The 48,408-nt window shown below is 60.3% G+C and carries 48 protein-coding genes and 1 pseudogene; 27 read left to right on the forward strand and 22 right to left on the reverse strand.

The features are described 5' to 3' along the window. Positions 1 to 458 precede the first annotated feature (458 nt). A complete protein-coding gene (locus D769_RS21515) occupies positions 459 to 1,481 on the forward strand; it encodes a PRTRC system protein D (RefSeq protein ID WP_008649398.1) in 1,023 nt (340 codons plus the stop codon). Between the two features lie 491 nt (positions 1,482 to 1,972). Next, positions 1,973 to 2,104 carry a hypothetical protein gene (locus D769_RS32955; protein WP_008649399.1) on the forward strand — a complete coding sequence of 44 codons (132 nt, stop codon included), beginning with the start codon at positions 1,973 to 1,975 and terminating at the stop codon, positions 2,102 to 2,104. Between the two features lie 78 nt (positions 2,105 to 2,182). On the opposite strand, the gene D769_RS21520 is transcribed toward D769_RS32955, so the two are convergent. From D769_RS21520 to D769_RS21545, 6 genes are all read right to left on the reverse strand, one after another. Continuing rightward, positions 2,183 to 2,395 carry a hypothetical protein gene (locus D769_RS21520; RefSeq protein WP_008649401.1) on the reverse strand — a complete coding sequence of 71 codons (213 nt, stop codon included), beginning with the start codon at positions 2,393 to 2,395 and terminating at the stop codon, positions 2,183 to 2,185. Between the two features lie 96 nt (positions 2,396 to 2,491). Next, positions 2,492 to 3,559 carry a primase-helicase zinc-binding domain-containing protein gene (locus D769_RS21525; RefSeq protein ID WP_008649402.1) on the reverse strand — a complete coding sequence of 356 codons (1,068 nt, stop codon included), beginning with the start codon at positions 3,557 to 3,559 and terminating at the stop codon, positions 2,492 to 2,494. Positions 3,560 to 3,821: 262 nt separating this feature from the next. Next, positions 3,822 to 4,391: a single-stranded DNA-binding protein gene (locus D769_RS21530; protein ID WP_008649404.1), complete on the reverse strand. Its 570-nt coding sequence runs from the start codon at positions 4,389 to 4,391 to the stop codon at positions 3,822 to 3,824. 11 nt (positions 4,392 to 4,402) lie between these two features. Beyond that, entirely contained in the window at positions 4,403 to 5,185 is a 783-nt protein-coding gene (locus tag D769_RS21535) for a hypothetical protein (protein WP_225934887.1), read from the reverse strand. Between the two features lie 7 nt (positions 5,186 to 5,192). Next, entirely contained in the window at positions 5,193 to 5,624 is a 432-nt protein-coding gene (locus tag D769_RS21540) for a hypothetical protein (protein ID WP_008649407.1), read from the reverse strand. Positions 5,625 to 5,722: 98 nt separating this feature from the next. Further along, positions 5,723 to 6,031, reverse strand: a complete 309-nt coding sequence (locus D769_RS21545; RefSeq protein WP_008649408.1) for a hypothetical protein — start codon at positions 6,029 to 6,031, stop codon at positions 5,723 to 5,725. Between the two features lie 686 nt (positions 6,032 to 6,717). Between D769_RS21545 and D769_RS21550 the strand changes: the two genes are divergently transcribed. The 5 genes from D769_RS21550 (at position 6,718) to D769_RS21570 (ending at position 10,944) form a co-directional block, all read left to right on the forward strand. Beyond that, a complete protein-coding gene (locus D769_RS21550) occupies positions 6,718 to 7,896 on the forward strand; it encodes a hypothetical protein (protein ID WP_008649410.1) in 1,179 nt (392 codons plus the stop codon). A 1-nt stretch (position 7,897) separates the two neighbouring features. Continuing rightward, positions 7,898 to 9,076 carry a FlhC family transcriptional regulator gene (locus D769_RS21555; RefSeq protein WP_008649412.1) on the forward strand — a complete coding sequence of 393 codons (1,179 nt, stop codon included), beginning with the start codon at positions 7,898 to 7,900 and terminating at the stop codon, positions 9,074 to 9,076. Between the two features lie 60 nt (positions 9,077 to 9,136). Beyond that, positions 9,137 to 9,451, forward strand: a complete 315-nt coding sequence (locus tag D769_RS21560) for a PLDc N-terminal domain-containing protein (protein WP_225934916.1) — start codon at positions 9,137 to 9,139, stop codon at positions 9,449 to 9,451. Between the two features lie 100 nt (positions 9,452 to 9,551). Then, positions 9,552 to 9,749, forward strand: a complete 198-nt coding sequence (locus D769_RS21565; protein ID WP_008649420.1) for a YqaE/Pmp3 family membrane protein — start codon at positions 9,552 to 9,554, stop codon at positions 9,747 to 9,749. Positions 9,750 to 9,846: 97 nt separating this feature from the next. After that, positions 9,847 to 10,944 (forward strand): hypothetical protein, encoded by a 1,098-nt coding sequence (locus D769_RS21570; RefSeq protein WP_008649422.1) that lies wholly within the window; start codon positions 9,847 to 9,849, stop codon positions 10,942 to 10,944. A gap of 51 nt (positions 10,945 to 10,995) precedes the next feature. On the opposite strand, the gene D769_RS21575 is transcribed toward D769_RS21570, so the two are convergent. From D769_RS21575 to D769_RS21645, 15 genes are all read right to left on the reverse strand, one after another. Further along, positions 10,996 to 12,219 (reverse strand): hypothetical protein, encoded by a 1,224-nt coding sequence (locus tag D769_RS21575; RefSeq protein WP_008649424.1) that lies wholly within the window; start codon positions 12,217 to 12,219, stop codon positions 10,996 to 10,998. Positions 12,220 to 12,284: 65 nt separating this feature from the next. Continuing rightward, positions 12,285 to 12,920, reverse strand: coding sequence for a type 4 pilus major pilin (locus tag D769_RS21580; protein WP_008649426.1), 636 nt, complete (start codon positions 12,918 to 12,920; stop codon positions 12,285 to 12,287). A 17-nt stretch (positions 12,921 to 12,937) separates the two neighbouring features. Then, on the reverse strand, positions 12,938 to 14,167 hold the full coding sequence (locus D769_RS21585) for a toxin corregulated pilus biosynthesis protein E (protein WP_008649429.1): 1,230 nt from the start codon (positions 14,165 to 14,167) through the stop codon (positions 12,938 to 12,940). Next, positions 14,164 to 15,969, reverse strand: coding sequence for an ATPase, T2SS/T4P/T4SS family (locus D769_RS21590; RefSeq protein WP_008649434.1), 1,806 nt, complete (start codon positions 15,967 to 15,969; stop codon positions 14,164 to 14,166). The genes D769_RS21585 and D769_RS21590 overlap by 4 nt, the downstream gene beginning before the upstream one ends. An 8-nt stretch (positions 15,970 to 15,977) precedes the next feature. Continuing rightward, positions 15,978 to 16,631, reverse strand: a complete 654-nt coding sequence (locus tag D769_RS21595) for a hypothetical protein (protein WP_008649435.1) — start codon at positions 16,629 to 16,631, stop codon at positions 15,978 to 15,980. Then, positions 16,628 to 17,998: a type 4b pilus protein PilO2 gene (gene pilO2 / locus D769_RS21600; protein WP_008649437.1), complete on the reverse strand. Its 1,371-nt coding sequence runs from the start codon at positions 17,996 to 17,998 to the stop codon at positions 16,628 to 16,630. Before pilO2 ends, D769_RS21595 begins: the two co-directional genes overlap by 4 nt. Beyond that, positions 17,995 to 18,786: a hypothetical protein gene (locus D769_RS21605; protein ID WP_008649439.1), complete on the reverse strand. Its 792-nt coding sequence runs from the start codon at positions 18,784 to 18,786 to the stop codon at positions 17,995 to 17,997. Before D769_RS21605 ends, pilO2 begins: the two co-directional genes overlap by 4 nt. Before the next feature lie 3 nt (positions 18,787 to 18,789). Further along, a complete protein-coding gene (locus D769_RS21610; protein ID WP_225934880.1) occupies positions 18,790 to 20,583 on the reverse strand; it encodes a protein PilN in 1,794 nt (597 codons plus the stop codon). Positions 20,584 to 20,591: 8 nt separating this feature from the next. Next, positions 20,592 to 21,182, reverse strand: a complete 591-nt coding sequence (locus D769_RS21615) for a toxin co-regulated pilus biosynthesis Q family protein (protein ID WP_008649443.1) — start codon at positions 21,180 to 21,182, stop codon at positions 20,592 to 20,594. Between the two features lie 28 nt (positions 21,183 to 21,210). After that, positions 21,211 to 21,636, reverse strand: coding sequence for a lytic transglycosylase domain-containing protein (locus D769_RS21620; RefSeq protein WP_008649444.1), 426 nt, complete (start codon positions 21,634 to 21,636; stop codon positions 21,211 to 21,213). Then, positions 21,633 to 22,871 carry a TrbG/VirB9 family P-type conjugative transfer protein gene (locus D769_RS21625; RefSeq protein WP_008649445.1) on the reverse strand — a complete coding sequence of 413 codons (1,239 nt, stop codon included), beginning with the start codon at positions 22,869 to 22,871 and terminating at the stop codon, positions 21,633 to 21,635. The genes D769_RS21620 and D769_RS21625 overlap by 4 nt, the downstream gene beginning before the upstream one ends. Further along, positions 22,868 to 23,665 (reverse strand): transglycosylase SLT domain-containing protein, encoded by a 798-nt coding sequence (locus D769_RS21630; protein WP_008649449.1) that lies wholly within the window; start codon positions 23,663 to 23,665, stop codon positions 22,868 to 22,870. Before D769_RS21630 ends, D769_RS21625 begins: the two co-directional genes overlap by 4 nt. Beyond that, on the reverse strand, positions 23,658 to 24,902 hold the full coding sequence (locus tag D769_RS21635; protein WP_008649450.1) for a TrbI/VirB10 family protein: 1,245 nt from the start codon (positions 24,900 to 24,902) through the stop codon (positions 23,658 to 23,660). The genes D769_RS21630 and D769_RS21635 overlap by 8 nt, the downstream gene beginning before the upstream one ends. Further along, entirely contained in the window at positions 24,902 to 25,813 is a 912-nt protein-coding gene (locus D769_RS21640; RefSeq protein WP_008649451.1) for a TrbG/VirB9 family P-type conjugative transfer protein, read from the reverse strand. The genes D769_RS21635 and D769_RS21640 overlap by 1 nt, the downstream gene beginning before the upstream one ends. A 17-nt stretch (positions 25,814 to 25,830) precedes the next feature. Then, the gene (locus tag D769_RS21645) at positions 25,831 to 26,538 is read right to left on the reverse strand and encodes a VirB8/TrbF family protein (protein WP_008649452.1); all 708 of its coding nucleotides are present in this window, start codon (positions 26,536 to 26,538) and stop codon (positions 25,831 to 25,833) included. Between the two features lie 398 nt (positions 26,539 to 26,936). Between D769_RS21645 and D769_RS21650 the strand changes: the two genes are divergently transcribed. The 19 genes from D769_RS21650 (at position 26,937) to D769_RS21735 (ending at position 46,778) form a co-directional block, all read left to right on the forward strand. After that, positions 26,937 to 27,986 (forward strand): ATPase, T2SS/T4P/T4SS family, encoded by a 1,050-nt coding sequence (locus tag D769_RS21650; RefSeq protein ID WP_011239902.1) that lies wholly within the window; start codon positions 26,937 to 26,939, stop codon positions 27,984 to 27,986. Positions 27,987 to 28,005: 19 nt separating this feature from the next. Continuing rightward, positions 28,006 to 28,353 carry a TrbC/VirB2 family protein gene (locus tag D769_RS21655; protein ID WP_008649454.1) on the forward strand — a complete coding sequence of 116 codons (348 nt, stop codon included), beginning with the start codon at positions 28,006 to 28,008 and terminating at the stop codon, positions 28,351 to 28,353. Position 28,354: 1 nt separating this feature from the next. Next, entirely contained in the window at positions 28,355 to 28,684 is a 330-nt protein-coding gene (locus D769_RS21660) for a conjugal transfer protein (protein ID WP_008649455.1), read from the forward strand. Then, a complete protein-coding gene (locus D769_RS21665) occupies positions 28,678 to 31,134 on the forward strand; it encodes a VirB4 family type IV secretion system protein (protein ID WP_008649457.1) in 2,457 nt (818 codons plus the stop codon). Before D769_RS21660 ends, D769_RS21665 begins: the two co-directional genes overlap by 7 nt. Positions 31,135 to 31,150: 16 nt before the next feature. Continuing rightward, entirely contained in the window at positions 31,151 to 31,909 is a 759-nt protein-coding gene (locus D769_RS21670) for a conjugal transfer protein TrbJ (protein ID WP_008649459.1), read from the forward strand. A 12-nt stretch (positions 31,910 to 31,921) separates the two neighbouring features. Beyond that, positions 31,922 to 32,974: a type IV secretion system protein gene (locus D769_RS21675; RefSeq protein ID WP_008649461.1), complete on the forward strand. Its 1,053-nt coding sequence runs from the start codon at positions 31,922 to 31,924 to the stop codon at positions 32,972 to 32,974. Next, positions 32,974 to 34,215: a TraI domain-containing protein gene (locus tag D769_RS21680; RefSeq protein ID WP_008649463.1), complete on the forward strand. Its 1,242-nt coding sequence runs from the start codon at positions 32,974 to 32,976 to the stop codon at positions 34,213 to 34,215. The genes D769_RS21675 and D769_RS21680 overlap by 1 nt, the downstream gene beginning before the upstream one ends. Further along, positions 34,215 to 36,080, forward strand: coding sequence for a conjugative transfer system coupling protein TraD (gene traD, locus D769_RS21685; RefSeq protein ID WP_008649464.1), 1,866 nt, complete (start codon positions 34,215 to 34,217; stop codon positions 36,078 to 36,080). The genes D769_RS21680 and traD overlap by 1 nt, the downstream gene beginning before the upstream one ends. Before the next feature lie 6 nt (positions 36,081 to 36,086). Continuing rightward, positions 36,087 to 36,593: a hypothetical protein gene (locus tag D769_RS21690; protein ID WP_008649465.1), complete on the forward strand. Its 507-nt coding sequence runs from the start codon at positions 36,087 to 36,089 to the stop codon at positions 36,591 to 36,593. Then, positions 36,568 to 36,864 (forward strand): hypothetical protein, encoded by a 297-nt coding sequence (locus D769_RS21695; RefSeq protein ID WP_150982632.1) that lies wholly within the window; start codon positions 36,568 to 36,570, stop codon positions 36,862 to 36,864. The genes D769_RS21690 and D769_RS21695 overlap by 26 nt, the downstream gene beginning before the upstream one ends. Positions 36,865 to 36,867: 3 nt before the next feature. Next, positions 36,868 to 37,485: a DUF4400 domain-containing protein gene (locus D769_RS21700; RefSeq protein ID WP_008649469.1), complete on the forward strand. Its 618-nt coding sequence runs from the start codon at positions 36,868 to 36,870 to the stop codon at positions 37,483 to 37,485. A gap of 55 nt (positions 37,486 to 37,540) precedes the next feature. After that, positions 37,541 to 38,374, forward strand: a complete 834-nt coding sequence (locus tag D769_RS21705; protein ID WP_008649471.1) for a hypothetical protein — start codon at positions 37,541 to 37,543, stop codon at positions 38,372 to 38,374. 278 nt (positions 38,375 to 38,652) lie between these two features. Further along, complete coding sequence (locus tag D769_RS21710) at positions 38,653 to 40,392, forward strand: ATP-dependent helicase (protein ID WP_008649473.1); 1,740 nt, start codon at positions 38,653 to 38,655, stop codon at positions 40,390 to 40,392. Positions 40,393 to 40,638: 246 nt separating this feature from the next. Beyond that, positions 40,639 to 41,829, forward strand: a complete 1,191-nt coding sequence (locus tag D769_RS21715) for an AAA family ATPase (RefSeq protein ID WP_008649475.1) — start codon at positions 40,639 to 40,641, stop codon at positions 41,827 to 41,829. Beyond that, positions 41,826 to 42,824, forward strand: a complete 999-nt coding sequence (locus tag D769_RS21720; RefSeq protein WP_008649477.1) for a ParB N-terminal domain-containing protein — start codon at positions 41,826 to 41,828, stop codon at positions 42,822 to 42,824. Before D769_RS21715 ends, D769_RS21720 begins: the two co-directional genes overlap by 4 nt. Positions 42,825 to 43,062: 238 nt before the next feature. Beyond that, positions 43,063 to 44,241, forward strand: coding sequence for a helix-turn-helix domain-containing protein (locus D769_RS21725; RefSeq protein WP_008649479.1), 1,179 nt, complete (start codon positions 43,063 to 43,065; stop codon positions 44,239 to 44,241). Positions 44,242 to 44,355: 114 nt separating this feature from the next. Beyond that, positions 44,356 to 44,547, forward strand: coding sequence for a hypothetical protein (locus D769_RS31375; RefSeq protein WP_080710358.1), 192 nt, complete (start codon positions 44,356 to 44,358; stop codon positions 44,545 to 44,547). Between the two features lie 867 nt (positions 44,548 to 45,414). Continuing rightward, the gene (locus tag D769_RS30735) at positions 45,415 to 46,122 is read left to right on the forward strand and encodes a hypothetical protein (RefSeq protein WP_008649482.1); all 708 of its coding nucleotides are present in this window, start codon (positions 45,415 to 45,417) and stop codon (positions 46,120 to 46,122) included. Continuing rightward, complete coding sequence (locus D769_RS21735) at positions 46,122 to 46,778, forward strand: RES family NAD+ phosphorylase (protein WP_008649485.1); 657 nt, start codon at positions 46,122 to 46,124, stop codon at positions 46,776 to 46,778. Before D769_RS30735 ends, D769_RS21735 begins: the two co-directional genes overlap by 1 nt. 30 nt (positions 46,779 to 46,808) lie before the next feature. On the opposite strand, the gene D769_RS21740 is transcribed toward D769_RS21735, so the two are convergent. Continuing rightward, positions 46,809 to 48,005, reverse strand: coding sequence for a site-specific integrase (locus D769_RS21740; protein WP_008649488.1), 1,197 nt, complete (start codon positions 48,003 to 48,005; stop codon positions 46,809 to 46,811). 213 nt (positions 48,006 to 48,218) lie between these two features. On the opposite strand from D769_RS21740, the pseudogene D769_RS21745 reads away from it, so the two are divergent. Next, positions 48,219 to 48,408, forward strand: a pseudogene (locus D769_RS21745) (cell envelope biogenesis protein TolA); the annotation flags it as partial.

The raw sequence follows: 48,408 nt of genomic DNA on the forward strand, positions 1-48,408 counted from the left end.
TGATTTGATTGAAAAAAAAGCCGGTGCAATTTCCGGCATGAACAGTGAGCCCTGCAGTACCCCTCCGTGAGGAAGGATCGAAGGCAGTTTTGTGCCGCCCGATGGCGGCGGAGTCGATGCGTCGGGGACGCGGTAGGTGCGCCAAGCATAAACCACGGAACGAATCGCTGGCAACGTATCACACGCAAAATCGATCAGCTTTCGGCGCTTGACTTCGATTTTTCAACGGTAGAGTGGGTGATAGCGATGTGCCACGGAGTCGGTCCACGTCGGAGCAGGTGGGACTTGGTCAAATCAAGTGCCACCATGTGCCATCAAAGTCCTCGGACATGGTGGCACTAGATAGGACATGGTGCCACCAAGTGCCACTTGGTGGCACTTGCTCGGACCAGGACGCAGACTCTCTCCCGATGGAGCATCGACCGAAACAAACTCAATCCATCTGAAAGGTCGCTGACATGAAACAACAGAACGAACTTATCAAGCACCCGACCATCGCCATCGACGTTGGCTACGGCAATACGAAAGCCGCTTGGGCAATGGGCGCCGAGATCGCGACGAATATGTTCCCGTCGCTCGCACCGCTCGCAGCGAACAGTTCCCTGAACTCCTTCGGTGGGGGGGTATTCAAAGGCCGCAATGTCCTCAGCGTCGAAGTTGATGGTGCGCGGTACGAGGTGGGTCCCGGCGTATCGATCAGTGGCGCGCATCACACCGGCCGCGCACTTTCGGAAGACTTCGCGACGACTCCGGGCTACGCCGCTCTCCTCGCCGGCGCGCTGCACTACGCTGGCGCGCGCGACGTGGAGCGCCTTGTGCTGGGCCTTCCCGTTCACAACACGCAGAAATACGCTGCGCACCTGAAGGACCGCTTCGCGGGAATCCATGACTTCGGTTGGGGGGAAATCCATATCGGCAGCGTGCTTCCCTTGCCCCAGCCGCTGGGCACGCTGATCAACTACATCCAGCAACGCGGCAAGAACTACGATCCGGAAAACGCGTACCTGGTGATCGACGTCGGCTACTTCACGACCGACTGGGTTGTGGCGCGCGGCTACACGGTCGACGACACGCGCAGCGGTGGCGTTCCAGGCGGCGCAGCGCGCATCTATCAGCAGGTCGCAAGCCTGATCTCCGCGGACCGCAACCAACCGGATGCCGGCATCGAGCGCATCGACCAGGCCATTCGGGAATCCAAGCCGCTCGTGTATTTTGGGGAGGATCTGGATATGGGACCGTATCTGTCTGAAGCGATGGCGCTCACAAATCAGCCCGTAAAGGAAATCCAGACGCGCGTCGGCCGAACCGACGACTTGCGTGCCATCATCCTGACCGGCGGCGGCGCGCAGCTCTATGCACCTGCCATTCGCGCTGCGTTTCCGCTGAACCCCATCCACATGATGGACTCCCCCTGTTTCGCGAACGTGCGCGGCTTCTACACGATCGGTGCCGCCACTCGGCAGGCAAGCCGAGCCGCGTAAGGTAAGGCCATGGATAAGGTTCAAATGACCGTGACGCTGGTCGAGCCAGATTTGCTCGCTTACCTGCGTCAGTTCTCAGATCCACGAGAGCGGTCCTTCATGCTGCGCATGTTGGCATTGCGGGGACTCCAGTCAGGACGGGCCGGCGGGCAAGAGGCCGTGGTCTGGCCACCAGTGTCAGGTTCACCGGCAGGAGGCTTAGATTCCACGCCAGCGCGGACGCCTGCTCCCATAACTCAGGAGCCGATAATGCGAGGTGCCGAGCCTCGACCACACAACGAGGCACCGCTATCAGTGCCGACGGTAGCTGCGCCTCCTGCAGCGACAGGACCAATGCAAGACGCGATGGAGGGGAATGATAGCGACCTCATCGACCCCTTGGCCGGCATCGACATTGGAGCGCTCAATGACGCTATGGCCCGGTACTAGCCCAGGGCTTGACCACCAACAGTTATGTGGCAAGCTACAGAAAACCTGACGGAGAGATCCACATGAAATTTTTCGACTTCCTCTCGACCAACCATGACATTAATCGATTCGTCTTCGCCACCGTGATCTGCTACTGCGTGGTGGAAGCTGTCGTGGCAGTCTACCGAGGTGCCAAGGCACGCAAGAAAGCGTAGGCCAAGTCCGCACGCCACAAACAAAAAAAAGCCCAGCGATATGATCGCTGGGCTTTTTGTTTAAGGTTTGGGCTCACATCAGTGAAGCGTGCCAGGGGCAAGGCAGAAATCCACCGCCGATTCATACGAAAGATTGCTTTCGACCAGGGTGAAGCTGTTGCTTGCGTCCTTCCTGTAGACGTGGAAGAACTGTGCCTCTGACTTCCACGCTTGGACATCCTGGGTTGCAGTGCTCCGCATGGCTTGGATGTGCAGCTTGTTCACGATCATCGTAAATCCTTTCTGTGGCATTGCATTCTCCGTTGAGACTGCCACAAGGGAATCCGCCCCTGTGGGCGAACCCACAGGGCAGAAATTAAGGCTTGCCGCGTATGCGGCGGAAGAAAACTAGGCGGCGACCGCCTGCTGCGAGATCTCGCGCAACTGATAGACCGTGCGCCATTCGTCGCAAAAATCGCTGCCCCGAACCTTCGGTCGATGCAGCACAACGTTGAAGCCTTCACGCCGAAGGCGCTTTTGCAGCGTGAGCGCGTCGGCCATGCCTGGCGATTTCCCAGTCTTCGCATCGACCTTGTCAAAGTCAGCGAAGATGTGCACCGTGTGAATCCCAAGGTCGTTCGGTACCACGAACTTGCTCATCAGCACTCGGTTGAGGCACGACCAGGTCGGCACACGAAACAGCATGTAGGCGGCATAGGCATTCTCGATGCCTTCGGCCACGCCGATCTCGCCATGGCGCGGCGACATCAAGCGGACAGCACCACCATCGAGCGGCAGCGCTCCCGTGTAGTTGCGCTTGCTAGGCAGGATCTCGCCGTCCTCCGACACAACCATCGCTTTCTCCGGCTTGTCCGGATGCAACGACGTACGATGCACAGTGGCGAGCCTGCCGTCGGCCAGGCGGTATTCGGCCACAATGGTCGGAAACTTCCCGACCACCTTTCGCTCGTGCCAATAGTCCTGCGCGGCGATACGTAGCGACTGAGGGATAGGGGCACGTAGGCCCGGCACCCTTGCAGCGAGGTAGCGCATGACTGCATCGCCGGGTTGAACCGGCTTTGAATTGCTGATTTGCTTCATGACGCGACGCATCAGCTCACTTGGCGGCACAACTTCGCGTGCCGGCACCCGCGCCGCGACTGGTGGAAGCGGCTCGCTGCACTGTCCATTGAGCCGACGCTTCAGCTCCGAGTAAGACATGTTGGTGTATCGACGGATCAACTCCAGGCCGTCACCACCAGCAGGACTACCGTCATTGCACTTGCGACATACCCAGTCGCCGCGGCCGCGGTTTCTGGTGTAGGAAAACCGGTCCTTGCCTCCGCATATCGGGCAGGGACCAGGCCGACCACGCCAGAAGGCATCCGTGAGGATGCCGGCTGGCAGATACTGAGCAATGAGGGCGTCCCACTGCTCTGCCTTCCAGCTCTTCACAATCACACTGATATCTTGCATGGGATGACTCCTGGTGGAGTGGTGGGTCGATGCCTGTAACAGGCGAAGAAACGCTTGCTCAAAAGACATCCCGGCTTAGCCAGAAGGTCTTTTCAGCATGGCGTCATGCGTGATTGGAAGTTGGTGGATGGCGGCGAGCGCCGCGCAGACAGGAGAGATGCCGCTACTTCTGCCGGATTCCGGCAGAAGTAGGGAAAAGATGTACAACGCAGTGTGACCTAGAAGTCAATGGGACGCTAGGCCGCCCTTCGATCGATGCGCCTTAGCGTCGGAAGGGAATTCCGTCGAGCGCCAGAGGGCGCACGAACGGGATGTCGTCGTCGAACCCGTCGAATCCATCACGCTGCGCTCCGCCACCGCCATAGCCGCCTTGTTGCGCATTGCGTGTGCTGGCACCGCCGCTCGTCGAACGCTGCTGACGTTGACCATGCGACTGGTCTTCGCTAGCGCGGCGTCCAGCGCCATCGCTCGCGTCATCATCAGCAGATTGGCCGTTTTGGCGACCGCCCAGCATCTGCATCTGGTCGGCAACGATCTCGGTGCTGTACTTATCCTGGCCGGACTGGTCCTGCCATTTGCGAGTACGGATACGCCCCTCGATGTAGACGGACGAGCCCTTCCTCAGATACTGGCCGGCGATCTCCGCCAGCTTGCCGAAGAATGCAATCCGATGCCATTCGGTCGCTTCCTTGAACTCATTGGACTGTTTGTCCTTGTACCGATCGGTTGTAGCGATGCGGATATTGGTGACCGCGTCACCGCTCGGCAGATAACGGGTTTCGGGATCGGCACCGAGGTTGCCCACGAGGATTACTTTGTTAACGGATGCCATATGCTTCCTTGTCAATGAATGCGATTGATCGACCAGACCCAGCGGTCCCAGAGCTTTTGCTCGCCCGTTGTTCGGTCACGAAGGGGCTGTCCCGTCGTTTGGTCGAATGCAGGAACTTTCTCTTTATAGAGGCGTTTGACGCCGACGCGCTCGCCCACCTTGCAACGGGCATCAGCCAGGACATCCTTCAGGCCCTCGCCTTGCAGCGTCTTCACGCCAGCGCCCGTATCGAGTTTCAGTGCAAACGATGTGTAGGTGCGTTTGCCGCCAGGCTTTCGATTGGGGAACTCCATTTCTCCCCATTCGAGCAGCGTGCCGACGGTGTACGTCGACGACGAAGCGTCAGATGCAGAAGTCTGGCGACGATGCACCGCACGATCATCTAGCTGACCAGCCTTTTGAACGCCAGTGGAATGCTGCCGAGCAACCTCCGCTTTGGAATCCTCCTGCTGCGACACTGACGCGCTCAGCTTTGCGTCACGCACGACTCTCTCCGCAACGGACTGCAGGGTGTCGCCATCTGCGTCGTGCACGCCGACCTTGCTCCATCGCGGCATCACTTCGGGCAACAACTTGTCACCGAACGACGTGTGTTGGATCGTCCGGTCGAATACGGCCCTGAAATGCACCACGCGATCGCCCTCGTCCCGAAAGAGATGGGGCACGCCGCCAATGTGAATCTGAAATTCATTGTCTGCGCCGGTCCCCACATGAACTTTCGCGCTGGGTGGTGTAGGGTTCTTGTGGCCAAGCAAAGAAATGGCCGCTTGCTTGAGAAGATTGAAGAGTGACATGGGGAAATCAGAGAAGAGACCCGCAGCACTGTCGGCGCACCTCATCGAGGTCGGCTTTCAGGCGAGCATGGTTAAGGATGACGTCCTGTAGCACCTCGGGACTCACGCCGCACACTGCACAGACGTAGGTATAGGGCAGTGCACCGTCCCAGTAACCGAAGATCCAGCCGAGGGTCATGGAGTAGTCCTCCAGGTCCAGTGAAGACTTGTTGCGGATCCGGTCACGTAAGAGATCAGCACAATCGACTAGTGACTCTGGCATGTTGTCGCCGCGACGGCTGTCACAAGCCAAGCTGATAAGCGCGTCGATCATCTGCTCCCGAACCGATTCGCTCCAAAGCGAGGGGTCGGGCAGCGGATCGACTTTCGGAGGAGGCACAACGATAGCGGCCGCTTCACCGAAGAAGTCCAGCTGCCACCCTACTGCCGTTGTTTCCATGATGGTCTCCGGACGAGTATCCGAAGACCCACCTGTCGGCGGGTATCGAATACCCGCGACAGGTGGAATGAGGCCGCCCAGAATTGGGCGGCTAGAAGTTAGGAACGGTCATGCGTTCCGGTGCGACGGATAGGCGTAACCACTGCCGAGCGTTCGTACTGCGTCTCGGGCGGTTGCGCCGGTTGAACCGGGGTAGCCTTACGTTCTGCCGGAGTGTCCGGCGTCGATACCTTCGGCGCTGCCGGTACGACCTTGCTCCACTGGACCGCCTTCTCCTTCAGGTAAAAGAACAGAACAGCAGAGACAAACATTGCAACGATGAACGACTGCGAAGCTGCAAACAGGGCCAAGGACCATGCGAGAAGCTTGAGCGGGCGCTTGATGAGGTTGTTGGCAAAGGATTCCATGGTTTCTCTCGAGAAACGTTAAAAGGGATTTCCTGGCGGATGCCAGGCGATTCTTCGATGCTCGGACGAGCAAGGAATCCATGGAAGCGCGCATCACAACGCGCTTAAGGCATGCAATGCATGTCTTAAAGGCGCTATCTATGTGCGGCGGAAAATCAGGGGAATTTGGCGGTACGTGGCGCGATGTTTCCGGCGCAACATGGAGGCTGGGTAGCCACCGCGATATCGATGCGTCTGTGACGCTGAAGGTGAGATAACTCTACACCCGAATAAGAGGCCTGGCAAGGCTCGCCTGTATAGCAGCTTTGACCGCGAATCAGATGTCCGGGAACGGAGCTTTCGCCCTTTTTGAAAGGAACATGTTCCTTTTCTTCGCCCTTTTAGCGGGTCGTTATCACGCAACCTGTATAGACAGGCAGTCCCCACTGAAGTGGCACTAACCTTAAAATGCCTCAGCCCAAGTCGTTAAAAGAAGCACTGAAGCACCGCTGATTCGAGCTTGGACGTTGAAAGCGATATGGTTTTGCCTCGCTTTCGGTCCTCACGAGTACTCGATAACGTCATAAGCTTCAGCCTGCTCGCTGCATCTGTTTCTCGTCTCACTTGACATTGTTTTTCGAGTGGTAGGTTGAAGGAGGTGCGGCGCATACGGGTCCGCATCACTCTCCTTTCATGACGGGGCAACAATGGATAACAAAGGAAACGAAGACAAAGACGAGAAGCCGCGATTCGATATCGTTAATCCGAGCGCATCGAACTCGTTACGCGAATTGGCCGTTCACCAGCTGGGCCAGTACGTCGACAATGCGGCAATAGGCCGGATCGTTCAGGCGGCGCAAGAGATCGAACTCTCTCGCCGACGCATCCTGAGCGAGCACACCGCCATCGGCTCGCGCATGTTCCAGATCTATCACGCGATCTTGACCTCAGTCCAGAAGCGCTTCGGGGCTGGAGAGCGCGCGCAGAGCGAGGCAGATGCCTTGCTGTATTCCTTCGCCGCCAAGGCGCTGCGCATCTCTCGAGGTTCGGCTATCAAGTATCTCCAGGCGTTTCACCACTTCTCCGACAACGCAGACGCCATCACCTTTCTGAACCTCGGCGAACTGACCATCCTGAAGCGCGCTGACATTACGGAAGAGGAGATCCAGCGATTCATTGATGCACGTAAGGCCGATGAAACGTACTCGCGCAAGGACATCATCCCGTACATCGAATGGTCGCGCAAAACACACCAGGAGCTGAACAGCGTCATGGCTACGCTCCAGGCGGCCGAAGACCAGTTGAACGAGAGCCTCGAGCGCCAGCGTGACCTCGAAGCACAGATGCGTGCCATGCGAGAACAGGCAAACGTTTCCGACGCGCAGAAGCTCGCGCAGAAGGAGCAACTGGACCGCTCCACGGCAGCGTTGAATTCACAGGCGAATACCGTCGAGTCGCTGCAGGTTCTCGTGCAGCGACTGACCACCGAGAAAACCGCACTGCAGAAGACACTCGCTGAATCGAAGATCCGAGAGGTTGTCAGGGAGGTCCGGGTCGAAGTGGTGCCGCCGGAGTACAAGGACGTTGCAGAGGCGGTAATCGAGGCCAACCGGCAACTTGATGAGGCCAAGGCGCAATTGCGCGAGGCCCAGCAACACCTTGGTGACATCAACGTCCAGATTCAAGCTCACGAGTCCCAGGCGGCAGATTCCCGCAGCACAGCACTTCGCATCGATGGCCTGTGCGCCGACTTAGACGACGCACTGAGTAAGCTCCGCGCGACGATCAACTCCATCAAGAAGAAGGAACACGGCGCGGCATTGCTGTCGCTGCGCCGTCGGGTTGAGTCCTTCCATAACGAACTGATTGGCCTCACTGGAGCCTGACATGCAAACGAACCCCTCGCGTTCGATCTTCGAGCAGTTCATTTTGCCAAGCTGGGTCCAGGATCGCGCCCTCTCGGCTAATCTTCGCATCAGCAACTACGTTGTAAACGCCGTGGCCGTGCGCCCGGAGTTGGAACGCGTCTTCCGCGTTACCCATAGCGATCTGTTCTCGTTGCGTAGCGATCAGACACACTCCAATAAGGTCTTCTGCACCCCGTTCCTTGCTTTCGCACCTGCGCTCTCCTCCGTCGCGGACTGGCGGTCCTTCATCGAGGGAGGGATCCCGACGATTACCATGGAACGGTTGCAGGCGTCCTTGCCGGCGGATCTCTCAATCGTCGAGCGGCTCGCCCTCGAACACACCAATCGGTCCTACATCACAGCGCTCTATGACATGTTGAACATGTCGGTGCTGGCCGCCCCGCTGGTCGGCATCTCCAACGAACTCGCCGCCTATCTCCGCTCGGTACCACAGCACGAAATGGATGTCGCCATATCCGAGCGCCTGGTTCCGCTGTTCCACTGGCGTTTCGCTGACGAGATGTTCTGGTTGGAGACCCACGCGGGAAGGCTGACGCGCGAACTCATTGCGCACTTCCTGATGGAGTCGTCGCCGATGCGCACGGACAAGCTGCCGCATTCGGAGCCGTGGGGAAAATTCCGTCTCGAGAATTTCGTGCGCGATGCCCTCTTCGAAGCATTCCTCTACTTCGGGTGCCGTGCCAAGAGCGTGTCTTCGCTCTTCAATACCAGTCTCGAGGTCGCCCGCGACGCGTACCGCAGGATCCATGGCCGATCGTCGCCGTCTGGCCAGCCACCTTCGTCCTTGACTTGGTTCATCGAGACCCCGCCCCGCCGCGTGCAATCGACCTTCCAGATGTGGCTGTTTCGCTCGGCCATCGCGCGTGACGTGTCGACGCCCGAGAGCTTCGTCGCCGCCATCGACATCAACAGAACGTTCTTTGCCGACGATTGCAAGGTGCCGCCTGAGCGTTCCATGCACCTAGCTCGATCAATGGCCATGAGCGAGGAGCTCGCGGTCTGGCCGTGCCGTAAATGCGGCACGCCTTATCTGGCATCCAACTCATCGGACAAGATCGAACTTCTCCACTCGTTCACATGCCCTTGCTGCAACGGAACCCTCACGGCCACCCGCGGTGGCAACCGTCGCCGCAAGTAGCGAAACACGGCGCTCGTCCGGGTGCCACACTGGAGTTGAACCTTGAACGGCTATTTTGCTGTGCTTGCTGTCACTATCATCCCAACCTACCTGGCTTTCCGGTGGTCCCAGAGGGATGACCGATCGAAGTTCGGTTGGACCATTACATGCTTCGTCTTCTCGTACTTCGGACTTATCGCCTACGTCCTCACCCGTCCGGGCCCGCCCAGCGTCGAACAGTACGCCAAGGCCAATCCCGGGAATGCGGCCGGCGGTATGTCTTGCAATCGCTGTGGGTCGCGCAGTATCCGCGTGTGGCGCGAGCAAGCTTTCATTAAGGTCCGGCAGTACCACATTTGCAACCACTGCGGGACGACGCTGTACCGCTCACGATAACCCCACTTATTGGGGGTTCAGACTAGCAACGGAGCTGTCGATACCAGGACGGTCCGCAATCTTGTATTCTTGCGGTCCTTGCCACTTTTGACATTGACAAATGCGCCTGCTGCTCGCGATCCTGCTACCGTGGTTCCAGTTCTTTACGATTGGACGTCCGTTTGCGGGGATTATCTGCCTGATCCTGCAACTCACGATCATCGGCTGGATTCCGGCTGCGATCTGGTCGACCTACGCGCTGAGCCAGTACAAAACCGACAAGAAGATTCAGGCTGCCCTTAACAATCGCGGCCGTTGATTTTTTAGCGGGCTTGACATGCGGATCAGGCCTGTAGGATGGAATTAAGCGATTCGATTCGATCGCGGTCCATCCTGAACAACAGAGGAAGAAGAAAATGCAAAAGACCAAGTTCGCACTCTCCATCGTTTCTGCTGCTGCACTGCTGGCACTTGCTGCCTGTGGTGGCGGTGGTGGCGACGGTACTAGCAACGGCGGTAGCAACGGCGGCGGAAGCACGCCGCCCACGACCACCCCTACTGCAAACGATCCGTACACCGGCAAGCCGGCCACGGGCGCGATGACCAACCAGATTACCGGGTCCGTGGTGAAGGGTCCCACGGCCGGTGCCACGGTGACGGCCTATGTCCTTAACGCGGACGCCTCGAACGGTAATGCCATCGGCTCGGCCGTCACTGACGCATCCGGCGCGTTTAGAATGAGCCTGACGCAGGCGCCTTCTGGCATGATCCGCCTGATCGCAACGGGTGGTACGTTCTCCTCGGAGGTTGACAACTCCACCCAAAAACTCGACACGCTGGAATTGGTTGCGCCGTATGTGACGACCGATCTGACGAATTTCGTCATCACGCCGGTATCGGACACAGCATCGAAGCGCATCACCTACTTGGTTTCAAAGGGGGGCAAAGCGTTGGCCGAGGCGTACACAACCGCGTCTTCCGCGGTCTTGCAGCTCTTCTCGGGCAATAACGTGATTGCCTCGACGGATCGCACTCGCGGCGGCATCAATTATCTTTCGATCGTGCCTGGCTCAGCGCAGGATACGCTGCACACCTATCAGGACGTGCTGACGGCCATCGAATACTACGGCGTCCGGCACGATCTGCCGTCCCGCGTGACGCTGCGCCTGCTGAGCGCAAGCAGCATCACGGGCGTACCCTCGCAGCTCGACGCCAATGGCCAGCCGATCACGGTCGGCGCATGGGTAGGCAGTACGTTTAACGAAACGCAGCCTGTCACATTGGCCGACATTTCGCTGGCGCAACCGGCAAACGACGTGCTCGCCCTGGTCATGGCGATGAACGCGGTAACCGCATGCGATAGCGGCGATCACACTACGTTCTATCAGCGGTATCCGCTTGCTCAAGGTCAGTCCGACTATCTGGATGCCACAGCGTGCAACGGCTACAAGTCCGTCGTGGACACCGTGCAGGCCAAGATCCCGGCTAATAACCGGAACAAGTACGTGGGCTGACCTCTTGCTGTCGCTGCGTAGTAGAAAAAAAGCCGGCTTTCGCCGGCTTTTTTAACTCCCTCCCGAAGTATTGTAGGTACCCCCAACAAAGCCCAAAGTGCCATCAGGGCATACCTTCCCGCCAGCAGCATTCTCTCGCCCGTCACCACCAGGCCACGTGTAGCAAAAGCCAATGTCAGTGAAACCCCCGCCTGGCCGTTGTGAAGAGAACGTTCCGACAATCTGCCCTTGGCTAACTCCGCCCACCACCTTCCATTGACCAGCCTGACACGACAGCACTTGGCCGTCCGGCTGCGTCGTAATGGCTGTCCCCGCACATCCCCATCCTGCGTAAGCTGTCGAGGCCAGATAGATGATGTTCTGAGCCGTGATAGCCCCTCCCACGGTTTGGTTGCCCAAAGTGCTTTGATTGCCGTACACAAGGGCATTGCTGGTATTGATCTGTGCCGCGCCGAGCGTACCCGCCACTGATGCGTTTCCGTAGGACTGAAGGCCGTTGCCTGCCACCATGTTACCCGTAACGTTACCGCTTGCTGCCACGTTCCCAGCTGCCGATACGGAACCATTCGACTGGAAATTTCCAACCCGATTCATGGCCTGGTTGTTAGCGTCCATCGGACCTGTCAAGTTCAGGGAGCCGTCGCGCTTGTAGAACTGGTTCATGGACTGCGCGAGCAACGAGCTCGATCCCACGCGCATCGCTAGGACGCCCACCGGCTGCCCCACCACGGGATTGGGTGCCTGCCATGTTGCGGCCATCCCTGTGATGGTCGCCGGCGTTTCTGCAAAAGTCACGCCGGCGTCCTGCCCCGCCTTGACCACCGCAGCGCCCATCAAATCCGTACGAATCCGCCCGAAAGCGTCGCGATAACCCGCCGTCGAATAAACAAGCCCAGGGATCGAGCAGCCCGAGATATCGCCCGCACAGTTCGTCGGCGTGAGATCGATCTTGAACGACAGCCCGAGCGGGCTGATGTCCGAATACCCGATCGGCAGCAACCCGAAGTTGATGAAATCCTGCACCGTTGGGTGCAACGGATCGGCCACGCCAATCGTCTTGCCACCCACGGTCAGGTTGGTCGATCCCGTCGGACTCTTCGCAAGCGCAGTGAAAGCCTCGAACGTGTACGTGTTCGCCGCCTGTGCGATGTTGGACATGTAGTTGCCCGTGCCAATCGCGAGGTTCTCCTCTTGATCCGCGTAGGCCCAGGCTACCGACCCGACCAAGGCGATGCTGCCCACCAGCAGGCCCATCGAATAATTGCTCAACAACATAATCCGCTCTCCTATGCCAAAGCCCGGCCATTTGGCCGGGCATGTCTATTCGACTAGCGTTGTCGTCAGGACATGAACAGGTTGAGGGTGTTGCTGTCGCCGGAGCACTTCACCTTGCTCGGGTCCACCGATCCGCCGACATCCTTGATCGTGGTGCCGTTCACAACGATCCGGCCGGCGCTGCTCTGGAAGGCCGCAACAATCGCCGGGCACGCGGCATCCGGCTGATTCGGTACCGTGTACTGCACACTGTCGTTGTTGCTCAGCAGACGTGCCGGCGCCACCGTCAGCGTGCCGCCGCCGGGTTGCACCGAGATCGTGCCGCCCGTGTCCGTCATCGTGGTCAGATCGCGGAAGACACCGTTGTCGATCAGCGACGTGACGGAGACCTTGCTGTATTGGCCACGGTAGTTCGTCTTCACCTTGCCCATAACGTTGTTCAGTTCGGTGGTCAACTGCTGGACCTGCGTGTCCACCGAGTTGTGCGAGAACAGCACCAGGATGGCAACGAGGGTCAGGGCGGCGAGCAGCAGGTAGAAGCCGTATTCGTCGAGAATGCCCCCGTGTTGCCCGCGCAGCCGCGGATTACTGCGAATGCGCTTCCACTGTTCGGCACGGCTCAGTTGGTTAAGGGGAACGGTGGCATCGATGGCCGTCTCATCGGCGGCCGCGCGGTTGTCTTGCAGGTTGCGGTTGTCCATGTTTTCGTTGTTCCTTGTCAGTTGGATGGGAGGGCGGATGGGTTGATGCTTTTCTGATGTGTACGAATGCTGTTGGTCTGCATGCTGGATTTCAGCTCGCGCGCCATGAACGCCGGCATGAAGGCCAGACTGGTAATGAGGATGATGAGCAGGATCGATGCCTTGCGATTGAACGACGACGCGCGTTGCTCCAGCTCGCGCGGCGCCGTCTGCAGCAGGGTGTGGGAGACAGTGCCCAGCATCCTCGACAGATCGTCTTCGTATTCAGCGATGTCCTGAATACGGAACGAGGTATCGCGGTCGAACAGTCCTGTGTCGAAAATCTTCCCGCCGGCATTCGGACTGTCTTCGAGCGCGATCTGGATGCGCTCGATGTGCTGGGCCAGGTACGGGTAGGCGTGCTCCCGCATGAGATCCAACGCGGGTGACAGATTCTTCGAATCGCCCCCAAAGCGCTGCGTCACCGCCGACAGCGCCGAGAGGAACTGCGCACCCTGGAAGCGCCGGAAGAAGTCGAACAGGATGACCTTGTTATCGAGCCACTGGCGGTACTTCCCGGTGTAGTTCTTCAGCGCCTTGACTACCCAGTAGCCCAGTGCAAGCTCTCCGGCCAGCACCAGCCAGCCCCAGTTGCGGAGAAACTGCGCCGCGTAGTGGAAGGTCTTGGCAATGGGCCCGTAGGCATCCACCGGCAGCAAACTGGCAAAGCTGCGATCCAGCATCGGCGCCACGATGAACGCCATGGCGCCGACATACACGTGAAGGATGATGAGCGTGAGCCCCAGGCTGGCCAGCATGATCACGATATTCGCCTTCGCGTCGTGCATGGCACGCAGGTTCTCTGCGAGCTTAAACAGCCCTTGCTTTAGGTCACCACCCTGCTCCGCTACGGCCAGAATCGCAAGATCCTCATCCGGGACAGTTCCGCGCAGGATTTCAGCCAGACGCGACTCCTGCGTTTCACCATCCAGACCTTCAGTACGCGCCAGCCACAACGCAGCCAGAATGCCAAGAGGCTCGCCGGCGCGCCGCGCGGCATCCTTGGCGAAGTGATTGGAGATCGGCTCGCCCGGCATCTTCTCGATGCGCATGGCCAGGTCGTAGTAGTAGTCGGCCCGCTTCGCACCGAACTCGAAGCGCGCACGCCAGAGCTTGTCGGGAAAGCGACCTACAGAGGCGTGGAGACGCGCAGCCCCCGTGCTGAGAGGTTTCCGGGGGCGCAGCAGCGCCTTGATACGGGACATCATGCGGCACCTCCTTTGACGCGGTTCAGCATGCGTTTGAGGCGTTGCTCGTAGCCGTCCAGCGAGAGGATGCGCTCGGCCTCGCGCGGGTCAACCGTCCCGGCGTACACGTGGTACATGGCAACTTCGAATACCGACTTGCCCGTGCAGTCCGGGATATCAAAGCCCGTCTCCCGCTTTTCGCGCTGATGCGCCTGCAGCTCGATGGCGCGGGCATCGCGGATATACATGAGGTCGAGTTCGTCCGGCTCGAACATCTCCGCGGCCATGACCCGGCCACGGATGCCGTTCAGATCCGGCAGGTTGGCACGGCGACACTTGTCGCAGCCCTCCAGGCGGCGCAGCCGAATGCCGTCCACGTTGAACTGGAAGAGCCTTTCCATCTGCTGCAGTTTCGCCGCCCCCAGAATCTCCTTGGCCTCAACGCCGTGGTGGCCACACTCGCAAGTCTTCGGCAACAGGGCCTGGTAGACATAGAGATTCACGAAGCCGGGCGTGGCCAGCACACTGCGCGGAATGCGCAGCTCGCTGTCAGCCAGACGGTCTGTCGCGGCGACCGCCGAGGGTGCGTGGACCGTCGTCAGCGCCCGGAGGCCAGCGCCGGCCACATCGCGGAAGAGACCTGCCGATTCGAAGTCACGCACCTCGCCGATCATGACGAAGTGGGGGTTCATCCGCTTCAACTGACGTTTCGCCACAATGAACGGATCGTCTTCCCGGTTGGCGCCATCCAGATGCCGCGACACCGAGAAATGGTGCGTGCCGCGCGCCATCAGCTCTACCGGGTCTTCGATCGACATCTTGTTCATCCAGCCCGGCAGACGCTGCATCACCGCATGGGCCGTCGTCGTCTTGCCGGACCCAACGGTACCGACCAACACAACGCCCCCGCCCATCTGCATGGTGCAGCGGTCGATGACATCGGCCTGCTGCTGGAAGAATCCCAGGTCCTTGACGAAATCGACATCGTTCGTCGCCGCCTTCTCCCGGTTGACCCGCATGACGGTCAGGTGGCCATCGGCGCTTTGCATCGATGCCCAGCGAAACACCAGCGGTACGCTCTCGACCTCCGCGCGCACGCTCGTCTGCTGAGGCAGGATGCGGCTGAAGAGACCTTGCGAGCCGCCCTTGCCCTTCTGCCAGACGTGGCCGAGCATATCCAGCAGATCGCCCGTGCGAATCTGGAATTCGGGTGGCGACACCAGGTGGCCATCAATGGCGAAGCGGATCTGCGAGAGTTCGCTGTTGTCTTTGGCTTCGAAATGGATATCCGACGCCTGCTCCCGGAGCGCGAACTGAGCCGCCGCAAGGAACGTCTGCCAGAGCGCATTGGCGTTGCGGGCCCCCGGGACGGCCGTAGCCGCGCGCCGTACCCGTCCCTCCACGCCACGGGACAGCGCCGTCATGACCTGCGGCGCGGCCGTGTAGAAGAAAGGCGTGGCCGCTTCATAATGCAGACGAGACTGCCGAAGGATTTCCTCGGTCACGTCCGAGTGCTGCATCTCGGCCAGCAGAATGAGTGCGAACTTGCCGCGCGAACCAGCGACGCCCTCCTCAACCAACACTGGACACAGTTGGTGCCGCAGGGATTGAGCCATGCCCAGCTCGTCGTAGATCACTCGCACGAACGATGGCAGATCGTCGGTTGTACGGATCTCCGTGGTCGGCGATGCATGCGGGTCGGCAGCGGCGAGTACCGGCTCAACCGTCACCGAAGGCTGCACCACCGAGCCGGTACCCGACAGCACGGTAATGCCACCGCCCGAGGCCGGCATGAGGGTCTTGGACTTGCCAAAGATTTTCATGACCGGTCTCAACCTTTCACCGGCGCCGCCGCGGGCGCAGCCAGCGAGCCGACCTGCGCCGGGGCGCCCGTAGATGACGGACTCGGCTGCATTGGAGGCGTCACCGGCGGGAGCGGCTTAAAGCCGGGGGGAGCACCCGAAACTGGTGGCATGCCGCCGGGGTGCGTTCCGCCAGGAAGCGGCCCGGCTTGTTTCGACGTCGCACGGACTTCACCACCCGACTGCTCGCCTGCCAGAATCACGGCATCCTCGTCGACCCGGGCCGCGTTCACAGTCAGCTTGCCACGCGATAGTTTCGTCCCCGCCTCGGAGATGGCGACCACCTTGTAACCGCGCACCGAGCCGCCTACCTTGGCCGCATACACCTGGTCGCCCCACTTCACGTAGCTGCGCAAGGTCAAAGGCAGCCCCGCAGCGCGACCATCCACGCCGTAGAGTGCGATCGTCTTCGGTGCCTCGTCCCGCGCGCGTTGCTCCGACGACGCTGGCGCGGCGGCCACCGATGTCGGCGCGGGATTGCCCTTTGCGAGATCCTGATCGAGCTTCTGCAGGGCGAGTTGCGCATCCTTCTCCAGCAGTTGTTGCGTGATGGTTTTCACGCCATCCGCATGCGCAGCGCCGGCGGCAAGAGAAACAAGAAGTGCGGTCGAGATTCGTTTCATTGGTGTGCTCCATCGCGCGCGTAGGCGTCGCCCTTGGCTTCGATCATGAATTTGGAGTCGTTGATGGACGGGTCGGCGTCCAGCTTGACGGTGAGGGTGAGTTCACTGACGGACACGTTCGGTGGGAAAGCGCCGACCATGCCGGCATTGCGCAGCGGGCCGTTGATCTCCCAGGTGGCAATTCGGTAGATCGCCGGTACCGACCCCAGTCCCTCTGGCGGGATCGCGCCGAACGGCACCATTTCGTTGAGCACTGCCTTCGTGGTCGCAGGCCGCATTAACTGCAGTGTCGAACCCAGGTCAGTGCGCAATGCCATGCTGGTAGGCAGTGATTCGAGTAGCTTGCCAAGCGGCGTCGGCGGGCCGAACGGCACCTTCGCAGTCACCGTCACGTCGTTGTCGTCTTTCCCGAACCGCGGATTGGCGAAGACATCCGGTATATCGGCCAGAAACGTGGTGTTCGTCGCACCACGCGTGCCGCCTCCGCTCTTGCTCGCATCCAGGCTGTAGACCGCCTCGCACTCCGCCATCGGGGAAACGACGGTCTTGCAAGTAATGGTGGCGAGCTTCCACCCACCCACGACAACCGGTACAGACTCCGCAAACCAACGAGCAAACTGCGGGATGGCGACTGCCGCCTTGGCCGATGGCGCAACTGAGCGTGCCATGATGTCCTCGGCATACCGCTCCGCGGGGCTCTTCTGCGGCGGTGGCGGATTCTTGCGAATCTGGTACGCCTGGTACTCGGCCATGCCGTACTTGCCGCCGACGGCAGCAAGAAGCCCAACAATCGCCAGCATCGCCAACCGCTTCTTGGTCGCCGCAGCACTCGGCTTGCGCAGCGCCGTATGAGAGTCAGCGGCGGCGGCAATCGCGTCGAGATGCAGCTCGACAAAGCTCAGCGGCGTTGTCACCGTCACCAGTTGGGCCAGCTCCGGCAGATTGCCGGCCAGTCGGAACGAGCCTCCGGCCTTCTGCGCGAAGTCCCTGACCACTTCCGAGAGCGTGGCCTCATCCGCAATGACGCGGTCGAAGCCCACGCGCGGGCGGCCCTTCAGGATGCCGCAGACAAAATACCCAACGTGCGCACCTGCGTTCTCCAGCCGATACGCGAACAACACGTTCGGCAGCAGGTCCGGGATGCGGGCAATGGCAACGGCGGCCGAGTAGATCTTGTCCTTGATCTTGGTCTGTGCATCTTCGGGCGCGAGGTACCCCATGTGAAGCGCCGCGCCGTCATGCCAGATCCGCCCTGCCTTGACCTCCTTTGCCACCTTGGCGGCCAGGTCCGGCGCCGGCGCATTGCCCGTGAGCGTCCGCCAGTTCATCCCGAAAGCAAGCGTCTTGCCATGGATATTGACAATCATCGTGCCGCCCCTTCTGCAGCGCTCGCGGCAGCTTCCGCCACGCCGCATCGCTGGCGCAGAAACGTCCGGAACGCACGACGCTCGTCGGCAATGACGGACTGATGATTCTCGATGCGAGTGAGGGTGATCTCGCCAATCGGGAACAGGTCCAGTCGCCGGCGCATTTCATCCTGCCACGCTGCGCGGAACTCATTGCGGCATCCGAACTGCTGGTACAGAAATAGCATGCCGAGTGCGGCCGATGACATCAGCATGGGCAGCAGAAACTGCACGATTGCAACCGCAAGCCGCTCGGGGTCCGTCTGCGCCGCAATCAGAATGGTCTTGATCGCCACGACAGTACCCTCCGGTGCGAGCAACAATCCGCCGAGCGCAATCCAGAACAGGATCACCGGAATATTGCGAATGAGCCAGTGAAGTACGTTCACGCCAGCGCCTACGACATTGACGGCCTGTCGCAGATAGGTACTCACCGAGAACACGGCACGCTCGCGCATCGCGGCGTACTCGGCGTCGGAAATGGCGCCGCGGGCGGTACCGTCCACCAGCACTGTCCAGTAGTTGTCATCGGATACGATCATCCGACCGCGCAGTGAGAGGCTGTAGGCAGCCAGCAAGCCTTGGCCGAACAGCGTGACCACCGCCATCACGATCCCTACCCCGATCCTGTCCCCACGAGGTTGAATGGCGACGGCCAGCAGCCAAGGAAGCCAGGTCACTACAGCCACCGGCAGGCTCCATTGATACAGGTTCACCAGATCCGATACGAATTGACGAAGTGCGCGCATGATTTACCTCGCCTCGCCCTGGTCCTGCACCATCACGGTTGCCAGCAGCAAGGTGAACGTGCGGGTCTTCGATACCGTCTGCGATCCACCCAGGATCATCGGCAAGGACTCGCCGAGCGTGCGGCGCGTGTTCTGCGTGTCATCCTGATCCAGCGCCGTCATGAGAACGGTCTGCCCATTGCGCACGATGAGATCCTGCTTGGGGATGCCTTTGCCGACAAGATTGATGGTCTGCACCGACTGCTGGTTGTCGCCAGAACCGGACGTGAATTTTTCGAGCGGGCCATCCTGCTTGGACTGGTCCAGCGCGATCGTCAGGTTCACGTCATCGCGCGAGGTCGCGTCGGCGTAGACGGCCAGCTTGAAGCCAACCGTGGCGGTCGATGTCGTGATGCCGGGGACGCCGCCCGTGCCGCCCACGCTCGAGGCCGCCGGTGTGGTGCCGGACACGTACGAGAACGTACGACGGTTGTTGTACTGGAAACCGTGCCGATTGCGCATCGAGACAGGAATCGTCAGGTTCGACGTCACCGTGCCGTATTGCTTGAGCGCACTGACGATGGCCTGCGTCCCACTGAAGCCACCCGATGTCAGGTTCAACCCCAGGCTGCCGGCAGACGACGAGACCAGCGTGGCGGGCGACAGCGCCGTCGCCGTGAAGCCGGGCAGGTTGTTCAACGCCTTGGTCAGTACGACATTCCAGTCAACACCGGCCTCGCCGTTGTCGGACACGGTCAGGTCGATCATCTGGAACTTGAGCGTCACCATGCGCGAGTAGATCGCCACCTGACGACGCACGATCTCGTCGGCGGCATCCACCGCTTCCTTGGTATCGCGCAGCGTCAACAGGCCGGTCGCCGGGTTGAGTTCCGCGTTACCCACCAGCGTCATTGCCGGCTCGATGCTCTTCTTTACACCGGCCAGATCGTCCTGATCCTTGATCTCGGACTTGGCCACAGCGTCCACCTGATTGCTCTGGCCGCCGCTGGTGCTACCTGAGCTCGAGCCTTGAGCGGACTGCTTGAACTCGGTGGTGAACGAGTTGGTGCCGGCCTGCATCGGCAGTTGCCACGTCTTCGTTACGAGCCGGTAGAAGCGAATGACGCCCTTCTCGCTGTTGAATTCCCAGTTGATACCGAGGCGCGTGGCAACGGTATCGAGCATGGTGGCCAGCGGCATCTTCTCGCTGTTCTTGAACTCGACGTTCAGGGCGTTATCGAGCAGCGGCGTCGCTTGCGAAGCCGGGGACAGGCCGCCGCCAGCGGTCAGCGCGCCGGGCAGCGGGCCGTTCAGGGTCGGCGCCGGGCCCAGGCCCTGCGCGATGGGATTGACTGCACCCTGGCCTTGCGTCGAACGCAGCTGCTGTGCGGCCTGCTGGCCCAGGCTGCGCGGCAGCAAGAGGCTCGGCGGCAGGTAGACATCCGACTCGATCTTGACCGGAATATTGGTCGCCATCTGGATGCGCTGTGCGACCACGGCGAGCGATGTCGAGCGCTCAGGGAACATGACGAGCGTGTCGACATTGGCGCGCAACGCGACGGGGAGCGTCACGTTGCGGGCAACCGGGACGCGTTTGCCAGCGAGGTAGGGGCGCGCCACATCCTGTTCGGCTTCGACTGCGGCCCGGTCGCGGCGAATCCGGGCGTACAGGTCCTCGGTGGTCTGCATGGACTGCGCCGTCGTCGAGTCGGTCGCGTGGCGCACGTCCTTGAGCAACGACGGAGAGACACACCCTGCGAGCGTGGAGCAGACAAGCGCGGCGCCGGTCGCCGGGCGAAGAATTCGGGTCAACATCATTGCTTTCCTCACTTGGACGGGTCGCACTTCGTGGTGAGCTTCACCACACGCACATAGTTGTTCGAGTAGAAGCAGGGCTTCAGGCTGTAGTCGGTCATCTCGGTCGCGGACAGCACGCGCCGCACGGCGGTTTTGAAGTCACCCGAGAAAGCGTCAGACGCCTCGATGGGCACGTCCTGGTCCACTTCCCACTGCGCCGCCGTCCACCCCGCCTCCCGGGCCCACTTTTCAATGAGGACGCGGTAGTTCGCGTCAGCAGGAGACACGCTCCAGCTTCGCTCCAGCGGTGCCGACGGGCTGAGGGGCGGCACGGTGCTCGGAGCTGGGGTCACGGCTACCGGCGTTACGGCTACCTGCGCGGCGCTCGGTGTACTTGCCACGGCCGGTGAAACCGCAGCCACCGTGGTCGGCTTCGCGCGCTCGCCCGCCAGCACCTGCCACCCACCGCCTGCGAGCGGCTTCGTCGGCTCGAAGTTGCCGAACGGCTCTGCGCCAAAGGGGCCGGAGGCCGGCACCGCCGCATGGGCGCATACCGCAAAGGCGGCCGCACCGGACAAAAGGGTCCGGGAGATCCGGGCGAGCATTCGAGACTGGTACATGGCTGATTTCCGTTTGAATTCGAATGGGTTACTTGCTGGTGGATTGCAGCTTCTGGTAGACACGGTTGGCGTAGCGCAATCGCTTGTCGGGCGAGCCGGCGTTGTAGCAACCGACTGCCGTCCAGGTATCTCCGTAGCGGCTTAGGCAATCGGCGAGGATCCACGTGCCGACGTAGGCGTTGGTGCAGGGATCGAACAGACTCTGGCGCGTGATGCCGTACTTCGCCAACCGCGGCAAATGCGCCGAGTTGATCTGCATCAGCCCGATGTCCTCGCTGCCGTTAGTGTTGCGGTTGGTTACCCACGACCGCATCCCTGACTCGACCTGCGCAATGCCACGCGCCAGCACGGGACTGACGCGATGGAATGCCGCCGCCTCGTCCAAGCAATCGGCTTGCACAAGACCGGCGAGCGCGGTGCCGGCTATCAGTAGCCCGATACGGATTGCAATCATTGGACCGCGCGCTCGTAGAAGCGGACCTCCGGCAGGCGGTCCACACGGACGACATTGCCGTCTGCGATGACGGTCAGATGGTCCGATACCCCGTCGAACTTGAAGTAGCGATCCTTCTGCTCCCCGCCGCCCTGGTGGTTGTCCCCGAACACCGAGATGCTCGCCATTGACTTGGCGAAGCTCAGATAGGTCGCGCCATCCTTTTCGAAGACGCGTTCAAGGCCAGCGGCGTTGTCTCGCGGAAACAGGAAGTTGATGCCTGGCACGCGCGCGACCTCCACGCGCTTGCCGCCACCGCTGGCGGTAAAGTTGTCGACCGTCGGGAAGGACAGAACCTTTTCGGTGTCATCCCATCGTGTGCGGAGCTTGTCGCCCGAGCCATCGCGCAGTTCCATGTCCTTCGGTTCGGATTCGAAGCGCACCTCGATGCGACCATTTTTGGCATCGCGAATGGCCAGCGCATTGAAGGCCGAAGCCAGAGTCGGCCCCTCCGGCAGGGGTGTGGCGGTAGGCGCCGCGTCGGCCACTGGCGCAGGCACGACTGGCGCGGCAACACGCAGCATGCCGGCCGTCTGCGCAGCGTGGCCCGGCTCTACAGAGAACGCTTTGGGCGGCGTGGCACGCAGCGAGATATTCCGGCGAACGAAGTCCACCTCCGCATAGAGATTGCGCTGTTCGAGCACGCGCGCCAGCGCCTGCACCCAGTTCTCGCCCGCCTTTGCGTCCAACGAAACGTCGTCGGTAAGCGGGATATCTTTCTGGGCCGTGCCACTCCATCCGGCGGGCGCGATGGACTTCACCATCTGTGCAAGCGGCAGTGACGAGCGGCCGACCCGTACCAATGGAAGGTCCGCATAGTTACCGATCAAGGCCAAACGACCGGAGACGGAAGCAAGACTCCGCGGCATATCCCCGCTAGGGTTGGCCGGCTCCGAGGTAAAGCCGTTTGCCCTCTTCCATCGAGCCACCACCGGCTGCCCGTTCACGGTGTAGCGCAGCACATCGGGCACGCCATCGATGACCCAATAAGGTCCGTTCTGAATGGCGCCGTCCGCCTGGACAAGCTGCCCATGCCGGGGTTGAATGTAGGTGGAAAGGCCGTCGTTGAATACCATGGCGGGGCGATCCGCAGCGCGAGCGACGACCTGATAGTCGAAGTCGAGCGGATCAGTGTCGGCCGCGTGAGCGCACGCCGCGACCAGCGCAACAGCGGAGAAGAGGAGCGGCCTGATCATTGGAATTGGGCGACGTGTTTCATGAAGCGGGAAAAGTACGGCCCACCGCGCTCGGGATTGGCGCTGTGGTACCAGGCGACAGCCTTCATGGCCGAACCGCTGCGCTGAAGGTTCTCTGCCAGAATGTCTTCGGCAACGCGGATGTTGGTCGCTGGGGCAAGCGCCTCCCACGGCGACGCAAAACGCTTGCCGTGGTAGCACCAATTCACCTGCATCAAGCCCACATCGAAGTCGCAACGGTCATTCGCGAGCAGACGATTGACGGCCGCGTACGCTTCCTCGCGCGTGGCGAAGAACATGCCGCGACCCGACACGTTAAGCGTCCAGGGCCACGGACGGCCGCGATACGACGACTCGTTCATGGCGATGCCGGCTGTGATCTTGGGATCGACGCGAACGCCCATCTGGGCAAACGGCTCGGTCTTCGGCGCGCACGCCCAGCCGCCGCGTCGCTCGGCCAGGGCTTCTTGCGCCGCATCGTTTAGCACGGCCGGTCGCAGCCAGCCTTCTCGCGTGAACAGTCGGGCAATGGGCGTCGCCTTGCCAGCCAACGTCACGACAGGTCCGTCGTCGGCACCCGGCTCGATCTGCGCGCCGAGAAGCCGCGCGGACCAGCCAAGGAACGCGTCAAGGCCGCAGTACAGGACCGGCTTGCCATCCAGCATATGGACGCGTGCCTGCCCGTCTGCCTTGACGACGATAGCGTTGGGGCTGATGACGGCCTCGATCGTTGCAGCCTGTGCGCCAAGCGATGCGGCAACGGCAATCAGGAGCGTCGCAAGCCGCTTAGTCACGATACGGCTCCAGGACGATATCGTGCTTGACCTGCACCATCATCTTCTGCCCCGGCTCGGTGGTGATGGTCGGGCGGATGTTCTGGTTGCGGTTCAGAATCGTCTGCGCCGTCTGGGTCGCTACCTGTCCGGCCGCATTGCCGTACGCCACCAGACCCGAGGGTCCTACCGTGGTAGTTGTCGGGTTGTCGTTGAAACGCAGCGACAGGGCGCCGATCACGAGCGCACCGCCGAAGATCTTGAGGAAGTGGTTGTTGACGTCGCCTGTATTGCCAGCCGTGCCGTCCGGGTCCGCACCCTGCATGCCCATCAGGGGAACGGTTTTCCCATTTGGCAGTTGCATGCGCACGAAAGCGGTCAGGATGCGTTCCTGGCCCACAGCAATGTCTGCGCTATACATCCCAACCAACGTGGTGCCGGCCGGAATAATTTTGCACGTACCCTTGACGGTGTCGTAGACGTCCTGCGATACCGTTGCACGAAACTCACCCGGCTTGTCCGAGTTGAGGCCGCCGGCGAAGTTGGCGGGAATCACGAAGCCGCGGCTCAGCGTGCAGCGCGGCAGCTTGCCGTCGAACCCGGTTCGCAGCGTGTTCAGACTTCCCGCGTCGCGCAGGAACTGGCGATCCGACGAGGATGCCTGCGGCGCAACGCCCTCCGGGGTCGCCCCCGCAGCATTCGCGGCGGCCGCCTTTGCCGCGACAGCCTGCTGGATTGCACGCATCTGCGCGGGATCCGTCACGTCCGGCATGCCTGACGGCTGCTTTACCTGTGCGACCTGGGACTTGCGTGTCCCGCTCTTGAATACTGAGGACGTGAAGAGGTCATCTTCCGCATTCTTCTTCGCATCCGGCGCAGCGCCTGTGGCTTTCGCCGCGCTAGTGAGATCGCCGGCGGTCATGACGGGCGCCTTGGTATCCGTCGCAATGGCCAGTTTGCGCTGTTTCTCGGATTCCTCACGCGCCTTGTCCGCCTGCGCACGAATGACCGCATCCAGGCTCTGCCCGGTATCCGCGCTGCCGGCACGTTGCTTGATTTCATCGGCTCGCGCTTGCTGAGCCTTGGCGTCGATCTGCTCGTCCGAGACGGTCTGGAAGTAATAGCCCAGGGCGCCAACCATCAGTGCCGCCGCACCACCCAGTGCGAGGACGACATTGCGCGGGAGCTTCCCCTTGACGGTCCGTTCCTGCGCGTCCGTCACGTCGGTGACGTTGTCCGCATTTTGTTTGCCACGCATCAGAACAGCCCCAGGATGCGGCGGCGGCCGCGCTCGATCTTCACTTCATCGTCGCCCGAGCGCAGCACGACGGTATCAGCCAGTCGCTGCACCACGAGGTACCCGCCACGGCGGATGGCATTGACCACCACGAAATCGCTGCCGTCCTTGATGAAAGCGACCGGCCAGTTCTGCAGCGCTGCGTTGGGCAGGCGCAACCAGAGCGCCTTGCCATCGTCAAAGGCAGTTTCCGGCTTGAAACTGGCGCTCCCCGAAATCGCATACTCGAAATTCAGTTGATCGGGAGAAACGCCAACCGCATCCGGATTGCGCGATCCTTCGGCTTCTGCACCCTTGGCTTCGTCCGGCGCTTCACCACGCGCGTCGTTGCGCGCCTTCACCTTGGCGGAGATCGACGTCGGAACCTTGAACCGGACCTTTTGGTAAAAAATGCCGCCGAGCGGAGACGATACGAGCGTGAACTCATAGCTCCGCTTGTTCGTATTGACCGACAGCGTGTTGACCAGCCCCGCCGCCTGCGGCTTCACGTAAAGATGATTGGCACCGTCCGTGTCGTAGTCCCATCGCACGTTTTCGCCCCAGGCGGGATCGCCAACGATCTGTTCGTCGTCTGGAAATTCGATGGTTGTGATCTTCAGCGGTGCGCTGAGCACGCGGAAGATCTGATCTCGGCTGTAGGTGAAGACCACAAGCCGAGAGTCACCCGGCAATGCGATCGGATCAACGCCGCCATTGAACGGATTGGCCGGATTCATAGCGTCGCTGAGGTCGCCGATTCCCAGTCCGGCCATGCCGGCGCCGGTGCGACGCGCATTTTTGTCGGCCGCATGACTGTCCGGAGCGGAAAGCAGCATGGCCATGCACAGCGCAATGGCCAGAGGGATGAACCGGGAGGGGGTGCGAGCTTCCATGGGCGTATGCGCGACGATTAAGCCGCCGATTTCTGAATGCTAAAAAAGATGGGGTACACCCCAAACGGGTTGGTACCGAGGACAGCCTCCTTGTCTGCAGGCTTGGTCTGATACCGGAAGGTGATGGTGTAGCGCTGCTTGCGAGGCTTGTAGCCGTCTTCGGTAGTTGTCGTGACAAACTCGACGACGACCGTGCTATCGGGCAGGCTCGCGATGTTGATGAACTTCGGCTCTCGCGTCAGCGTGGGCGACGACATGACCTGTCGGAACGGCTCGTCCTCTTGCACCCAAGCGTTGAACTGGTCCTTGGCGGCACCCAGCATCTGCTCACGAACCGAACGCAGGTTTGATGCCATACGCGACGATTCAATCTGCGGCGTCAGGATCGGCTCGACCGTGAACCAGCGTTGCACCAGATCCTTGAGAGCCGCCTGCACCTGGCGCTCATCGGGACGAAATGCGTCGAGTTCGCGCGTGATGGGCTTGCCAGTCACGTCCGACGATACGCCCACCACCTTCACAACAGACGGCGGAGGCTCGCGGGTCAGGATCGCAGCCACCGCAATCACGCCGAGCCCGAACGTTGCCAACTTCCAATGGTTGCGATCCACGCTGATGCGTGTGGTGATATCGAATATCGCTTGCTCCGGACGCTCATTGCCATACATACCTGGCGCCACGGTCAGGGGCTTGGCTTTGTCGGCGGATTTTCGAAAGAATGGCATGCTGCGGCGGTCCAATGGGATGCCGCTAATTGAATCAGTGATTCGCCTTCCGCTTATCCCGAAAGCTATGCCATTTCGCGGAGCTTTCCATTTATTTGCATTAGAGCGACTGTCATATCCCCATGCCGCCCCCCGCAATCAAGGAAATCTCCTCAGAGTCTGGATGTACGGACGACATGCCTGGCATGCCTCGGTTCGACCCCGCATACGGACTTAGAAACGCGAATACTCAGGTTTTGACCGTGCGATTCGTCGTTTTTGAAAGGAACATGTTCCTCCGGTCGGGCTGAAGCGAAATCGGTCCCGATGTGGGAACAAAGCGAATTTGTCGAAAGCTACTGAAAATCGGCCATCTTTCGCCGCCTCATTTGCCCATTTGCCCGCCAACAATAGCGGGCATGGAATCCCCAGCGAACAACCACCCTCTTTTGCAGCTCACGCAGCTCGCCGACAGCGCAGTCTCGATGTTCTTCGAGTCGCTGGCGCCACTGCACGATGTCATCCATGCGTCGGACGTCGCGGAAGTCATGATCAACCGCCACGACAGTATCTGGGTGGAGCGACGTGGGGTACTGACCAAGCTCGATATCGTCTTGGACCCAATTAAGGTGGAAGGCGCCGTTCGCTCCCTCGCCTCTTCCGTTGAAAAGTCCGCTGTGCGCGGAACCTCCCAGGGCATCATCAATGCCGGCCACAAAGGTCTGCGGATCGCGGCGGTCATGCAGCCGACCGCGATCGACGGCCACGCACTGAGCATTCGTCGCCACCGCGAAACGAACCTGACGCTGGAGGACTACGCCAAGGCGGGCGCGTTTTCATTGCGCAACGCGACCACGAAGGCTGAGGAGCCGATCTTCCTGGGCAACGAGGAAGACGAGGCGTTGATGCGTGCGCTCGAGCAGTTGATCGTAAGGCGCAAGAACGTCATCGTTGCGGGCGGCACGTCGTCGGGCAAGACCACTTTCCTTAACGCGCTCGCCGGCCGCGTCCCGGCCACCGACCGAGTCCTCACCATCGAGGACACGATGGAACTCAAGCTGACGGTACCGAATCTGGTGCGTCTGCTCTCGAACAAGGACAAGGGCGTCACTACGCAACACCTCGTCGCGCTCGCCTTGCGTTTCCGACCCGATCGCATCTTCGTTGGCGAAGTTCGCTTTGGCGAGGCGTTCGACATGTTGCAGGCGTTCAACACCGGCCACGACGGCGGCATGGCGTCCCTTCACGCCAGCAGCGCTCGCTCGGCCCTATCTCGCCTGGAGAGCATGGCGCTTCTTGGGATTCCCCCCGGCTCGGGATGGAAGCTCGACGACATGAGAAAGCTCATTGCCGATTGCATTCACTACGTGGTGCACATGAAGCGCACCGGTGAAATGCGTCACGTCTCGGAAATCATTGAGATCAAGGGTTTCAGCAACGGCGATTACGACATCAACCGCGTTTTTTAACCAACGGAGTCTTTCCGAAATGACCCTAACCTTCAACCACCGCGTGCGCGCCACCGCACGCAAGTACGCGCCCTCGGCCCTGCTGATGGTCGGCATGATGGCTGTCGCCACGTCGGCGGTTGCCGCTGACGACGCATTCCTGAATAACCTCGGCAACTTCATCTGTGGCATCGCGACGTTCATCAACACGAAGTATCTCTTCGTGGTGGGCCTGATCGTGATCGTCCTGGGCGCCTACGCGTACGCGAACGCGGAGTCGTCCCTCTCCAAATTTATCTCCGGCGCCTGCGTCGGCGTGGGTCTAGCGGCCGCTGCCCCTTCCATCCTGAAGTCGCTAGGCCTGATCGCCTCCTGTGTCGGTTTCTGACATGCGCAAGCACCACGTAAGCATCGGCCTGTCCATGCCGCGCCTGATCGCTGGCGCAGTACGAAGTCTGGCTATCGCCAATGGGACGATTGTCGCGCTCCTGATCTACGTCACATATCGGAGCGGCTGGCAAATCCCGCTGGCAGTTTTCGTCTATGGCCTGTGCAGCCACGCACTGCTGGCGTGGCTGACGAGTCGTGATCCGTGGTGGAACCAGATCCTGAACGTCTACAACCAGTACGGAGACCTGTACGAGTCGCTGCCATGGCACGGCAAGTCTCACGCGGTGTTCCGCCGCCCCTATGGCTTTGACAGCGACCTGCCATGCTGAAGCTGAAACGACGGCCGCTGGCGGAAATCGCGCCGTGGCTCACCTCGATTACTCCCGAGCTCATCCTGAACAAGGACGGATCACTGCTCGCTAACTACGAATTCCGTGGTGTGGATGCCGATAGCGCGGACGCGAGCGACATCACCTCCGCGCGAGACCAGCTCGACCAAGCGTGCCGCTCCTTTGACAACCGCATCACAGCTTGGTGGCGCCTGACGCACCGACGTACCAAGGGATACGTCGACGGCGAGTTCAGCAACGGAACGGATGCACGTCTCGACGCGCTCAACCGCGCCCACATGACCACGGGCAGGTATTACCGCAATGCGCATTCGCTGAGCATCGCCTATACCCCCGAGACGGGCGTGGCCAAGTTCTTCGAGAAGATTGGGCATCACATGACCGTGGGCGGTAAGCCGATTTTCGCCGCCCTGCTCGAAGCGACCAAGGATACGGTCCTTGCCCGCAGCGCGTTCGCCTTCGACATGGAGAAAATCCGCTCCGACACGCGGCGCTTCGAAGCCATGCTGGACGCATTTACCGGTGGGATTCCGCGCATCAAGCCAACGCGCCTTGCGATGCAGGACAGCTACGCCGCGCTCCACCAGGTCGCCAACCCCAGTGTGCCGAAGCGTCGCATCCGTTTCCCGGTAACGATGCTCGACACCCATCTGAGTGAGTCGGAAATTACGGTTGGCTCCGAGCGCCTTCTGTTCGAATCCGCACATGGCAAACGCTATGCCGCTATCGTTGCCGTCAAGGAATGGATGAGCTTCCAGGAAGCGGCGCTCGACACTCTGCTGCAAGTCGACGCCGAGCTGGATATCTGCATCATGTACCGCTTTCTGGACACCGCCCGGGCAACGGCCTATATCGAGAAGGTGCGCCGCTTCTACAAGATGGCGGCGGTCAACCTCCGTTCGATGGTCCAGCAATATATGTCGAAGGAGGAGAACGAGAATGACGAGGGGCGGGAGGAACTCGCCAAGGAAGCGGGCAAGGCACTAAAGCGACTGACCGCTGAAGGCGTACAGCACGGATTCGCCAACATCTCCATAGTCGTCTACGCCGACACCGAGGCGGAATGCGAGGATGCCGTCAGCGAGGTGGTAGGAACACTGACGAACGCTGGCTTTGGCGCGATTCGGGAGAAGACCAATCTGATGGCGGCGTGGAACAGCACGCTGCCCGGCCGCTGGGACCGCCAGCGACGCTTGCAGTTTGTCGAGACACCCGCGGTTTCCGACATTGCTCCTGTACGGTCGGTGCTCGAGGGTCCGACGCGCAACGACTGGCTGTCGGAGAAGACAGGCACGGAAGTGCCGCCACTCACCTGCCTGCCCACCCGTCATCGGACTGGCCAGCGCGTCGATATGCATCAACCAGGCGGCAATGGACACCTGTTTGTAATCGGGCCCATCGGCGCGGGGAAGTCAGTTTTCCTCAACTTCCTAGTGTCGCAGGCGGATCGGCACAAGGCGCGTCGCATCCGTTTCGACAAAGACCGCTCCACGCGTATCCCCACGCTGCTGAGCGGGGGGGCATTCATCGACGTAACCGGCAAGTTCCAGGCGAGCACACCGGTCAATCCGCTGTCTCTGCTCGCCGACCCGGGCAGCTTTACCTACGTCACCGAATGGCTAACGCTGGCCCTCGAAGACGACGATTTCTCCCTTTCTCCGCAACAGAGTCAGGACATGTTCGAGGCAGTGAAGCTGCTCGCGAGCTATCCCCGCGAGCGGTGGACCCTCAGTGCCCTCTCCACGATGCTCCATGCCGATCTGCGCGAGCGGCTTCAGATCTGGCTGGTGGGCGGGCAGTACGGCCACTTCTTTGATCACGTCGAGGATGCGTTCGCAGTGAGCGACAACCTCTGCATCGAGTGCGGCGAACTGTTCCAGAAGTTTCCTCGGGCGGCAGCTCTCTTCACCGACTATGCGTTCTACCGGATTAGCCAGTCGATGGACGGCATCCGCTACACCGTCATCGAAGTGGAGGAATGCGGCTTCTTCTTTCAGAACGAGCGCTTCTATAAGCGTTTCGAAGACTGGATCACCACCATCCGGAAGCTCAACGGAGCCATCTGGGCGGCGACGCAGTCCCTGCGGCAAATCGCGCGTGTGGCGAATTTTGAAATCCTCAAGGAAAACATCGCCAACTGGATCTATCTGCCGAACAGCCAGGCAAAGACGAGCACGGACCTTTACGGAGACATGTTTGGCCTGACCAAAGACCAGATCCAGATGATCTCCGATGCGGTACCGAACCGTGACTACCTCTGGATCACCAACGTCCAGACCCGCATGCTCCAGACCGCTTTCAACGACGAGATGGTGGCGATGCTGCGCTCGGACGGTGTGGCGCAATCCATCTGCGACACCCATTACGCGTCGGGCGAGCCCGACTGGCAAGACCGCTACGTGCGCGAAATGCTCGCGCGCGCAGCCTAAACAGGGAGATATAAGAGTGAAGAAGTGGATCGCCAACCTTGCCGTCGCCGCGTCCGTGCTCGGCGCCGCCCCCGCTCACGCCGCCCTACCCGTCACCGACTGGGTGGGTCTGGTGCAAACCACGATCTCGGCGTTGCAGTCCATCAAGTCCGAGGTGTACGAGAACACCAACATCGTCTACCAGTACCAGATGATGGCGAATCAGTTGCTGCAAGCTACAGGTCTGGATGCAGAGGCCATCACCGAGCAGTTCAACAGCATCAAAGACGAGATCGGAAAGTACGAGGTGTACGGCACCACGCTCAAGGACCTCTATGGCACCGTCTCCGACAACGCCGACTATCTGAAGAAGATTCAGAGCATGGTCGTCTCGTCCGGCAAGACGAAGGAACAGTGGTTCGAAGATCAGCGCTCCCTCCTGACCAACGGCGACAAAACTGCCAAGGCGCTCTTCAGCCTGGGCGAGCAGATCTTCAAGAACACACAATCGGTCGCCAAGCGCCGCCAGAAGATCCAGTCGCAAATCAAGCTTTCGGCAACCGCGCAAGCTGCCGCGCAAACCACGAACCAGATGCTCGACGTATTGGCGAGCCAGAACTCCGATTTGCTACAGCTCATGAGTGTGCGTGCCCAGGCCGACGCCGATCGGGACCAACAGACCGTTGCCAAGGAGACCCAGAGCGCAGAAGCGATGCGATCACTGGCAGCCGCTCAAGATGAAGAGCTCAAGAACCTCCGGGCCCGCGTCTTCTCCCGCAAGCTGCAGTCCAACTGACCGTCACACACTATGCAGATCGCCCGCTTCATCGTCTTGCTTCTGACGGCCCTTCTATTGCATTCGCCGCCGGCTTTCGCACAAGCGTCCGCCCCTGAAGCGGGCACCGACACCGCACAGCAAACTGCCCCGAACAAGGGTGGCAAGCCCGGGCTATTCGCGCAGCCGGGATCGATTGGTGAATCGCTCAAGAGCTGGCTCAGCCAGTTCGAATCGTTCCGTACCGGTCTGATCGGGGGCGCCACCACATTGAGCAAGACCCTCACTCCGGACGCGGACAAGATCGCCTTCGGGCTTGCCGTCATTTCGCTGACGTTGGCTGGAATTCGTTTCGCCGCGGCGTCGCAACCTGTCGCGGCCTGGACCGAGGTCTTCGAGACGCTCCTTATGCTTGGCATCTTCGCGTCCCTCTACACCGGATATGACAAGTTCGGGCCTGGCATTTACGAATACTTCCAGCATCTCGCCGACAAAATCGCAGGCACACAAGCGATGTCACCTGCGATGACGCTCGCTTCCGTCGGCGCCGGATTCATTGATTCCTATATTGAGTCTATGAAGGCGGCAAGCGGTATCTCAGACGTCTTGATGATAGCGTTTGCTGGAATGCTGTTGCTGGCTGCGTTCGTTTTTTGCGCCCTCGCAGCTCTTCTCTACACGTTTTTCATATCCCTGGGCGAGATTGCGGCAGCCATCGGAATTGTAATTGGACCTATCGCAGTCGCCCTCGGATTCTCCGACTATAGCCGTCGCTACTTCTCTTCGTGGCTGGACTATATGATCGGCGCATCGATGTATTCGGTCGTTGCCGCTGTGATGGCTCGCCTCGTCTCGAGTGCACTGGTGTCCACGCTTATCGATCAGAAGAGCGCCGGCACAGCGACGCTGGCTGGTGCCGTGTATGCCATGAGCATTGCGCTGTTCATGATTCTTGTCGCCTTCGAGCTTCCTAAAATCGCCGGTGCGATCTTCGGCTCCGGTGGTGGCATCAGCGGCGGTGGGGCCATGCGGGTTGGCCTCAAGGCCGCCGGCGGCATCGGCAAGTTCCTTGCGAAGTTGAAATAATGAGTACGCACACCCATTCCTCGATGCCGGCAGCAGCGCTTTTGTCAGCTCACGAGAGCCGGATCGCGTTGATTCGGCAGTATGCAAACGAGGTGTCCGGCGACTTGTTCGCCGTAAAGTGGCTGAGCATTCTGACGCGGTGCGCGGACTGGTTTTCCAGTATGCCCCTGCGCTTCGCTGAACATGCGGAACCGGGCGGTGCATTCCGCGCTACGGTCGAAGCGGCGTACTTTGCGATGCGCCTGTCCGGCGCGCAGAAGTTCGGTGCAGACCAGCCGTCTGAGCGCCGGCGCATGCTCGAGCCTCAGTATCTCTACGCCCTTTTCCTTGCAGCGTGCTGCTCGCGGCTCGACGAGCCGTGCCGTCACTTTCAGTTCTATCGCGACAGCGATGGTGCAGAGTGGATCCCCGCTGCCCACGGCGCCTTCGGTCCCTGGGTCGGCACAAGCAATTACCGTGTCACGAGACGCGAGGCTATCCAGCCCATTGAGCGTATGCGCACCGCACTTCTCGCGCGCGAGATTCTTGGTAGCGAACGATTAAGTGCCTTCGACAGCCAGGTGCTCACCGAGCTTTTCGGTGCGATCAATCCGGATCCTCGACCGACCGGACTCGAAACGCTGCTGCATAAGGTTGTACGGCAATCCATCGACACACTGACCCAGTTCGAGATCAAGGCCAGAAAAGCAGAATTCCCCCCGGACTCGACGCCCGTTCCGACAGCCGAGAGGCTGGAGAAGGCTGTCAATCCGTCCTTGGCTCAGGCTGACGCACCGGTGCCGGCGCCGCCGCCGGCCACTTCCACGCAGCACGCCGACGGAAAGGGTAACGTCTCGCCAGCGGAATCCGCGGGCCTTGGTTCGCAGGCTCAGGTCGAATCGCCGGATGCCACGGCCTCGGATGCCTCGGCGGCGCGAAATGTGGTTCAGCTCGACGGAGCGCGTTCGTTGCGCAAGGAGTTATCCGCCGACGATCCCTTCAAGGCTTTGGCCGGCAGCTCTAACTTGATGCGGGAGTTCTTCAAGGCGCTGGCCCAGGACGTTGCCAGCGGCAAAGCCAAGGTCGCGCGGATCGACGGCAAAGTCTCGATTAGCAAGCGCTCGCTCGGCAACTTTGGCCTGGCGTCCGACACCCTTGTCGAGCATCTGCGAAAGGGCAAGCACCTATACAAGGTCGATGGCCAGAATATTCTGTTGGTCGACGAAGTAGGACGTCTCATCGCGCCGGAGACTGCATCATGATGAATCACTACATCAACCATTTCCGGCCCATTTACGAATTTCGCGCGGCCGTTGGCTGGACCGTCGCAGCTTTGTTGATTCTGTTGAGCGGCATGCCGCACGCTGGCTATTTCGCGCTCTTGTGCCTATGTGCCCTACTGCTACGGTCCGCGCAGGTTTGGCGCGCCCTCAGATTCCGACTCGCCATTTCCACCAAGTGGCTTACCGTGGTCAAGATCGATGATCTTCTCGATGCCAGCCGCGGTCTCCGCTCGAAGGACAAAGACGTGGACGCCATGTACCTCGGCACCGGCTACGAATGGACCCAGAAGCACTGTCAACTTGCGCACGATATTCTGCGCATGCCGTCCACCGATATTCCCGGCTTGCCAAAATGGTTGCCGAACGAAACGGTACGTGCCATCGAAAAGGCCTTTGCTCCCGCCAACAGCATTGCGGACCATTCGCCTCAAGGCAAACCTTGGATTGCGGGTCTGGAGACCAAGAAGCAGCCAGTGCCGTTTCACTACAAGGCGATGGGCGGCCACACGTCCATCAGCGGCACCACCGGTGCGGGCAAGACGCGCACATTCGAACTGATTTCCACGCAGGTTATTCATAACCCTAATGACGTTTTGATCGTGATCGATCCGAAGAACGACGTCGAGTGGGTCGCAAGATGCCGGCGAGAATGCGAGCGTACGGGTCGGAAGTTTCTGTATTGGAAGCAGGCGGCGCCGTCCCAATCCATCCGTTTGAATCCACTGGAAAACTGGTCGCAACCGTCGGAGATACCCACGCGCGTCGCCCAGCTCATGGAGGAAGGCCCGTTCCGGCAGTTTGCGTTCCTGTTCATCGATCGTTCTGTCAAAGGCGAGCTCTACGTCGGCGACAAGCCCAACCTGCGCTCCATCCTCCAATACGCACAGAACGGTATCAACAACCTGCTCGAGCGTGCGCTTCAGCGCTTTTTCCCCGAAGCCGGCATGACGGACTGGGAAGACGAGGTCGCCGGATACATGCAGCAAGTCGGTCAGAAAGGTGGCGGTACCCGTCTGGACGCTATGGTTCGACTGTATATCGACCGCTTCTCGAATCTGGGCAAGGGCCACGAGTCGATCGACGGTCTCATCTCGACGTTTCAACACGATCGAGACCACTACGGCCGTATCATCGCCTCTGCCCTGCCCCTCCTGCAGATGCTGGCCACCGGCGAGACCGGCCTCATGCTAGCGCCCAAAGCGGATGACTTCGAGGACGATAGAGAAATCTGGGATATCGACAAGGTCATCAAACAGAAGGCCGTGCTCTACGTCGGTGCGGACTCCCTGTCGAACTCCATGGTCGCGCAAGCGGTGATGTCCATGCTGCTCGCGGACATCGCTTCGGTCGCTGGCGCGATCTACAACTTCTACGCGAAGCCTCCCGAGATCGTCCTTCAAGTTGACGAAACGGCTGAGGCCATCAACGAGCAGTTGCTCCAGCTTCTCAACAAGGGGCGTGGTGCAGGCTTCAAGGCGTTCGTTGCTTACCAGACGCGTTCCGATTTCACGGCAAAACTTGGAAACGTGGCCAAAATGCAGCAGGTTTTGGGCAATCTGAACAACCAGATCGTTCTACGCTTGGAAGACATCGACACCGCGCAGTGGTTCGCCGAGAAGGCCGGGACGACGGCTATCCGCAACCTGGTGATCTCCAGCAGCACGAGTACCGGCACGGAAGCGCACGTAGGTGAATTTAGTGGCTCCGTTTCGCGATCCGCACAGCTTGAAAAGGTACCCCTGATTCCGCATGACCTGGTCATGCAACTGCCGAACCTCCAGTACTTCCTACGGATATCCGGCGGCGCCGTCTACCAAGGTCGTATTCCAATTATTCAGGACTAACCATCCATGCGCAGCAGCCTGTTCCGCGAAGTTATCAAGCAACACAATTTGTCGGCGAAGCTCTCCCCGGTGTTCACCCTCTCTCCGGACCTCGATGAGATCTGTGCCCGCGTGGTCGACTACATCGGCACGAACTACCGTGTGCGGGAAGAGCCTTTGATCAAAGAAATGCTGACGGACGGCATCGCAGCATGGCGCGCCGCGCGCAAGCATGGTGATCCGTCTGTCGCGTTCATGAAGGGCCTCTTCTCGCGCGCGCATGACCTGTACAACAAGCGCTATGCCGCATTCAAGGGCGAAAAGTACAACGTCTGGTACCCGTTCCACGAATCGATCCCGGCATTCGAGCAACGGCAGCTGGCGGGCTACGTCTGCCAAGTCGTTGACGAGCCGGTCCCCGGCGAGGTTTCCCAGCGCTGTGCTGCGTTTCAACTCGCGGCCCGGGTGCTGACCGGATACGCCTTCTCCCGTTACTTCGAGAGCTACGATGTCGCTGGCAACTTTGCACACTGACGCCCGCTGGGTCGGGCAGCGGCTTCGCCGTATTCCGGCTATGGTGGCCGCACGCATCTGTAACGTCGACCCGGCCCTGGCGCTGGCCATGCAAGATTGGTTGGTCTCGCATGCTTACCCGGACGAGACGCCGCCTGAGGCGTTCACAGCCACCAAGGCCGCACCTTGCTTCGCGCTTGTGAACATCTCTCTCGCCAAGCCGGGTGTGTTCTGGGCCGCGCTTGTTGCGATCCCCAGCTTCCCCGTCCTGCTGCTACTGCGGTGGATCTGAACCATGGCAAGTAGCCGATTCGCATCCCACGTCCGTCTTTGGCTGATTATTTCGCCACTCATGATCTGCACGCTGGCGCCATTCATTCAGGACCAGACAGCGTTCGAAATCAGTCGTTCCGAAAGGGCGTCTGTGGAAGGGGTCCTTGGGACGGAGAAGGCCGATATCGCGGTGGCATCGGCAAACGCTCGCTTTCGCGAGTGGTTCATCGACTCTGGGGCGGTGAAAGCATCCTTCGCCGGTTCCGATGCCCCAACTGCTTTCTCGGACGGGGGCGCGTCAACGTTCGGCCGCGGCTGGATGCAGCACTTCTGGCTGACCATCTATCGGGCGCTATACCGTTCCGCGGTTGCCCACCACTGGCTCTTGGGCGCGACAGTGTTGATTCTGGCGATTTTCAATGACGGATCGGTATCGCGAAAGATCCACGCTGCAAGCGCGGGATTCGCCAATCCCGTGTCATTCCATGTCGCAGCCCACGGCCTGATGCTTTGCTTCGGGATTGGAGCCTCCGCTTTGCTTCTCCCGATTTCCCTGCTCGCCAATTGGTGGACCTATGTGGTGTGCCTGGTGGGCCTGCTTTGCTGGCGCCTCGCGGCGTCGTTCCATGTCGGCAAATAGTCCGGCCACTCAATTACGACGAGGCCATGTGGATGGCCTTCCAAACGGAGAAATCATGACCACGACCGACCTGATCCCCGCCGATGAGAGCAGCCTTGACGCTTCGGTAGCGGCTTCCCCTACCCCGAGCACGCTCGGAACCATCGACAGCACCGGGGACGTCGAGCACGAGCTCAACGAGATGGACGCGTCCGCCGATGCGCTGCGCAATGAGGGGCTGCTCTCGCCGGCCGATCATGAGCAACGCAAGGCTGAGGTCGAGCGAACCCGGAAGCTCTTTCGCGAACTTCAGCCGGAACAGCGCCAGGCAATCATCCGCCGGCGTCGCGAGCTGGGCCTGCAGATCCTGGACCGCGAACTCGCGGGCGCTGCCGTCGTGTCTGTCGCCCTGAAGCTGAATCACACGCGCCTGCGACCCCTGTTCGAACAATGGTGGCCCTACATGAACAGGATGTCGCTGAATCTCCAGCGCTTCGGCCAGAGCACCTTCACGCGAACGGAGTTGTCCACACTGGAGACGTTCCTGGAACGCGAACTGTCGAAGCTCGAGGACTATGTGGACGAGCAGGTGCGAGTGGCCAGCGCATACCGAGAGCAACGCGAAACCGAGATGCGGGGGGCCGGGGATATCGTATTTGTACCTACGATCCAGCGCCCGTCGGTCTCCCTTGAGGTCCAGGCGTACTCCCGGTTCGCGGTGCGGGCGTTGCAGGTGCTGATCAAATTCGACCAGACGATGGACCAGTTCGACTTCATGGTGTGGAACGGCATCCGCGACCAGAGCGACGTCAATGAAGAGGTGTCGCGGTTCTTGCGTAAGTTCCAGCCTTTGGGCCTGCGCAGCTACACGACGCACCTGAAGCTCATGACAACCGTGCGCGGCATCTAGTGCTTCCGGCGCGACTATGGTCGCACCAAGTCCGTCGCCATCCGACATGGTTGGACGTGGTGCCATTAGGTGCCAGATGACGGATCGGAGTTACCCACAGCGTAAGTCGGACATTGTGTCAGCACGTGCCACCAATTGGGGCTAAGTCTTACATGGTGCCTGTTTGCATAACGGCACAAGTCAAGCAACAGGCAGTTGGTGGCACTTCCTCTTCGTTGCTGGCACCAAGTCCGACCAAGTCGGTCAATGACCATCCCAGGCATTCGCCACACCGAGTTATGTCTCTCGCAGAAGTTCTCGAAAAGCTGAATCCGTCCCAGCGGGAAGTCGTTGACTGCCGCGACCATTGCGTGGCCGTCGCTGTGCCTGGTGCAGGGAAGACAGCGACGATTGCCGCCAAAGCCGCGTTGCTTCTGAGCAACCCAGCCCTTACCGTAGGTGCGGTCACTTTTAGCAAGGATGCTGCGATTGAGCTTCGCGATCGGATTCTCAAATTGGCGGGTCCTACGGCAAAAAAGCGGCTGGTCGCAGGCACCTTTCACTCACTCGCATACAAGCAATTGGGCAAGAATGGAGGCAAGTTGAACGACATCGTCACCGACGGTGTCCGCGCAGCGATCGTTGGCCAGATCCTTCAGGAGCGCGGCATCGATTGGAAGGTGGAGGATGCGCTGGCCTCCATAGAACGTTCGAAGCATCATTTGGACGATCCGAAGCCCGGTACTGTAGACGCACAGATCTTCGAGGCATACCAAGCCGCTTTGTCACGAAACGGGAAGATCGACTTTCAGGACATGCTGCGCATGGCGGTGGCCGGCATGCTAACGGGTGGCATCCGGCCCTACTCCGTTCACCACCTGCTGGTCGACGAATATCAAGATTGCGATAGCCTGCAATCGCGGTGGACTTCATTGCATGCGGCGGCCGGCTCTGTTGTGTGTGTCGTCGGGGACGATGATCAAACCATCTTTGGCTTTCGTGACGCCCTCGGCTATCAGGGCATGGAGGCGTTCATCAAGGAGTTTGATGCTCGCGCTATCGTGCTCGGCAAGAACTATCGCTCTCATTCCGAGATTCTGAGTGCCGCTGACAAAATTATCCGTAACAACGCGCAGCGGATTTCGAAGGACCTGTTGGCACATCGGGGCTCCGGCGGCTCAGTCGAATTCAAGAGATTCGACGACGAGTACAAGGAAGCGGTTGCCGTAGTTGAAACGCTGGCGCCGGCGATTCGTGCTGGGAAGACCGCCGCGGTGCTCGCTCGGACTAATCGCATTCTTGATCCCATAGAGGCGGTGTGTAGATCCCATGGAGTGAAGTACTACCGTGCCGCCGGCAAATCGATCCTCGATCGTCCCGAGGCAGCACTGATGGGAGATATGTTGGAGCTTATACAGCGAGCAAAGTTGACTGGTGTCGATGCTCTACTTGGATACTCTGGCATCGGAACCCTTGAGCTTCAACAGCTTCACGCCCAGGAAGCCGCCGAGGGTGAGTTGATCTCTGCCCCGCGCAAAAAGGACCTGGTCGAATCGGGAATATCAGAGGAGACGGCCGAGAAGTACAGGGATTTCTTGAAACGACTCGCCGAATGGCGTGCCCTATACGATCGCGAATTCCATGCGCTGACGTTGGATGGGGTCCGCGAATGGATGCTCAAGTATGTGACTGAGGACGCCGGCAAGCGTGCCATCAACACCTGCTACGACGTCCTCAGCCAGCTCAACGGACCATTCGTGGCCCGCCTTGAGTATCTTCGACGGAGAAACAACGAACCCGCCGCCGACGCCCTCGTGCTAACCACCATGCACGCCTCAAAAGGACGGGAGTGGGACAGCGTAGCCATAGTCCGAGCCGAAGAGACAATCGTTCCCGACAGCGAAAGCCCAGAAAGCGAAGAAAGGCGCCTCTTCTACGTCGCCGTCACGCGCGCCAGGGATTGCCTGTTTATCTCAACGGCGAAGAAGAACCCGACCTCGCGCTTCGTCCTTGAGGCTGGCCTAAGCCTTACTTCCTGAGGCGCGCATTCTTTGTGCGTTATATGGCACTTTCGTAGAATTCCTCGCCTTTTACTTTAACAACGACCCGTAAGTACCGGGGGAACAGCTCGATCTCTCGGGTACAACAGGCACAAAGTTAACTTGCGTATACGTCTAAGGGCCGCTAACCTTCACGGCAACGCAACCGCGGACGTCATTTTTGCCGAAAACGGTTGCACGATCCACCGGCGGTTCCGGTGAACAGCTTAAAGGTTTTTGAACCGAATGGATATCAAGCTAGCCCACCCCAGCAAGACGACGCCTGAGGATTTGAAGCAGTTGGCAAATCTCTCCGCGGTGATGCTGCAGAAAATTCGGGATGAGATGCTGGAGCCATTTCCTCGGAAGGAAGCCCCGCTGATCCCGTCTGGCCGCCTACAAGAATTGTGTGGCATCGACAAAACGCGGATGAACCGGTCCCTCAAAAAGGGGGATCTCCCTCAGGGCCAGCAATCGCGACCCGGTGCAGTGCGCTATTTCAGCCTCAGCGAGGCAATGCAATGGATCCGAGCGGAACTTAAGCCTGTCCCGCGAAGGGGACCAGGTAAAGTCATTGCAGTTGCGAACTTCAAGGGCGGTGTCACGAAGACCACTATGTCCACCCTCCTCTGCCAGGGCTTGAGTCTGCGGCGAGGTCGGAAGGTGTGCCACGTTGATCTGGATCCGCAGGGAAGCGCAACCACGCTGTATGGCATCAATCCACATGCCGAGGTGTCGTCCGAAAACACCATTATGCCGCTCATCGAGGCGTATTTGGCGGGCGAGTCCTTCGATATGCGAGGGCTTCCTCAGGAGACTTACTGGCCTAACCTGGATTTGATTCCTTCGTCTACTGAGCTTTTCAACGCGGAGTTTATGCTTCCGGCTCGGGCGACGGCAGAGGAAGGCCATATTCCGTTCGAGCGCGTGTTAAGTAACGGCCTCGATTCGTTGAAAGACGAATATGACTACATCATCCTCGACACGGCTCCTACCCTCAGCTACCTGACCATCAACGCGATTTTCGCTGCCGATGGCGTCATCGTACCGGTGGTCCCGGACACCTTGGCTTTCGCGTCTATGGTCCAGTTCTGGCAACTCTTCTCGGACCTAGTAACAGGCATGGAAGAGCAGAGCGAGGGATCTAAAAAGGAGTTCGACTTTCTCGATGTTCTCATGACACGCATGGAGAAAAAGAACGCTCCTCGCCTGGTGGCAGACTGGATTCGCGGCGTCTATGGGTCGCGCGTGCTGCCGATTGAGATCCCTGAGACGGACCTCGCCCGTAACAGCAGCATTCAATTTCGCACGGTCTATGACCTCTCCTCTAGCGAGGCGAACACCGAGACGATGCGACGCATTCGCCAACCCTGCGATGAGTTTGTCGACTATGTGGACGACAAGGTCAGCGCGCTTTGGCAAGGAATTGAAGAATGAGTTTGAGAGAAAAGCTTGCCGCAAAGGCTGGGAACATCAAGGTCACGGCGGAAGACTTGGAGAAAGCCGCTGCGCGCGGTCCGCAAGCGCCGCGAACTGCGCCCGGTCAGTTAATGCATATGCAAGGGAAGGTTGAGCGACAGGCTAACGAGATCGCGCAACTAAGAGCAGAACTTGAGTCGGCCCGCGTCAGCGGCGGCGCAGTGGATGTGCCTATCGACCAACTGCATGAGGTCCCAGGCCGCAGACGCTTCATGCCTCCCGAGAAGTATGTCGAATTGAGGGAAAACCTCAGGCACAACAAGCTCGTTCATCCTGTGATTGTATGCCCTCGGCCTGCGGGAGGCTTCGAGATTGTCTCCGGGCATCACCGGACAGACGCGTACCGCGAGCTTGGGCGCGATCACATACGCTGCGTGCTCGGCGAACTTAGTTCAGACGAGGCTGACACGGGCGCGTTCTACGCGAACCTTATGCAGTCAGATTTAACGGATTTCGAGAAGTTTCGGAAGTTCGACGAACTGCTGCTTCGCAGCCCAGACAAGACTCAAGCCGCAATAGCTGAACAGGCTGGTGTACCTGTCTCGACTCTCTCAGAGATTTTGTCGTTCCGGAACTTGCCTCCCGAGGTCCTAAGCCTTCTCGATAGCCGCCCAGACCTGCTCGGGTCGAATGCTGGCGCCGAGTTGGCAAGGGCGACCAAAGACGGTCGCGGGGATCGGGTCGTCGAAGCGGTTAAGTTGTTGGCCGAGAAGAAGATCGATCAACAGCAGGCCGTACGGATGACTAAGGCCGAGCAGGTTAAGACCAGGCCTGCCGCATCTACCGGCTTCAAAATCAAGGCGGGAAAGGCGACTTGGTGCGATGTTCGTATCGCAAAGAAAGTCATGCGCATTGAGTTCCGCAGCGAGGAAGAAGCGGAAGCGGCCCAATCGGCCATTCGCGAACATCTGGAAGGGTTAGCTAAAGCTGCGTCGGAAGACGCAAAAAGCTAAGTGCTTGTTTTTTAAGGACTTCGTACTACGAATCGAGGTTTTAAGCCATGTCTAGACTGTAATCCTACAAAAACAAAAGCCCACGGCGGCAACCGTGGGCTTTTGAGAACTTCAAGCTGACCAGTTTCCCGGCCGCTACACACCGAAGCCACTCGACATGGATTCGTTAGTCGGAGTGTAGCGGAACGCGAACCTGAGTCAAGCGACTTCAACCATTTTTTACGAATGGGAAGGTCATATGACTTTCGCGCAACGCTCCGTTGCTGGCGAGGATGTTGCTCGCCCACAAAAACACCTTAACCAGACAGACGCTCTGATTGCTCCGGCGCCCAAGCGCCTCAAACGCAAGACTATCGAAGCAGTCGAGCGCGCAACTCGAATCGTCGGGATCGGGCGTAGCGCCCGATCAGCTCTTGCCGCCCTCGCCCGCACGGCGAATAACGATGACCCCACCGGTAAGATCTTTAAGCACCGGGAAACGCTTTGTGCCGAAACCGGAATGTCGCCGGCTACTTGGTACCGTGCTCAACGAGAACTGCTCGACTTGGGCCTAATTACCGTCGACGTTCAAGTTCGGAAGCGATTTGGCCGATTCGCAGGAGCCTACATTTACCTGACGGAAAAAGCGACGGAGATGCTCGGCTTAAGCTCGCGAAAAGAAGAAGAAACCACGGGTACGGGCGAGGACGACACAGCGCAGCTCGGCGAGCCGGCCGTTCCACCACCCTCTTCTATGGCGCAACCGTCTCTCAAAACGAGAGTCCTGTTTACAGAAGATCGTGTCCCATACTCCTTTCAAAAAAGACAGCAGGATCGGCTCCCCCAGGACCTGACACGTCTGCGCGGCCTGGGTCTTGATGTAAATTTAATTTTTTGGTTGATGCGAAAGGCTAAAGAGCAAGGCCACTTTCTCTCAGATGTCGTAAGCGCGACATGGGAGAGTCTTGCGAAAGCACGCGTGCCAAAAGCGTATCTGCTTGCCCTACTCACCGCCCGCACCGATTTCAGTGCTGTCTGCAAAGCAAAGGCACTCAAAGAAGACAAAGCCCGAATCCAAGTGCAGGACCGCGATTTCGTGCGTTCGATACTCGCAGGGGCAGCGCGGCAGTGTTTCGTGGACGAAAAAGGCAACCATTTCGAAGTCGAAAGCGACGGAAGCTCAGTGCTTGTCACCGAGGTCCAAAGTGCGGTCACTTCCCGCTTGGTAGGAACTTCCCTCGCCGAATTTGCAAGGCGACTACACGCTGGTGCGTACCAGAAAGCTGAGGTCTACGCTGCTCCCCAGAGAGCAAGCGGCCGGCTCGAGAAACGGGGAAAGGAGGCGGCTTCGACGTTATCGGCGTTGCGAGCGATGCTGCGCGACCGCAGGTCAGCCAACGCGGCAAACACGACGAACAATGCTCATGCCATGGCCTAGGGTGTGTTTTGCGCTGAAAGAATCTCCGAACGAACACGGAGCCCGTCCTTCGACCAGGCCCCGCCTGAAAAGCAGTAAGCTGCATAACTTGTGACGACTTCGAATGGAAGCTTCATGCCCGACCAAGTCTTGTACGTCTACCGTTGCTCTGCCTGCGACCATCGCGGCCAGGTTCATTTTGACGATGACACCCACGATGGCGACGCCGGGCACTGCAGCACTTGCCATGCCACGGTTACGCTCGAATGGGACGGCGGCGTGACGCTCGATTTCGAACCTTCCAAACCGGGAAGCCCACGTGCCTGAGATCGATCCCACTGTCACCGTTACCCTGGAACTTGCCTACCACTAGGCATTTTCGCGGCCCGCTTCGACATTCGCGAGTGGGCCTAGATCACGACGAGGCTTCCGTGAAGATCGAAGCCATAGGGAGTCCGGCAAGCCTTGGCAGATCAAGGCTTCACGCCTTGTTGAATGCCGATCCGGGCGTTTCTGTCGCCCGGAAATCAATGCAAATTATTTAAGCGCGGCCGCATGAGACGGGCATATGTCCGATTTGACAGATTACGTAGTCGTCCTGCCCACCGTGGCGAACATGGTCATGGGCTTCTTGGGATTCCAGCTCACCAATCAGATCAAGAGGACAGACCTGCTGCTAAAACTGCGCAAAGGCCATGGAGAAGCTCGTTTCGCCCTACCGTGCGCTACGCGGCCTAGCTGATCACGGCAGTCGTTCCAAGTGAGCAGTGATAGCAGCTATCGGCAATAGGGCAGGGCAAGAGGTACGCTGGCGACAACAGGTAAAGACCGACCAAGCAAACATAGGCGAATTCGCGGCTGCTATTCGTATTGACATGCAGACGTCACCCAGCCCGCGTCCGAAGCACTCGGACCAGAATTCGTCGCAGCGCGACGGATAGGAACTGCGTTAGATGATCGAGCGATGAGGTATCGCCGAATTGGCAACGGATCACCGGACGCGCGAGCGCAATTGGTCATGACACCACGGAGCGGCCCACAGCAACGGGGCTACCGTTGCCCGAAGCGTCTCATGCCATTGCGATGAACCTTCCTCGTACGATGCGCTGCGCCGAGAGGGCGAGGGCAAACAGTATTTATATACTGAACGAAGCGCAATACGCCCACGAAAATCGGCAGGCAAGAATTGCTTTCATGAAATTCATGAACTATCATGTTCGCATGGAAACGAAAAACCGACCCGTTCCGAATCGCAGGATCACTTACAAAGCCGCTGGCTCGAGTGGCGTAGCGAGAACTACCGTCGTGCCAACGGACGCCGGGCGCAGGATATTTGCCGACAAGCTTCTAGAGCGAGTCGTGGAGCTGGCAGGGGACGAGGTGCACAGTCAAAAGATGACGGTCGCGTTCCTGGACCGGTTGATCTTGGGCGCGGCGGAAGCTTTGGGCGAAGTTGGCACGAAGCCGACCACCCAGAATGGCCCTGTCGATGCGCTTCAAGCTGCTCGGGAGCGCGGCCGCCAATACGCGTTGGAGGAGCTGCAGCAGCCGGAAAACCTATCCTTACGCGATGCGGCAGCGTACGCGGGTCGCTCCGACCGCGCGATCAACGAAGCCCGCTTGAGCGGGCAGCTGTATGCACTGGTGCCCCCAGGCAAGCAACGCGGCCTGCGCTACCCCCAATGGCAGTTTGATGCCGAGGCTAGCCGACTGGCAGCCGTGCTCGCCCCGTTTATCGCGGCCAAGGCCAGTTGCTGGGTGGTCCATCACTTCATGCAGCGCCCGCTGGAAGTTCTTGACGGTGCACGGCCGATGGACTGGGTGATGGACGCCGCGCGGCCCATCGCGCCACTCGTCGAGGTCATCAACGCCCGGTACGCCGGCGAGCAGGGAGCTGCTTGATGCCGGTGCTGACAGCGGAGGCGCTGGGTTGCCCGGTGCCTCCGCAGGATTTGGCTGCCCGCGTCATGCCGGTGAAGGAACTCGACCCGGGGGTAACTAAGTTGTGGCGGATCCATCGCGGCGTCTACGGGCCGATCCACTACAACCGCCGCTCCACGGGAGGGCAACCCTACCGCTTTGACGCACCCGACGATACGTTTGGCGTCCTGTATGCGTCCCCGAGTTTTGCGGCATGTATGGCCGAAGCGGTGGTCCGGGACCGATTTCAGGGCGAGTCGTTACCTTTGCTGCTCGACGAAGCGGAGCTGACGCTGCGCTGCGTAAGCCGACTGGGCACCGCAACGAATCGCCCGCTGCGCCTGGCCGACCTCACGCAGCCCCACTTTCACCTTGGAATGGACAACCGCATTCTGTCGACGGCAGACTACCGCGGTCCGAACCTGTGGAGCGCCGCCATCCACGCGGCTTACCCGGACATTGACGGGCTGTATTTCACGTCCCGCTTTGCCAATGAAGCTAGCGTGGCGATTTTCGATCGGGTCCGCATCGTGGCGCAAGGAGAGCCAATTCCGCTAGCGCAGTTCCCCTTGCTGCCGGCTTTTCTGGAAGCCTACGATATCGGCATCGCGCCCGCCCAAGACCCTTGGAACTCGTGAAGGGGGAGGGCACAGCGAAGTCGGCCGACCCTACACCGCCGGTAATTTGCCGCCGATGCTGCGCGCGACATCCTCCAGCGCCTCATGGGTGTAGCGTCGCGTCGTGTTGATATCGCGGTGACGCAGCGTGCGTTGCACGTCGGTTACCGGCACGCCGGCCCGCAGCAGGTGCGTGGCGTGTGAGTGGCGCAGCCAGTGCGTGGACGCTGCCCGCAGGTTTGCCGCGCCTTCGGCGTATCCAGATGCTTCTAGCCGAACAGCTGCGGCCTCGAACACCTGCCGCACGATCGTGTAGAGGCCTTGGCGCGTGCGTACCGGACGGCTAAGCCGGCGCTGAAGCGCGAGCGTGTCGGTGAGCGGGGCCAGGCGCTGCCGGCCTCCGGCCATGGCTGGGACGACGGCCATCGTGTCGGTGGCACGCGGCTCGGGCGAGAGCCCCACCAGCTGGCGAAAGCGGGCCAGTTCCGCCATGACGTTATCACAGGGCACGAGCTGGTCACTGCCGCCCTTGGCCTCGCGGATGCGCACCGTCCAGAAATCCCCATGCCTGCCGCGCTGACGCTCGAAGTCCGGCCACGTAAGCGCCGTCACCTCGGAGGCGCGCAACCCGGTGTGGAACAGCAGGGCGAGCAGCAGGCGGTCACGTGCCTTGTGCAGTTGCGCCCATAGCGTGGGCGCCGGTCGCGCCTCGACGGCGTCGAACACGGCCGCTAGCTGCTCGGCCTCTAGGAAGCGGCGCTGCGAGCCTGGCCCGCGCGCCGACCGAGCGCGCGGCACCGCCTGGAACGGATTCACGCGCAGCGCCTCCACCCCGACCAGCCACTCGAACAGGCCCCCCACGATGGTGGCAGTCTGACGCCGCGACGCCTCAGAGAGCGGGCCGCGCAAGGGCCGCCAAGCCGGGCTGTCCTGCCGCACACGGCCGTCCCCGACCGCGTGCGCTGGCGGATCGGCTAAGAAGGCAAGGTAACCATTAGCGTCCGCTACCTGCCAGCTGGCCAGCGGCCGGCCGAGCGCGTGGGCGTACCACAGCAGGCGGTGCGCCTCGAGTGCGTACTGGGCGCGGGTGCTGGCGCGAATGCCGAGGCCCGCCGCGTACTTGGTGTCGAGCCAGGTGCGCACCAACTGGGCATCGCTTTGGCCGGCTGGCAGTACGGGGCTGGCCAGGGCGTTAGGTAGTGCGTCGCGGTGGTCCAGCGAGGGGAGCGTAGGCAGGAGATCTTCCATCAGGCGGCAACGGCGGCGAAATCGGCGGGCAAAAGCGGCGGCAGGTGCCCGCCAGCCAAGGCGGGAGGCGGCTTCGCCTCACGGCAGGTGCAGTATAGCCTTTGTGGGCATCCATTTGTCATTATTAGGATAATGGTAAATCGTACTGATAAAAGATACTGATAATCGTATCAAAAAAGGGTAGACTATCAGCGTTACTTTGATAGTTCACCGATGCCCCGCACGCCCACCGCCTTTGCCGACGCCGAACTGCTCGCCATCACCCGCGCGCTGCAGGCGCTCGACGTCGCCCACGCCGACAACCGCACCTTCCTGCGCCGCGCCTTCGACGCGATCGATCGGATCACCGGGCGCACGTTCGGGGCGTCGGTCTATCGGCGCCTGCTGGCCGCCGCGGGCGTCG

The sequence above is a fragment of the Cupriavidus sp. HMR-1 genome, from assembly GCF_000319775.1.
GTDB lineage: Bacteria > Pseudomonadota > Gammaproteobacteria > Burkholderiales > Burkholderiaceae > Cupriavidus > Cupriavidus metallidurans.

Excerpts from the sequence above, each read along its gene's own strand:
- D769_RS21515 (WP_008649398.1), top strand. The coding sequence starts at position 459 with ATGAAACAACAGAACGAACTTATCAAGCACCCGACCATCGCCATCGAC.
- D769_RS32955 (WP_008649399.1), top strand. The coding sequence starts at position 1,973 with ATGAAATTTTTCGACTTCCTCTCGACCAACCATGACATTAATCGATTC.
- D769_RS21520 (WP_008649401.1), bottom strand. The coding sequence starts at position 2,395 with ATGCCACAGAAAGGATTTACGATGATCGTGAACAAGCTGCACATCCAA.
- D769_RS21525 (WP_008649402.1), bottom strand. The coding sequence starts at position 3,559 with ATGCAAGATATCAGTGTGATTGTGAAGAGCTGGAAGGCAGAGCAGTGG.
- D769_RS21530 (WP_008649404.1), bottom strand. The coding sequence starts at position 4,391 with ATGGCATCCGTTAACAAAGTAATCCTCGTGGGCAACCTCGGTGCCGAT.
- D769_RS21535 (WP_225934887.1), bottom strand. The coding sequence starts at position 5,185 with ATGTCACTCTTCAATCTTCTCAAGCAAGCGGCCATTTCTTTGCTTGGC.
- D769_RS21540 (WP_008649407.1), bottom strand. The coding sequence starts at position 5,624 with ATGGAAACAACGGCAGTAGGGTGGCAGCTGGACTTCTTCGGTGAAGCG.
- D769_RS21545 (WP_008649408.1), bottom strand. The coding sequence starts at position 6,031 with ATGGAATCCTTTGCCAACAACCTCATCAAGCGCCCGCTCAAGCTTCTC.
- D769_RS21550 (WP_008649410.1), top strand. The coding sequence starts at position 6,718 with ATGGATAACAAAGGAAACGAAGACAAAGACGAGAAGCCGCGATTCGAT.
- D769_RS21555 (WP_008649412.1), top strand. The coding sequence starts at position 7,898 with ATGCAAACGAACCCCTCGCGTTCGATCTTCGAGCAGTTCATTTTGCCA.
- D769_RS21565 (WP_008649420.1), top strand. The coding sequence starts at position 9,552 with ATGCGCCTGCTGCTCGCGATCCTGCTACCGTGGTTCCAGTTCTTTACG.
- D769_RS21570 (WP_008649422.1), top strand. The coding sequence starts at position 9,847 with ATGCAAAAGACCAAGTTCGCACTCTCCATCGTTTCTGCTGCTGCACTG.
- D769_RS21575 (WP_008649424.1), bottom strand. The coding sequence starts at position 12,219 with ATGTTGTTGAGCAATTATTCGATGGGCCTGCTGGTGGGCAGCATCGCC.
- D769_RS21580 (WP_008649426.1), bottom strand. The coding sequence starts at position 12,920 with ATGGACAACCGCAACCTGCAAGACAACCGCGCGGCCGCCGATGAGACG.
- D769_RS21585 (WP_008649429.1), bottom strand. The coding sequence starts at position 14,167 with ATGATGTCCCGTATCAAGGCGCTGCTGCGCCCCCGGAAACCTCTCAGC.
- D769_RS21590 (WP_008649434.1), bottom strand. The coding sequence starts at position 15,969 with ATGAAAATCTTTGGCAAGTCCAAGACCCTCATGCCGGCCTCGGGCGGT.
- D769_RS21595 (WP_008649435.1), bottom strand. The coding sequence starts at position 16,631 with ATGAAACGAATCTCGACCGCACTTCTTGTTTCTCTTGCCGCCGGCGCT.
- pilO2 (WP_008649437.1), bottom strand. The coding sequence starts at position 17,998 with ATGATTGTCAATATCCATGGCAAGACGCTTGCTTTCGGGATGAACTGG.
- D769_RS21605 (WP_008649439.1), bottom strand. The coding sequence starts at position 18,786 with ATGCGCGCACTTCGTCAATTCGTATCGGATCTGGTGAACCTGTATCAA.
- D769_RS21610 (WP_225934880.1), bottom strand. The coding sequence starts at position 20,583 with ATGATGTTGACCCGAATTCTTCGCCCGGCGACCGGCGCCGCGCTTGTC.
- D769_RS21615 (WP_008649443.1), bottom strand. The coding sequence starts at position 21,182 with ATGTACCAGTCTCGAATGCTCGCCCGGATCTCCCGGACCCTTTTGTCC.
- D769_RS21620 (WP_008649444.1), bottom strand. The coding sequence starts at position 21,636 with ATGATTGCAATCCGTATCGGGCTACTGATAGCCGGCACCGCGCTCGCC.
- D769_RS21625 (WP_008649445.1), bottom strand. The coding sequence starts at position 22,871 with ATGATCAGGCCGCTCCTCTTCTCCGCTGTTGCGCTGGTCGCGGCGTGC.
- D769_RS21635 (WP_008649450.1), bottom strand. The coding sequence starts at position 24,902 with ATGCGTGGCAAACAAAATGCGGACAACGTCACCGACGTGACGGACGCG.
- D769_RS21640 (WP_008649451.1), bottom strand. The coding sequence starts at position 25,813 with ATGGAAGCTCGCACCCCCTCCCGGTTCATCCCTCTGGCCATTGCGCTG.
- D769_RS21645 (WP_008649452.1), bottom strand. The coding sequence starts at position 26,538 with ATGCCATTCTTTCGAAAATCCGCCGACAAAGCCAAGCCCCTGACCGTG.
- D769_RS21650 (WP_011239902.1), top strand. The coding sequence starts at position 26,937 with ATGGAATCCCCAGCGAACAACCACCCTCTTTTGCAGCTCACGCAGCTC.
- D769_RS21655 (WP_008649454.1), top strand. The coding sequence starts at position 28,006 with ATGACCCTAACCTTCAACCACCGCGTGCGCGCCACCGCACGCAAGTAC.
- D769_RS21660 (WP_008649455.1), top strand. The coding sequence starts at position 28,355 with ATGCGCAAGCACCACGTAAGCATCGGCCTGTCCATGCCGCGCCTGATC.
- D769_RS21665 (WP_008649457.1), top strand. The coding sequence starts at position 28,678 with ATGCTGAAGCTGAAACGACGGCCGCTGGCGGAAATCGCGCCGTGGCTC.
- D769_RS21675 (WP_008649461.1), top strand. The coding sequence starts at position 31,922 with ATGCAGATCGCCCGCTTCATCGTCTTGCTTCTGACGGCCCTTCTATTG.
- D769_RS21680 (WP_008649463.1), top strand. The coding sequence starts at position 32,974 with ATGAGTACGCACACCCATTCCTCGATGCCGGCAGCAGCGCTTTTGTCA.
- traD (WP_008649464.1), top strand. The coding sequence starts at position 34,215 with ATGAATCACTACATCAACCATTTCCGGCCCATTTACGAATTTCGCGCG.
- D769_RS21690 (WP_008649465.1), top strand. The coding sequence starts at position 36,087 with ATGCGCAGCAGCCTGTTCCGCGAAGTTATCAAGCAACACAATTTGTCG.
- D769_RS21695 (WP_150982632.1), top strand. The coding sequence starts at position 36,568 with ATGTCGCTGGCAACTTTGCACACTGACGCCCGCTGGGTCGGGCAGCGG.
- D769_RS21700 (WP_008649469.1), top strand. The coding sequence starts at position 36,868 with ATGGCAAGTAGCCGATTCGCATCCCACGTCCGTCTTTGGCTGATTATT.
- D769_RS21705 (WP_008649471.1), top strand. The coding sequence starts at position 37,541 with ATGACCACGACCGACCTGATCCCCGCCGATGAGAGCAGCCTTGACGCT.
- D769_RS21710 (WP_008649473.1), top strand. The coding sequence starts at position 38,653 with ATGTCTCTCGCAGAAGTTCTCGAAAAGCTGAATCCGTCCCAGCGGGAA.
- D769_RS21715 (WP_008649475.1), top strand. The coding sequence starts at position 40,639 with ATGGATATCAAGCTAGCCCACCCCAGCAAGACGACGCCTGAGGATTTG.
- D769_RS21720 (WP_008649477.1), top strand. The coding sequence starts at position 41,826 with ATGAGTTTGAGAGAAAAGCTTGCCGCAAAGGCTGGGAACATCAAGGTC.
- D769_RS21725 (WP_008649479.1), top strand. The coding sequence starts at position 43,063 with ATGACTTTCGCGCAACGCTCCGTTGCTGGCGAGGATGTTGCTCGCCCA.
- D769_RS31375 (WP_080710358.1), top strand. The coding sequence starts at position 44,356 with ATGCCCGACCAAGTCTTGTACGTCTACCGTTGCTCTGCCTGCGACCAT.
- D769_RS30735 (WP_008649482.1), top strand. The coding sequence starts at position 45,415 with ATGAAATTCATGAACTATCATGTTCGCATGGAAACGAAAAACCGACCC.
- D769_RS21735 (WP_008649485.1), top strand. The coding sequence starts at position 46,122 with ATGCCGGTGCTGACAGCGGAGGCGCTGGGTTGCCCGGTGCCTCCGCAG.
- D769_RS21740 (WP_008649488.1), bottom strand. The coding sequence starts at position 48,005 with ATGGAAGATCTCCTGCCTACGCTCCCCTCGCTGGACCACCGCGACGCA.